The organism is Bradyrhizobium sp. BLXBL-03, from assembly GCF_051853015.1.
Lineage (GTDB): Bacteria > Pseudomonadota > Alphaproteobacteria > Rhizobiales > Xanthobacteraceae > Bradyrhizobium > Bradyrhizobium manausense.
The window spans coordinates 4562283-4619953 of sequence record NZ_CP182470.1 but is presented as its reverse complement, the minus strand read 5'-3'; the positions used below and the strand labels follow the sequence as shown (position 1 = coordinate 4619953).

The 57671-nt window shown below is 64.6% G+C and carries 44 protein-coding genes and 3 tRNA genes (2 of these 47 cut by a window edge); 33 read left to right on the top strand and 14 right to left on the bottom strand.

Going from position 1 to position 57671, the window contains the following annotated elements; translation table 11 throughout:
- The 3 genes from ACNJX9_RS22185 to ACNJX9_RS22175 form a co-directional block, all read right to left on the bottom strand.
- Positions 1–29 carry the 5' end (the start) of a hypothetical protein gene (locus tag ACNJX9_RS22185; protein ID WP_057754854.1) on the bottom strand. It extends 142 nt beyond the left edge of the window, so only the first 29 of its 171 coding nucleotides appear in the window; its start codon is at positions 27–29; its stop codon lies beyond the left edge, outside the window.
- 278 nt (positions 30–307) lie between these two features.
- Positions 308–604, bottom strand: a complete 297-nt coding sequence (locus tag ACNJX9_RS22180) for a hypothetical protein (protein WP_057754857.1) — start codon at positions 602–604, stop codon at positions 308–310.
- A 1122-nt stretch (positions 605–1726) separates the two neighbouring features.
- Positions 1727–1803, bottom strand: a tRNA-Arg gene (locus tag ACNJX9_RS22175).
- Positions 1804–2206: 403 nt separating this feature from the next.
- Between ACNJX9_RS22175 and ACNJX9_RS22170 the strand changes: the two genes are divergently transcribed.
- From ACNJX9_RS22170 to ACNJX9_RS22145, 6 genes are all read left to right on the top strand, one after another.
- Positions 2207–7411: an alpha-2-macroglobulin family protein gene (locus ACNJX9_RS22170; protein ID WP_439404173.1), complete on the top strand. Its 5205-nt coding sequence runs from the start codon at positions 2207–2209 to the stop codon at positions 7409–7411.
- Between the two features lie 8 nt (positions 7412–7419).
- Positions 7420–9630: a penicillin-binding protein 1C gene (pbpC, locus tag ACNJX9_RS22165; protein WP_439404171.1), complete on the top strand. Its 2211-nt coding sequence runs from the start codon at positions 7420–7422 to the stop codon at positions 9628–9630.
- A 50-nt stretch (positions 9631–9680) separates the two neighbouring features.
- Complete coding sequence (locus tag ACNJX9_RS22160) at positions 9681–11423, top strand: ArnT family glycosyltransferase (RefSeq protein WP_271598755.1); 1743 nt, start codon at positions 9681–9683, stop codon at positions 11421–11423.
- Position 11424: 1 nt separating this feature from the next.
- Positions 11425–12270, top strand: a complete 846-nt coding sequence (locus ACNJX9_RS22155) for a phosphatase PAP2 family protein (RefSeq protein ID WP_439404170.1) — start codon at positions 11425–11427, stop codon at positions 12268–12270.
- Positions 12271–12333: 63 nt separating this feature from the next.
- Entirely contained in the window at positions 12334–13068 is a 735-nt protein-coding gene (locus ACNJX9_RS22150; RefSeq protein ID WP_439404169.1) for a glycosyltransferase family 2 protein, read from the top strand.
- Positions 13065–13403, top strand: coding sequence for a lipid-A-disaccharide synthase N-terminal domain-containing protein (locus tag ACNJX9_RS22145; RefSeq protein ID WP_027557997.1), 339 nt, complete (start codon positions 13065–13067; stop codon positions 13401–13403). Before ACNJX9_RS22150 ends, ACNJX9_RS22145 begins: the two co-directional genes overlap by 4 nt.
- Positions 13404–13424: 21 nt before the next feature.
- On the opposite strand, the gene ACNJX9_RS22140 is transcribed toward ACNJX9_RS22145, so the two are convergent.
- Positions 13425–15113: a Na/Pi cotransporter family protein gene (locus tag ACNJX9_RS22140; protein WP_439404168.1), complete on the bottom strand. Its 1689-nt coding sequence runs from the start codon at positions 15111–15113 to the stop codon at positions 13425–13427.
- A gap of 156 nt (positions 15114–15269) precedes the next feature.
- Positions 15270–16454, bottom strand: a complete 1185-nt coding sequence (gene metC, locus ACNJX9_RS22135) for a cystathionine beta-lyase (protein WP_057754883.1) — start codon at positions 16452–16454, stop codon at positions 15270–15272.
- 371 nt (positions 16455–16825) lie between these two features.
- Between metC and ACNJX9_RS22130 the strand changes: the two genes are divergently transcribed.
- The 5 genes from ACNJX9_RS22130 (at position 16826) to ACNJX9_RS22110 (ending at position 22372) form a co-directional block, all read left to right on the top strand.
- Positions 16826–17842 carry an amino acid ABC transporter substrate-binding protein gene (locus ACNJX9_RS22130; RefSeq protein WP_057756632.1) on the top strand — a complete coding sequence of 339 codons (1017 nt, stop codon included), beginning with the start codon at positions 16826–16828 and terminating at the stop codon, positions 17840–17842.
- Positions 17843–17865: 23 nt separating this feature from the next.
- Positions 17866–19071 carry an amino acid ABC transporter permease gene (locus tag ACNJX9_RS22125; protein WP_439404166.1) on the top strand — a complete coding sequence of 402 codons (1206 nt, stop codon included), beginning with the start codon at positions 17866–17868 and terminating at the stop codon, positions 19069–19071.
- Entirely contained in the window at positions 19068–20588 is a 1521-nt protein-coding gene (locus tag ACNJX9_RS22120; RefSeq protein WP_439404164.1) for an amino acid ABC transporter permease, read from the top strand. The genes ACNJX9_RS22125 and ACNJX9_RS22120 overlap by 4 nt, the downstream gene beginning before the upstream one ends.
- Positions 20589–20599: 11 nt before the next feature.
- Positions 20600–21337: an amino acid ABC transporter ATP-binding protein gene (locus tag ACNJX9_RS22115; RefSeq protein WP_057756634.1), complete on the top strand. Its 738-nt coding sequence runs from the start codon at positions 20600–20602 to the stop codon at positions 21335–21337.
- Between the two features lie 92 nt (positions 21338–21429).
- Positions 21430–22372, top strand: a protein-coding gene (locus ACNJX9_RS22110) for an IS630 family transposase (protein ID WP_439404163.1) whose coding sequence is annotated in 2 segments (ribosomal slippage) — positions 21430–21765 and positions 21767–22372 — 942 coding nt in all. Because the reading frame shifts where the segments join, the coding sequence is not laid out codon by codon here.
- A 39-nt stretch (positions 22373–22411) separates the two neighbouring features.
- Here ACNJX9_RS22110 and ACNJX9_RS22105 read toward each other — a convergent pair.
- The 4 genes from ACNJX9_RS22105 to ACNJX9_RS22090 form a co-directional block, all read right to left on the bottom strand.
- Positions 22412–23446 carry a cysteine synthase A gene (locus ACNJX9_RS22105; protein WP_439404162.1) on the bottom strand — a complete coding sequence of 345 codons (1035 nt, stop codon included), beginning with the start codon at positions 23444–23446 and terminating at the stop codon, positions 22412–22414.
- A gap of 97 nt (positions 23447–23543) precedes the next feature.
- Positions 23544–24773 (bottom strand): class I SAM-dependent methyltransferase, encoded by a 1230-nt coding sequence (locus tag ACNJX9_RS22100; RefSeq protein WP_439404161.1) that lies wholly within the window; start codon positions 24771–24773, stop codon positions 23544–23546.
- Positions 24774–24872: 99 nt separating this feature from the next.
- Positions 24873–25703, bottom strand: a complete 831-nt coding sequence (locus tag ACNJX9_RS22095; protein ID WP_439404159.1) for a DUF1365 domain-containing protein — start codon at positions 25701–25703, stop codon at positions 24873–24875.
- Between the two features lie 4 nt (positions 25704–25707).
- Positions 25708–27021, bottom strand: a complete 1314-nt coding sequence (locus ACNJX9_RS22090; RefSeq protein ID WP_439404158.1) for an NAD(P)/FAD-dependent oxidoreductase — start codon at positions 27019–27021, stop codon at positions 25708–25710.
- Positions 27022–27515: 494 nt separating this feature from the next.
- On the opposite strand from ACNJX9_RS22090, the gene ACNJX9_RS22085 reads away from it, so the two are divergent.
- The 7 genes from ACNJX9_RS22085 (at position 27516) to ACNJX9_RS22055 (ending at position 37934) form a co-directional block, all read left to right on the top strand.
- Positions 27516–28928, top strand: a complete 1413-nt coding sequence (locus ACNJX9_RS22085; RefSeq protein ID WP_228749738.1) for an efflux transporter outer membrane subunit — start codon at positions 27516–27518, stop codon at positions 28926–28928.
- On the top strand, positions 28918–30345 hold the full coding sequence (locus tag ACNJX9_RS22080; protein WP_439404157.1) for an efflux RND transporter periplasmic adaptor subunit: 1428 nt from the start codon (positions 28918–28920) through the stop codon (positions 30343–30345). The genes ACNJX9_RS22085 and ACNJX9_RS22080 overlap by 11 nt, the downstream gene beginning before the upstream one ends.
- A 37-nt stretch (positions 30346–30382) precedes the next feature.
- Positions 30383–33529, top strand: coding sequence for an efflux RND transporter permease subunit (locus ACNJX9_RS22075; protein ID WP_439404156.1), 3147 nt, complete (start codon positions 30383–30385; stop codon positions 33527–33529).
- Positions 33529–36636, top strand: coding sequence for an efflux RND transporter permease subunit (locus ACNJX9_RS22070; RefSeq protein ID WP_439404154.1), 3108 nt, complete (start codon positions 33529–33531; stop codon positions 36634–36636). The genes ACNJX9_RS22075 and ACNJX9_RS22070 overlap by 1 nt, the downstream gene beginning before the upstream one ends.
- A gap of 37 nt (positions 36637–36673) precedes the next feature.
- A complete protein-coding gene (locus ACNJX9_RS22065) occupies positions 36674–37414 on the top strand; it encodes a tRNA-uridine aminocarboxypropyltransferase (protein WP_439404152.1) in 741 nt (246 codons plus the stop codon).
- Positions 37415–37522: 108 nt separating this feature from the next.
- Positions 37523–37596, top strand: a tRNA-Cys gene (locus ACNJX9_RS22060).
- Between the two features lie 191 nt (positions 37597–37787).
- Entirely contained in the window at positions 37788–37934 is a 147-nt protein-coding gene (locus tag ACNJX9_RS22055) for a hypothetical protein (protein ID WP_167354006.1), read from the top strand.
- Positions 37935–37986: 52 nt separating this feature from the next.
- Here ACNJX9_RS22055 and ACNJX9_RS22050 read toward each other — a convergent pair whose 3' ends face one another.
- Entirely contained in the window at positions 37987–38193 is a 207-nt protein-coding gene (locus ACNJX9_RS22050; protein WP_439404150.1) for a hypothetical protein, read from the bottom strand.
- A 274-nt stretch (positions 38194–38467) separates the two neighbouring features.
- Between ACNJX9_RS22050 and ACNJX9_RS22045 the strand changes: the two genes are divergently transcribed.
- Entirely contained in the window at positions 38468–38731 is a 264-nt protein-coding gene (locus ACNJX9_RS22045; protein ID WP_057756641.1) for a hypothetical protein, read from the top strand.
- 235 nt (positions 38732–38966) lie between these two features.
- Here ACNJX9_RS22045 and ACNJX9_RS22040 read toward each other — a convergent pair whose 3' ends face one another.
- Positions 38967–40109: a transporter substrate-binding domain-containing protein gene (locus ACNJX9_RS22040; RefSeq protein ID WP_439404148.1), complete on the bottom strand. Its 1143-nt coding sequence runs from the start codon at positions 40107–40109 to the stop codon at positions 38967–38969.
- A 642-nt stretch (positions 40110–40751) separates the two neighbouring features.
- On the opposite strand from ACNJX9_RS22040, the gene ACNJX9_RS22035 reads away from it, so the two are divergent.
- The 10 genes from ACNJX9_RS22035 to ACNJX9_RS21990 all read left to right on the top strand — a co-directional run bounded on the left by ACNJX9_RS22035 (position 40752) and on the right by ACNJX9_RS21990 (position 52032).
- Complete coding sequence (locus ACNJX9_RS22035; protein ID WP_439404146.1) at positions 40752–41915, top strand: PspA/IM30 family protein; 1164 nt, start codon at positions 40752–40754, stop codon at positions 41913–41915.
- A gap of 13 nt (positions 41916–41928) precedes the next feature.
- Positions 41929–42597 (top strand): OB-fold-containig protein, encoded by a 669-nt coding sequence (locus ACNJX9_RS22030; RefSeq protein WP_439404145.1) that lies wholly within the window; start codon positions 41929–41931, stop codon positions 42595–42597.
- 11 nt (positions 42598–42608) lie between these two features.
- Positions 42609–44315, top strand: coding sequence for a flotillin family protein (locus tag ACNJX9_RS22025; RefSeq protein WP_439404143.1), 1707 nt, complete (start codon positions 42609–42611; stop codon positions 44313–44315).
- 209 nt (positions 44316–44524) lie between these two features.
- A complete protein-coding gene (locus ACNJX9_RS22020; protein WP_439404141.1) occupies positions 44525–44899 on the top strand; it encodes a hypothetical protein in 375 nt (124 codons plus the stop codon).
- Between the two features lie 145 nt (positions 44900–45044).
- A tRNA-Asn gene (locus ACNJX9_RS22015) sits at positions 45045–45119 on the top strand.
- A 214-nt stretch (positions 45120–45333) separates the two neighbouring features.
- Positions 45334–45513, top strand: coding sequence for a hypothetical protein (locus ACNJX9_RS22010; RefSeq protein WP_057754932.1), 180 nt, complete (start codon positions 45334–45336; stop codon positions 45511–45513).
- 139 nt (positions 45514–45652) lie between these two features.
- On the top strand, positions 45653–46315 hold the full coding sequence (locus ACNJX9_RS22005) for a protein-L-isoaspartate O-methyltransferase family protein (RefSeq protein ID WP_439404139.1): 663 nt from the start codon (positions 45653–45655) through the stop codon (positions 46313–46315).
- 205 nt (positions 46316–46520) lie between these two features.
- Complete coding sequence (locus ACNJX9_RS22000; RefSeq protein WP_057754938.1) at positions 46521–47912, top strand: TolC family outer membrane protein; 1392 nt, start codon at positions 46521–46523, stop codon at positions 47910–47912.
- A gap of 303 nt (positions 47913–48215) precedes the next feature.
- Entirely contained in the window at positions 48216–48983 is a 768-nt protein-coding gene (locus ACNJX9_RS21995; RefSeq protein WP_439404137.1) for a PopZ family protein, read from the top strand.
- Positions 48984–49155: 172 nt separating this feature from the next.
- The gene (locus ACNJX9_RS21990; RefSeq protein WP_057754941.1) at positions 49156–52032 is read left to right on the top strand and encodes a valine--tRNA ligase; all 2877 of its coding nucleotides are present in this window, start codon (positions 49156–49158) and stop codon (positions 52030–52032) included.
- A 114-nt stretch (positions 52033–52146) separates the two neighbouring features.
- On the opposite strand, the gene ACNJX9_RS21985 is transcribed toward ACNJX9_RS21990, so the two are convergent.
- On the bottom strand, positions 52147–52749 hold the full coding sequence (locus ACNJX9_RS21985) for a DNA-3-methyladenine glycosylase (RefSeq protein ID WP_439404135.1): 603 nt from the start codon (positions 52747–52749) through the stop codon (positions 52147–52149).
- Between the two features lie 130 nt (positions 52750–52879).
- Here ACNJX9_RS21985 and lipA point away from each other — a divergent pair, with 130 nt between their 5' ends.
- Together lipA and ACNJX9_RS21975 are read left to right on the top strand one after the other, a co-directional pair.
- Positions 52880–53836, top strand: coding sequence for a lipoyl synthase (lipA, locus tag ACNJX9_RS21980; RefSeq protein WP_439404133.1), 957 nt, complete (start codon positions 52880–52882; stop codon positions 53834–53836).
- 6 nt (positions 53837–53842) lie between these two features.
- Positions 53843–54325 (top strand): type II toxin-antitoxin system RatA family toxin, encoded by a 483-nt coding sequence (locus ACNJX9_RS21975; protein ID WP_439404132.1) that lies wholly within the window; start codon positions 53843–53845, stop codon positions 54323–54325.
- A 100-nt stretch (positions 54326–54425) separates the two neighbouring features.
- On the opposite strand, the gene ACNJX9_RS21970 is transcribed toward ACNJX9_RS21975, so the two are convergent.
- Positions 54426–55034, bottom strand: a complete 609-nt coding sequence (locus tag ACNJX9_RS21970) for a CinA family protein (RefSeq protein ID WP_439404131.1) — start codon at positions 55032–55034, stop codon at positions 54426–54428.
- A gap of 4 nt (positions 55035–55038) precedes the next feature.
- On the bottom strand, positions 55039–56220 hold the full coding sequence (locus tag ACNJX9_RS21965; protein ID WP_439404129.1) for a bifunctional 2-C-methyl-D-erythritol 4-phosphate cytidylyltransferase/2-C-methyl-D-erythritol 2,4-cyclodiphosphate synthase: 1182 nt from the start codon (positions 56218–56220) through the stop codon (positions 55039–55041).
- A gap of 282 nt (positions 56221–56502) precedes the next feature.
- Between ACNJX9_RS21965 and dusB the strand changes: the two genes are divergently transcribed.
- Positions 56503–57504, top strand: coding sequence for a tRNA dihydrouridine synthase DusB (gene dusB / locus ACNJX9_RS21960; RefSeq protein ID WP_439410104.1), 1002 nt, complete (start codon positions 56503–56505; stop codon positions 57502–57504).
- Positions 57501–57671, top strand: partial view of a two-component system sensor histidine kinase NtrB gene (locus ACNJX9_RS21955; protein WP_057756646.1) — the 5' portion only. It continues 999 nt past the right edge of the window; the window shows 171 of its 1170 coding nt (coding positions 1–171); the start codon lies at positions 57501–57503; its stop codon lies off the right edge, out of view. The genes dusB and ACNJX9_RS21955 overlap by 4 nt, the downstream gene beginning before the upstream one ends.

Sequence of the window (57671 nt, the reverse complement as noted above, 5' to 3'; positions counted from 1 at the left end):
GCTTCTCGTCTCGTGAGGGGGATAGCCATCGATCCTCTGTCGCGTTCTGCGGAGTACCATGTTGCTCTTTAGCGGACGCGCCGAGCCTCGGCTGTGATGCAATTCACAGATCGGCGCATATGAACGGGCCTCACCGCTTTGTGTATGATCAGCACCATCGTGCGCGGCGGGCGCTTCCCGGCGGTTTGAAACCGCCAGTGCAATTCTATGGAGGTCACAATTAGAGCGTGCCGAAATCATCAGCAACACGCCCCGTTATCCGCAATCATACGGACGAAATTGCCACGCACTTGTCCGGATCGAGCGGTTAGAGTCGGCACTCATGTGTACCGAGTACGATCCACAGCATGAAGCCGAGGCAGCTATGAAGCGTGCCGCCGAGTCGGAAGGCCCCGACCGGCAACGCCTCATCGAACTGGCGCTGGCGTGGCATCAGCTTGCGCGCGATCGTCGCAACGACGAATCGAGCGCAGGGACTGATCGCATCGGGCCGTAGGGCCCGTTTGGTCGCGACCACCTGGTCGAACATCCGGACAAGTACGGCATTCATCGCGCGCGTTGCAGTGCTGACGATGGCAACGATGGCTCGGAAGACCGAGATCACTCGATCGCCGACGGTGGTTCAACAACCGCAACCCTGCATGGTCGCTGACGTAGAATATAGAGGGCGCCACCGGTTCGCGCTGGCGGGCCCATAGTTCTCCGGGCGAGAAAGGTTGTGCTGATCCTGCTTTGTCTTTGAACGTGTATTTATAAGCGGAACACCCAGGTAGGGAGGGCGTTTGAGAGGTAACATACGTTAATTTTTGAACTGACAGCGCGCGGAATCTGTGCCCAATTCTAAGGCATCAATACCTTGGCTAAAGCCAGATGGAACTGTTTAAGGCGGAAAAGATCGGCGAAACCGATAGCCGACCCGACAGGAAATGTAGATTTTGCGGAAGAACGCTTCGCTTGTTGAGGGTGGTGCATTTCCCAGACCGCGGTACGACCGTGCGCACGTTCGAATGCGAATGCGGCGACCGAACCTGGGATGATTGAGCCAGCCTCAAGCTATGCTGCTCGCGTTGGCCGCCCCTTGTCTCTTTGTTCTCCGGTCGAGAACGGACTTTGAATATAATAGGCCTGCTTTTGTTCTTCGGACGTGTACTTACAAGCGGAACACCCGGACGTTGGGCCGCCTCAGTTGGCGGCCTCTTTCCTCCAGTCCCAGCCTTCGATCAAGCCACGCATAATTCGTGCGAACATTCTCGCCCAATCGATCGCTTGCTCGCGCGGGACTTGTCCTGGACGGAGCCGTCGCGATGGTAGGTCGTCGAAATAAAAGTATCGACTTCGGCGACCATCCGCGAAGCGGACCTCGAAGCTTCCTGTGCCGGGCACGGCTTCGTGTTTGAGAAGGCGGACACTCATCCCGCGATCGAAACTCGGTACTGTCGAGAGTCAAATAGTCAATTCCTTGTGGCACTGAACGAGCGCGAGCTACTGCCAGTCGTTGGTCCTAAGGATCGCGACGGCGCCTGAGGCGATCATCGCTGGCAGTAGTGTCGCGGCGTTCGTGAACGGAAAGCGAATGAGCGTGTTGCTGCCGTGTTGCCTGGAGCGATTTGTAGTGCCGCGCAACGCGTTGAATTTGCTGTCGGCGCCAAGCGACTTGCGCAACACGGATGGGGCGCAAGAACGAAGCGGATACTTTGCCAAGGTTTTGATTTGGAAGTTGAAAGGGTGGCGATCCCGGCAGGAATCGAACCTGCAACCCTCAGAGTAGAAATCTGATGCTCTATCCAGTTGAGCTACGGGACCGTTCCGGCCAGCCCGGGTTGGGGCCCGGCTGTTCATATATCATGGCAATATGAAAAATCTGGTCTTTCGCCAAGCCTGAACCGAACCGTTTTCCTCAGTGCTGCGACAAACCGGAACGGTGAAGTGTCAGGGTGCCGGGTTGAGCGGCAGCGGACTGGACGACGGATCACGTCGCCGGCAACGCTGACCAGCTTCCGGGACACGGTCGCCGGTCGACGGGTCCGATATTGCCTGCGCCTCAGGACGGCGTGCGCGGCGGTAGCGTGATCGGTCTCCTCTGGGCGTGCCTTGCCATGGCGAATGCGACGTTTTGCACCTTTGGTTCCATCGCCATGAGTCCGTCACCTTTCCGCACACATTATCGCCGCCGCGGCGCTCGTCCGCGATTTCCGGGAGTCCATTCATGATCGGTCTGGTTCGCGCCGTCACCCTCTGCGCAACGCTGGCGTTTGGCCTGAGCGCGGCGCATGCCGCTGACAAGGCGTTCAAGCGCGACGATCTCGCTGATTCTGCGATCAAGCTGGAGGCGCAGATCAAGAGCGAGGCAGGGCCGGTCGCCAAGACCAATGCGACGCTGAAGACGGACGCCGACGCCGCCTTCAAGCGCAACGATTACCGCACCGGGCTCTCGGTCCTTGGCCAGATCGCCGCGACCACGCCCGATGACGCCGGTAACTGGCTGCGGCTCGCCAAGGTGATCTTCCAGATCACGCCACGGAGCTCGAGCGAGCAGACGTTCCTCTGGGAACGGGCCTCGACGGCCGCCTACATCGCTTACACGCGCGCCGGCAATCAGGGCGAGGAGGCCGATGCGCTCGCGGTGCTCGGCAAGTCGCTCGCCGAACGGCATCTGTTCCGCCCCTCGCTCGACGCATTGCGGTTGTCGCTGGACATGCGCGAGGTCGCCGATGTCCGCGGCCAATATGAGAAGCTGCGCGACGAGCACGGCTTCCGCCTGCTCGACTATACCGTGGACTCGGATTCGGCCAGCCCGCGCGCCTGCTTCCAGTTCTCGGAAGAGCTCGCCAAGCGCACCGATTTCGCGCCGTTCCTGGCGCTCGCAGGTCAGGACAAGCCGGCGCTGTCGGCGGAGGGCAAGCAGCTCTGCGTCGACGGGCTGAAGCATGGCGAGCGCTACAACATCAACTTACGTGCCGGCCTGCCGTCGACGGTGAAGGAAGGCCTGCCGAAATCGGCCGAGTTCAACATCTATGTGCGCGACCGCAAGCCGTTCGTGCGCTTCACCAGCCGCGCCTACGTGCTGCCGCGGACCGGGCAGCGCGGCATTCCCGTGGTCAGCGTCAACACGCCCGCGGTGAACATCGATGTTTTCCGGATCGGCGATCGCAACCTGATCAACACGGTGGTCGACAGCGACTTCCAGAAGACTTTGTCGAAGTACCAGCTCAGCGATCTCGGCAACGAGCGCGGCGTCAAGGTCTGGTCGGGCGAGCTCGCGACCGCGATGACGCTGAACCAGGACGTCACCACCGCATTCCCGGTCGACGAGGCGCTGGGCGAGCTGCAGCCCGGCGTCTATGTGATGACGGCGGCGGCCAAGGGGCCGGGCAGCGACGATGATTATCAGCTCGCAACCCAATGGTTCATCGTTTCCGACCTCGGCGTGTCAGCCTATTCCGGCAATGACGGCATCCATGTCTTCGTGAACTCACTGGCCTCGACCGATCCGGTCGGCAAAGCCGAGGTGCGGCTGGTCGCCCGCAACAATGAGATATTGGCGACGCGCAAGACCGACGATGCCGGCCATGTGCTGTTCGAGACGGGGCTGGCGCGCGGCGAGGGCGGCCTGTCGCCCGCGATGTTGACGGTGACCGGCGAGAAGGCCGACTACGCTTTCCTGAGCCTGAAGAGCTCGGCCTTTGACCTCAGTGACCGTGGTGTCGCGGGCCGCGTCGTGCCCGCGGGGGCCGATGCCTTCGTCTATGCCGAGCGCGGCGTCTATCGCTCCAGCGAGACCGTCTATCTCACCGCGCTGCTGCGCGACGGGCAGGGCAATGCCGTCAATGGTGGGCCGCTGACACTCGTGATCGAGCGTCCTGATGGCGTCGAATTCCGCCGCGCCGTGCTGGCTGACCAGGGCGCCGGCGGCCGCACGCTCGCCGTGCCGCTCAACTCGGCCGTTCCGACCGGGACCTGGCGGGTGCGCGCCTTCACCGATCCGAAGGGCTCGTCGGTCGGCGAGACCACCTTCATGGTCGAGGATTACGTCCCCGATCGGATCGAATTCGAATTGTCCGCCAAGGACAAGCTGATCAAAGCCAACGCTCCTGTGGAGCTCAAGGCGGACGGTCATTTCCTCTACGGCGCGCCGGCCTCCGGCCTCAGCCTCGAAGGCGACATGCTGATTGCGCCTGCCTCCGGGCGGCCCGGCTATGCCGGCTACCAGTTCGGCGTCGATGACGAGCAGACCACCTCGAACGAGCGCACGCCGCTGGAGAACCTGCCCGAGGCCGACGCCAATGGCGTTGCGACCTTCCCGGTGACGCTGGAGAAGCAGCCGGCCTCGACCCGTCCGCAGGAGGCGCAGATCTTCGTCCGCATGGTCGAGACCGGCGGCCGCGCCGTCGAGCGCAAGCTCGTTCTGCCGGTCGCGCCCGCGACCGCGCTGATCGGCATCAAGCCGCTGTTCGGCGACAAGAACGTCGCCGAAGGCGACAAGGCCGAGTTCGACGTCGTGTTCGTCTCGCCCGAGGGCAAGACGCTTCCCCGCGACGGCCTGCGCTACGAGCTCCTGAAGATGGAATCGCGCTATCAATGGTACCGCCAGAACAATTATTGGGAGTACGAGCCGGTCAAGTCGACCTCGCGCGTCGCCGACGGTGACGTCACGATCGCCGCCGACAAGCCGACGCGGATCTCGCTGGCGCCCCGGCCCGGCCGCTACCGGCTCGATGTGAAGTCGAATGACGCAGACGGTCCGGTGACCTCGGTGCAGTTTGACGTCGGCTGGTATTCCGACGGCAGCGCCGATACGCCTGATTTGCTGGAGACCTCGATCGACAAGCCGCAATACGCCTCCGGCGATACCATGACGGTATCGGTCAATGTCCGCTCCGCCGGCAAGCTCACCGTCAACGTCGTCGGCGACCGCCTGCTGACGACGCAGACCGTCGACGTCAAGGAAGGCACCGCGCAAGTAAAACTCCCGGTTGGCAAGGACTGGGGCACCGGGGCCTATGTGGTGGCGACGCTGCGCCGTCCGCTCGATGCGGCCGCCCAGCGCATGCCGGGCCGCGCGATCGGCCTGAAATGGTTCGGCATCGACAAGCAGGCGCGCACGCTTGCCGTGAAGCTGGCGCCGCCGGATCTGATCCGGCCGAATTCGACGCTCAAGATCCCGGTCAGGCTCGACGGGCTCAATCCCGGCGAAGACGCCAAGATCGTGATCGCCGCGGTCGATGTCGGCATTCTCAATCTCACCAATTACAAGCCGCCGGCACCCGACGATTATTATCTCGGCCAGCGTCAGCTCTCGGCGGAAATCCGCGATCTCTACGGGCAGCTGATCGACGGCATGTCCGGCACGCGCGGCCAGATCAAATCCGGCGGCGACGCAGGCGCTGCCGAGCTGCAGGGCTCGCCGCCCACGCAAAAGCCGCTCGCGCTCTATTCGGGCATCGTCACCGTCGGCGCCGACGGCACGGCGGAAGTCAGCTTCGACATTCCGGAGTTCGCCGGCACCGCGCGCGTGATGGCGGTGGCGTGGACCGCCACAAAACTCGGCCGCGCCAACACCGATGTCGTGATCCGCGACCCCGTGGTGCTGACCACGACCCTGCCGCGCTTCCTTCTCAATGGCGACCACGGCACGGTCAATCTCGAGATCGACAATGTCGAGGGCCAGGCCGGCGATTACGTCATCAACGTCAAGACGGGCGGTCCGGTGAAGATGACGGGCAATCCGGCCACCACTGTCAGACTCGCCGCCAAGCAGCGCAATTCGTTCGCGCTTGCTATCGATGCGACCGCGGCGGGACAGGCGACGCTCGATGTCGACATCAAGGGGCCGAACGGCCTGACGCTCGCGCGCCACTACGCGCTCGACGTCAAGGCGGCAACGCAGGTGCTGGCACGGCGCTCGATCCGCACCCTGGCGAAAGGCGAGAGCCTGACGCTGACCTCGGACATGTTCTCCGACCTCGTGCCGGGCACCGGCAGCGTCTCGGTCTCGGCGAGCCTGTCGACCGCGCTCGATGCGGCGACCATCCTCAAGGCGCTCGACCGCTATCCCTATGGCTGCTCGGAGCAGATCACGAGCCGCGCGATGCCGCTGCTCTATGTCAACGACCTGGCGGCCGGTGCGCATCTGGCCATGGATACCGAGGTCGACCAGCGCATCCGCGACGCCATCGAGCGGCTTTTGGCCCGTCAGGGCTCCAACGGCTCGTTTGGCCTGTGGTCGGCCGGCGGCGATGACGCCTGGCTCGATGCCTACGTCACGGACTTCCTGACTCGCGCCCGTGAAAAGGGCTTTGTGGTGCCTGACGTTCTGTTCAAGAACGCGCTCGACCGCATCAGAAACTCTGTCGTCAACGGCAACGAGCCGGAGAAAGATGGCGGCCGCGATCTCGCTTACGGCCTCTACGTGCTCGCCCGCAATGGCGCAGCTCCGATCGGCGATCTCCGCTATCTCGCCGACACCAAGCTGAACAATCTGGCGACGCCGATCGCCAAATCCCAGCTTGCGGCGGCGCTCGCTCTGGTCGGCGATCGCAACCGCGCGGAGCGGGTCTACAGCGCGGCGCTCGACAGTCTGGCGCCAAAGCCGGTGCTGGAGTTCGGCCGCACTGATTACGGCTCGCAGCTCCGCGATGCCGCAGCGCTGGTCTCGCTCGCCAGCGAAGGCAATGCGCCCAAGGCGACACTGACGCAAGCAGTCTCGCGGGTCGAAGTCGCGCGCGGGCTGACGCCCTACACCTCCACACAGGAGAATGCATGGCTGGTGCTGGCCGCGCGGGCGCTGGCCAAGGAAAACCTCTCGATCGAGGTCGACGGCCAGCCGATCAAGGCTGCGCTCTACCGCAGCTACAAGGCTGATACGCTGAGCGGCAAGCCGCTGAAGATCACCAACACCGGCGATGCGCCGGTGCAGGCGGTGATCTCGGTATCGGGTTCGCCGGTGACGCCGGAGCCGGCCGCGTCGAACGGCTTCAAGATCGAGCGCAACTACTTCACGCTCGACGGCAAGCCGGCCGACATCAGCAAGGTCAAGCAGAACGACCGCTTTGCCGTGGTGTTGAAGATTACGGAAGCCAAGCCTGAATACGGCCACATCATGGTGTCCGACTATCTGCCGGCCGGCCTCGAGATCGACAATCCGAAGCTGGTGTCGTCGGGCGACAGCGGCACGCTGGACTGGATCGAGGATGGCGCGGAGCCCGAGGATACCGAATTCCGCGACGACCGCTTCACCGCGGCCGTCGACCGGGCCTCGGATTCCAAGGCGGTCTTCACCGTCGCCTATGTCGTGCGCGTGGTCTCGCCGGGCAAATATGTGCTGCCGCAGGCCTATGTCGAGGACATGTACAACCCCTCGCGCTATGGCCGCACCGGCACGGGCACAGTCGAGGTGCGGGCGGCGAAGTGAGTGGTGGGATGCGCGACGGCGATCATATCTCTCGTCATTCCGGGGCGGCTCGAAGAGCCGAACGATGGCGCGCAATTGCGCGCCTGAGAATCTCGAGGTTCCGGGTCTGGTCCTTCGGACCATCCCGGAACGACGGCAGTGGAGTGCGGAGCAAGAGCCATCGCGCGCTCTCTGCCCTCGCGCTCGCTTTCATCCTCGCCCTTATCGGCTTCGTCGGCTGGGTCTATTCCCTCGGCCCGCTGCCGCTCGACGAGGCGCGCCGCGTCTCGACCACTATCGTCGATCGCAACGGCAAGCTGTTGCGTGCCTACGCGATGGCGGACGGGCGCTGGCGTCTGCCTGTTGATGCCAAGACGAATGTCGATCCGACTTACCTGAAGCTGCTGTTCGCCTATGAGGACCAGCGCTTCTATGCCCATGACGGCATTGATCCGCTGGCGCTCGGGCGCGCGGCGGTGCAACTCGGCACGCGCGGTCACATCGTGTCGGGCGGCTCGACCATCTCGATGCAGCTGGCCCGGCTGATGGAGCCGCGACGGCAGCGCTCGCTTTACGCAAAGCTGCATCAGATCGTCCGTGCGATCGAGCTGGAGCGAAGCTTGAGCAAGGACGAGATCCTTAACCTCTACCTCGCGCTCGCGCCCTATGGCGGCAATCTCGAAGGCATTCGTGCCGCATCGATCGCTTATCTCGGCAAGGAGCCGAAGCGGCTGTCGCTGGCGGAAGCCGCGCTCCTGGTCGCGTTGCCGCAATCGCCGGAAACCCGTCGGCTCGACCGTTATCCCGACGCCGCGCGCATCGCGCGGGATCGCGTGCTCGACCGCATGGTCGAGGAGCATGTGGTCAGCATCGAGGATGCCAAGCAGGCCAAGGCCGTGCCAGTGCCAACGCTGCGCAAGCCGATGCCGATCCTGGCGCCGCATGCCTCCGACAACGCGCTGGCAACGGTCAAGGATGCGCCTGTTATCAAGCTGACGCTGGACTCAAATCTGCAGAAGGTGCTGGAGCCGCTGGCGCGCGACCGCGCCATTGCGCTGGGGCCGAACATCTCGGTCGGCATCATCGTCGTCGACGTCGAGAGCGGTGACGTGCTCGCTCGTGTCGGCTCGGCCGATTATTTCGATGTGAGCCGGGCAGGGCAGGTCGACATGACCCGCGCCATCCGCTCGCCGGGCTCGACGCTGAAACCGTTCATCTATGGGCTGGCTTTCGAGGACGGCTTCGTTCACCCCGACAGCCTGATCGACGATCGTCCGGTGCGCTTCGGCTCCTACGCGCCCGAAAACTTCGACATGACGTTCCAGGGCACGGTGCCGGTGAAGAAGGCCCTGCAGATGTCATTGAACGTGCCGGCCATCGTGCTGCTCGACCGCGTCGGCTCGAGCCGGCTGGCCTCGCGGCTGCGGCAGGCCGGAGGCAATCTGGTTCTGCCCAAGGACGAGTCGCCAGGGCTCGCGATGGGCCTCGGCGGTGTCGGCATTACGCTCCAGGATCTGGCGCAGCTTTATGCAGGCTTCGCTCGGCTCGGCACCACCAAGCCACTCCGCGAGATCATGGCCACCAAGGATGATCGCGAGCCGCTGCGGCTCTTGGACCCCGTGGCGGCCTGGCAGGTCGGCAACGTGCTGCTGGGAACCCCGCCGCCGGAGAACGCAGCCCATAACCGCATCGCCTTCAAGACCGGCACCTCCTATGGCTATCGCGATGCCTGGTCGGTCGGGTTCGACGGCCGCATGACCATCGGCGTCTGGGTCGGCCGGCCCGATGGCGCGCCGGTGCCCGGCCTGATCGGTCGCCTCGCCGCCGCGCCCATTCTGTTCGATGCCTTCGCGCGGACCGGCAAGACGTTGACCCCACTGCCAAAGCCCCCCAAGGGAACCCTCCTTGCCAGCAACGCAAAGTTGCCGTTGCCGCTCAAACGGTTCCGGCCTGTCGGGGAACTGGTCCGCCCCGGCGGCGAGCAGGCGCTCCACATCCAGTTCCCGCTCAATGGCTCCCGGATCGATGTGGATCGGTCGGGCGGAGCGGAGGCGGCGGCCATGCCGGTCAAGGTCGCCGGCGGGGTGCTGCCGATGACTGTCATGGTCAACGGAACGGCGCTCGGCGAGATCGACGGACGGCGCCAGCGCCTGATCGATCCGCCCGGTCCGGGCTTTGCACGGCTGACGGTGATCGACGCCACGGGCGCCGCGGACACAGTCGTCATTCGAATTCAATGAGAGCGGCTTAAGCGGTTGTGGCGATGGCGGTTTCAGCGTAAGCGGAACCAATGGCCGAGACCTATCCGACTCCCCGATTTGGAGCGCCCCGACAGCCGAAAACGCCCGTGAATCCGGGCAGTCGGCTTGTGCTGATGCTCGACTTTGTCACTGCCAGCCACGCCCGCGCCGTGGGCTTCCTGGTGCTGTGCGCGCTGCTGCTGTTTCTGCCGGGATTTTTCACCATCCCGCCCGTCGACCGCGACGAGGCACGGTTCGCGCAGGCCACCAAGCAGATGGTCGAGAGCCGCGACTATGTCGACATTCGCTTCCAGGAGGACGTTCGCTACAAGAAGCCGGTCGGCATCTACTGGTTGCAATCCGCGGCCGTCGAAGTGGCCACAGTGCTGAAGCTGCCCAAGGCCGAATTGCGCATCTGGGTCTATCGGCTGCCCTCGTTGATCGGTGCGATCGGCGCAGTGCTGATGACCTATTGGACGGCGCTGGGCTTCGTCACGCGGCGCGGGGCAGTGCTCGCCGCGCTGCTGATGGCCGCCTCCGTGCTGCTTGGTGTCGAGGCGCGCCTCGCCAAGACCGACGCTGTGCTGCTGTTCGCGGTGGTCGCCGCAATGGGCGCGATGTCACGCGCCTATCTGTCCTGGCAGCGTGCCGAGGACGAGGCCCATCCGCCCTGGAGCTGGCCGGCGATCTTCTGGACCGCGCTCGCGGTCGGCATCCTGATCAAGGGCCCGCTGATCCTGATGTTCGCAGGGCTCACCATCATCGCGCTCGCGATCCAGGATCGCGATGCCTCCTGGCTGTGGCGCTTGCGCCCGGTCTGGGGTCTGATGTGGGTGCTGGTGCTGGTGCTGCCCTGGTTCGTCGCGATCTTCTGGCGCGCCGGCGATGCCTTCTTTGCGGATTCCGTCGGCGGCGACATGCTGAGCAAGATCGGCGCGCAGGAATCCCATGGCGCGCCGCCCGGTGTCTATCTGGCGCTGTTCTGGATCACCTTCTGGCCCGGCGCGCCGCTTGCGGCGATGGCGGCGCCGGCGGTGTGGCGGGCGCGGCGCGAGCCCGGCGCACAATTCCTGCTGGCCTGGCTGATCCCGTCCTGGATCGTGTTCGAGGCGGTGCTGACCAAGCTGCCGCATTACGTGTTGCCGCTCTATCCCGCGATTGCGATCCTTACCGCCGGCGCGGTGGAGCGAAACGTGCTGTCGCGCTCGTGGCTCGCGCGCGGCTCGGCCTGGTGGTTCGTGATCCCTGCGGGCGGTTCGATCATCGCAGTCGTCGGCGCGGTCATGCTGACGCGGCAGCCGGCCTTCGTGGCCTGGCCGTTCATCGCGGCCTCGCTGATCTTCGGCCTGTTCGCCTGGTGGCTGTTCGACACCAATCGCGCCGAGCGCTCGTTGCTCAACGCGCTGGTCGCAGCGCTCATGCTGGCCGTCGCGGTCTACGGCATCGTGCTGCCGTCGTTGACGCCGCTGTTTCCGAGCATCGAGGTCGCGCGCGCGCTGCGCAACGTGACTTGCGTCGGGCCCAAGGCGGCCTCGGCCGGCTATGCCGAGCCGAGCCTTGTGTTCCTGACCGGCACCCAGACGCTGCTCACCGACGGATCGGGGGCTGCCGATTTCCTCAGGCAGGGAAGCTGCCGGTTTGCCCTCGTGGAGCAGCGCTCGGAGCGCAGCTTCGTGCAGCGCGCCGAGGCGATCGGGCTGCGCTACAAGGTCGGCGCGCGTATCGACGGCTATAATTTCTCGCAAGGGCGTGCGATCTCGATCTCGATCTTCCGTTCCGAGGGCCCTGACTAGGATGCCTGATACGGCCACCATCGCGCCGCGTGCGAGTTACCCCACGCAATTGGTCTCTGTCGTGGGACGGGCGCTCGCGCAGCTCGTGCGTTCGCCGTCGCATTCGCGCCGTGCTGCGGCTGCGCGAAAACTGGCGCGGCATTCGCTGTGGCTCAGCGCGGCGGGTGCCGCTTTGGTGATCGTTCTGATCCTCGCGTTCGATGGGACCGAGATCCAGCTGATGCCGGCTCGCGGCACGGCCTGGCTGTGGCCGATCCGCATCCTCACCGATTTCGGCAAGGACGAGAACGTGCTCTGGGTGCTGGGCGCAGCCTTGGTGGTCGTGGCGCTCGTCGCGAGCGGAATGCATGGCAGCCGCCGGGCGCTGCTGCTCGGCTTCGGGACGCGGCTGCAATATCTGTTTCTGTCCGTTGCGCTGTCGGTGTTCGTCACCGAGATCCTGAAATATCTCATCGGTCGCGGACGTCCGTTCGTCGGCGGCAAAGCCGATCCGTTCAATTTCATCCCGCTCGAAGGCACGGGGGCTTATGCCAGCCTGCCGTCGGGGCATGCGGTGACGGCGTTCGCGCTCGCCTTTGCGGTTTCGGCGCTTTGGCCGCGTCTGCGCGTGGTCATGTTCACTTACGCCGTTGTCATCCTGCTGACGCGCCTGGTGCTGCTGGCGCATCACCCGAGTGACGTCACGGCCGGTGCGCTGGTGGGCATGGTCGGCGCCATGGCGGTCCGCTATTGGTTTGCGGCGCGCCGGCTCGCCTTTGCCATCCGCGCCGACGGCAGCATCGTGCCGCTTCCGGGGGTGCTTCCAGGGCGCCTCAAAAGGGTTGCCCGCGGCCCATCCGCCCCATAAAAGCGGCTGCTTCCCGGACCAAGGGTTCCCGGGAACGGGCCAATCCAACCACGAGCTTTCGATTTGTCGTCCTCCCAGCCTTCGGTTTCCATCGTCGTCCCCGTGCGCAACGAAGCCGATAACATTGGGCCCCTGATCGAGGAGATCACGGCCGCGCTCGATGGCCGCTGGGCCTATGAGATCATCTATGTCAACGACGGCTCGACCGATGCGACCGGCGAGCGGCTCGCGGCGATCATGAAGCAGCGCGGCAATCTGCGGCAGCTTCGTCACGCAAAATCCACCGGCCAGTCGGCCGCGGTTCGCAGCGGTGTCCGCGCGGCACGCGGCACGATCGTGGCGACGCTCGATGGCGACGGCCAGAACAATCCTGCTTTCCTGCCGGACCTGATCGCGGCGGTTGAGAAGGGCGTCAACGTCGGTCTTGCCGCCGGACAGCGCGTCGGGCGCAAGGACACGGGCTTCAAGAAGTTCCAGTCGCGGGTGGCCAACAAGGTTCGCAGCGCCATCCTGAAGGACGGCACGCGCGACACCGGCTGCGGACTGAAGGCTTTCCGCCGCGAGGTCTTCCTGATGATGCCCTATTTCGACGGGCTGCATCGCTTCCTGCCGGCGCTGATGCGCCGCGAAGGCTTCGATATCGCCTATGTCGACGTGATCGACCGGCCCCGCCATTCCGGCGTGTCCAATTACGGCTTCTTCGACCGGCTGTGGATCGGGATCATGGATCTCGCCGGCGTGTGGTGGTTGATCCGCCGCAAGAAGCCGACGCCGGAAGTAACTGAGGTGACCGCATGATCATCCAATACGGCCAGGCGTTGAGCAATTATCTCTACGACGTCTTCGTCGCCAAGTTCGATTTCTGGCTGGCGTTCGGCCTGGTTGCGCAGCTGTTCTTCACCGCGCGTTTCCTGGTGCAGTGGATCGCGAGCGAGCGCGCCGGCAACAGCGTGGTGCCGATGGCGTTCTGGTTCTGCTCGATGGGCGGCGGCCTGATGACGCTGGTCTACGGCGTCGTCAAACGTGAGCCCGTCATCATCCTCGGACAGGCGCTGGCGACGATCATCTACGTCCGCAACATCATGCTGATCATCAAGAACCGCGGCCGCGCGTCGAAGACGCTGGATCGCTGATTCAGGGCTCGCGTCGACGCCCTAGCGCGGCAGCGCCGTCGCGCCTGAGGCGGGCAGGGCCGATGTCTCCGCCTCGGAGCGGCGATAGGGCTCGCCCGCCGCATCCAGCACAGGATAGGCGACCGAGCAGATATGCGAGTGGATGCGCCGGAGATCGCGCAACACGTCCAGGTGCAGCGATGTGGTCTCGATCGTCTCGGGCCGGCCCTCGCGCAGGCGGTCGAGATGGCGCTCGACAGCGGCGAGCTCGGTGTTCTTCAGCGCGGTCTTTTCCACCAGCAGCTTGCGGGCCTCGTTGGCATCGCCCGACATGAACACGCCGAAGGCGATCCGCAGCGAATCCATCGTGCGCTTGTGGAAGGCGGCGAGCTCGTCCGCGCCCTCCGGCGAGAACTGGAAGCGCCGCTTGATCTTCTTGGTGGCGAGCTCGCTCAGGTTCTTGTCGATGATATCGCCGATATGTTCGAGGTTGATGGCGAAGGAGATGATCTCCATCGCACGCCGTCCTTCGCTCTCGTCGAGGCTGCCGCGGGTCAGCTTGGTGACGTAGAGCTTGACGGCCTCGTCGAGGCCGTCGACGATGTTGTCCATCTTGGAGACCTGGTCGACCAGCGAACGGTCGCCCGTCATCATCGCGGCCATCACCTTGCGCAACATGGTCTCGACCAGATCGCCCATGCGCAGGGTTTCGCGTGCGGCGTCTGCAAGCGCCAGTGACGGTGTCTCCAGCGCGGTCTCATCGAGATAGCGCGGTCGGGCGGGATCGGTTTCCTGCACGCGATCGGGCAGCAGCCGGGTGAGCAGACGCGACAGGGTATCGAGCAGGCCGACGAAGAGGATGGCCGTGCCGACATTGAACGCGACATGGAAGGCGGCCGTCATCCGGGCAAGGTCCGGCTGCCAGGCGTGGATGTGATCCGCGATCGTGCCCAGGAAGGGCAGGACCAGTGCGATACCGACCACGCGGTTGACGAGATTGCCGACCGGCAGGCGGTAGCTCGCGGGGGCGTCGCGCTTGGTGCCTTCGAACACGGGATTGATGGCGCTGCCAAGATTGGCGCCAAGCACCAAAGCGAGAGCCGCATACGGCGTGATGAACTGCGAATAGGCCAGCGACATGATCAGCAGCACGCTGGCGACGCTCGAATGCACCAGCCAGGTGAGGAGGGCGGCAATCACGATGCAAAGGACGGGATCACCCGTGATCGCCGTCATCACGACCCGCATGCCGGGCGCATTCTCCGCCGGCGCCAGCGTGTCGAGCAGGATGTGCAGCGACAGCAGCATCAAGCCGAGGCCGATGCAGACGCGGCCGATGTCCTTGATCCGCGAGCGCGGGCCCGCGCGGAAGGCGACGAGGCCGAGCACGAATAGCACGGGCGCAACGGCGGCGATGTTGAACGACAGCACCTGCACGATCAGGGTTGTGCCGACATTGGCCCCGAGCATGATGGCAAGCGCAGCGACGAGGCTCAGCAGACCCTCGGCGGCGAAAGAGCTGGTGAGCAGGGCCGTTGCCGTGCTGCTTTGGAGCAGCGCGGTGAGGCCAAGGCCGGCGGCGAAGGCGCTGAAGCGGTTGCCGAGGGCCTTGCCGAGCAGATGCCTTAGGTCAGGACCGAACGCACGCAAGATCCCGCTGTGGACCATATGCAGGCCCCACAGCAACAGCGCCACGCCACCCATCAGATCGAGCAGAACCAACGTACCCATTCTCCGTATCCGGACCTGGAGTCGAAGGGGTCAGGCTAACGGCAAACGTCGGCGGATCAACCCCTTGTTGGCTCGTCGGCGTCAACGTCCGGTGCTCCTGCACGTTCTCGCGGCGCGCATTGGCGCGTCCGCAGGCGGAATGGCGCGTGAGCAGGCTCACATCGCCGCTTTGAGGGCAGCGAAGCCGCGGTCGAGATCGGCCTTGAGGTCGTCGACGCTCTCGAGCCCGATGTGGAGTCGCAGCGTCGGGCCGCCCGGCGCCCATTTGGTCGCGGTGCGGTAGGCATCGCAATCGAAGGGAATCGCCAGGCTTTCGAAACCGCCCCAGGAAAAACCCATGCCGAACAGCTTGAGCGTGTTCAGCATGGTGTCGACGGCCTTTTGCGGCGCGGGCTTCAGCACGATGCTGAACAGGCCGGAGGCGCCGGTGAAGTCGCGCTTCCAGATCGCATGGCCCGGATCGGTCTCGAGCCCCGGATGCAGCACGCGCGCGACCTCGGGCCGGCCAGCGAGCCAGCGCGCCATCTCCAGCCCTGAACGGTGATGCTGCGCGAGCCGCACCGACAGCGTGCGCAGGCCGCGCAGTGCGAGGAAGACATCATCGGGGCCGGCGCAGACGCCGAGCAGGCGGATGCCTTCGGCTATCTGCGGCCAGGCCCTGGCATTGGCCGAGATCGTGCCGAACATGATGTCGGAATGGCCGCCGATATATTTGGTGGCCGCCTGCATGGAGATGTCGACGCCCTGTTCGAGGGAGCGGTGATAGAGCGGCGTCGCCCAAGTGTTGTCGTCGATGACGAGCGCGTCACGCCCATGCGCGACGTCGGCGATGGCGCGGATGTCAGGCATCTCGAAGGATTGCGAGCCTGGCGCCTCGACCAGCACGGCGCGGGTATTGGGCTTGAACAGCTTCTCGACGCCGGCGCCGATCAGCGGATCAAAATAGGTTGTCTGGACGCCGTAACGGGCGAGCATGCCGTTGCAGAAATTGCGTGAGGGCCGATAGATGTTGTCAACAACGAGGATGTGATCGCCGGTCTTCAGCACCGAGAGCAGGGTGGTGGAGATCGCCGACAGGCCCGACGGCACGATGCCGACGCCGGCGCATTGCGGTCCCTCCAGAGCCATCAGCGTGTCCTGGAACGCCCTGGTGGTCGGGGTGCCGTGGCGGCCATAGGTGAACTCGCCGCGATGGGCATGCAGGTCCTCGGCGGTCGGATAGAGCACGGTCGAGCCGTGGAATACGGGCGGATTGACGAACCCCTTCTGCGCCTTGGTGTCGCGGCCGGAGGTGACCAGGCGGGTTTCGGCGTGCTGCTCTGCGGGGTGCGAGGAATCCATGCGTCTGCTTTCAAAAAAGCGTTTCCGCCGGGCGCGGACCGCACGGCCGGGGCGGCCTCGGGGCCGCGATCGTTAATAACAGAACACAGAAGAGTCCCGTCAACCCCTTGACCCGGCTCGCCAGTCGTTCTGTGATGCGCAGGTGCTATTCAGTCGCCGCATGTTGAGGGGCCTGCCGCGACCTTCGATCCATCGTCTGACCGGACCTCGCGCCACAGCCACAGCGGCGGGCCGCCGGCGGCGAGGATTAAGGTATGGCTCCCTGGGATGGGCGGGTGTTCGGCAAGGTTTTCCAGCATGACTCTTGCAAGGCGCGTCCTTGCAGGGATTCCGTTCCCGACCTTGAGATGACTTTGAAAGGCTTTAAGCCCATGAAACGTGTAACCCTGGCTCTCTCTCTTGCTCTCGCCGCCGGCCTCTCAGCCCAAGCTGCCGACGCGCAAACGCTCAAGACCATCAAGGACCGGGGCACATTGTCCTGCGGCGTCAGCCAGGGCCTGCCCGGTTTCTCCTCGCCCGACGACAAGGGCAACTGGACCGGCATTGACGTCGACGTTTGCCGCGCGATCGCCGCCGCGGTCTTCAATGATCCGACCAAGGTCAAGTTCGTGTCGCTGTCTGCCAAGGACCGCTTCACGGCGCTCCAATCCGGCGAGATCGACGTGCTGTCGCGCAACACCACCTGGACGATATCGCGCGACACCTCGCTCGGCGCCAATTTCACCGGCGTGACTTATTATGACGGGCAGGGCTTCATGGTGAAGAAGTCGCTCAAGGTGAATTCAGCGCTGGAGCTCAACAGCGCCTCCGTCTGCGTCCAGACCGGCACCACCACCGAGCTGAACCTCGCCGATTACTTCAAAGCCAACAACATGAAGTACGAGGTGATCGCGTTCGGCACGATCGACGAAGCGGTCAAGGCCTACGAGTCGGGGCGCTGCGACGTCTTCACCGACGATTCATCCGGACTCTATGCCACCCGCCTGAAGCTGACGAGTCCTGCCGATCACGTTGTGCTGCCGGAGATCATTTCCAAGGAGCCGCTGGGTCCGATGGTGCGTCACGGTGATGATCAGTGGTTCGACATCGTGAAATGGACGCTGTTTGCGATGGTCACGGCCGAGGAGCTCGGCATCACCCAGAAGAACGTCGACGAGATGGTGAAATCCGACAAGCCTGAGCTGAAGCGGGTGCTCGGTACCGACGGCAATCTCGGCGAACAGCTTGGCCTTACCAAGGATTGGGTGATCCGGATCGTCAAGGCGGTCGGCAATTACGGCGAGTCGTTCGATCGCAATGTCGGCGCCGGCTCGCCGCTAAAGATCGCGCGCGGCGTCAACGCCCTCTGGACCAAGGGCGGCCTGCAATACGCGCCGCCGATCCGCTGATCGGCAAAGCGAAGGCTGCGCCGATGGGCGTCGAGGCCCGGAAACCGCCACCGCAGATCGCGCTGAAGCTCCGGCGCGCGCTTGGTGGCAAGGCAGGCTGGAACGGCGTCGCCGTCCAGCTTGTCTTTGGCGCGATCCTGGCATGGATGGCCTATGAGATCATATCCAATGCCCGCACCAACCTGGAAACCCAGCACATTGCCGCGGGCTTCGGGTTCCTGCAAAACAGCGCCAGCTTCGACGTCAATCAGACCCTGATTTCCTATTCGGCGTCAGATACCTATTTCCGCGTGTTCCTGGTCGGCGTGCTGAACACGCTGCTGGTCTCGGTGATCGGCATCTTCTTTGCCACCGTGATCGGTTTCGTCGTGGCGCTCTGCCGTCTGTCACCGAACTGGCTGCTGTCGCGCGTCGGCGGCCTCTATGTCGAGGCGATCCGAAACCTGCCGCTGCTGTTCCAGATCCTGTTCTGGTATCTCGCCGTGCTCGCGGCGCTGCCGTCGCCGCGGCAAAGCGTGTCGGTCCTCGGCGCCTTCTTTCTGAACAATCGTGGCGTGATCGTGCCTTCGGCGCTGGGGCAGCCTGGCCTCGTTCCGTTCCTTGCCGCGCTGGCGCTCGGCCTTGTCGCGTCGCTGGCGTTGCGCAGCTACGCGAAGAGGGCGCTGTTTGGTCAGGGCCGCGTGATCCGGATCTGGCCATACGTACTGATTTTGCTTGTTGGATTACCGCTCGCGACGATCCTTGCCTTCGGTCCGCCCGTCACGTTCGAACTGCCGCAACTCAGGGGATTCAATTTCGCCGGCGGCACGCGGATCATTCCGGAACTCGTGGCCCTGACGGTAGGACTGTCGACCTATACGGCCGCCTTCATCGCCGAGATCGTGCGCGCGGGCATCCTTTCGGTCCACAAGGGGCAGATGGAGGCGGGCTCCTCGCTGGGCCTTAGCCGAGGCGCGACCTTGCGGCTGATCGTGGTGCCGCAGGCCATGCGCGTGATCGTGCCGCCGCTCACCAACCAGTACCTCAACCTGACCAAGAACTCGTCACTTGCGGTCGCGATCGGTTATCCCGATCTCGTCTCGGTGTTCGCCGGCACGGCATTGAGCCAGACCGGACAGGCAATCGAGATCATCGCCATGACGATGGGCGTGTATCTGCTCACCTCGCTCGTCACCAGCGCCATCATGAGCGTCTATGGCTGGCGCATCAGCCGGAGCCTGGGTGCATGACCGATATCGTGGCGTCGTCCTATGTCCGACAGGACCTGGTTGCCGAGCGCCCGGCGCCGGTGAAGACCACCGGCTTTGTCGGCTTCGTCCGCACGCGCCTGTTGAACTCGCCGACCAATATCCTGCTGACGATCCTCGGCCTGTTGCTGATCTGGTACATCGTTGTTCCAAGCTTCAAGTTCCTGCTGGTCGATGCGGTCTGGAGCGGCAAGGACCGCACGGCCTGCCTTGCCGAGAATGTCGGTCATCCGGTCGGCGCCTGCTGGCCCTTTATCCAGGCCAAGTCCACGCAGCTTATCTACGGCTTCTATCCCGAGGCCGAACGCTGGCGGGTCACCCTGACCTTCGCGCTCGGCGCTGTGCTGCTTCTGCCGCTGCTGATTCCGCGGCTGCCGGCCAAGAGCGTGAATGCCGGACTGTTCTTCTTTGCCTTTCCCGCCGTTGCGTTCTTCCTGCTGCATGGCGGCGGCATCACCGGCTTCGGCGTGAGCTGGGTTGCAGGCCTGCTGCAATTGTTCGCCGACAGCATCAGCGGAGCCGGTGCGGTTGTGGTCGGCCTGAGCAAGACCTCGGCCGCCGGCCCGCTGCTCTGGGCGATCGGCAGCGTCATCGCGCTCATCGGCACGTTGCTGCATTGGGTGATCTTTCCACTGACCTGGCTACGCGACCAGATGCAGGCGGCAGGACAGGGGCCCTGGCTCGACTTCCTGATCACGGCCGTGGTCGTCTCGGTGATCCTGTTCGTGCTCGGTGGCGGCGCGCGGGCCGGATTGCGGCCGTTGATCACAAGCCTCGCCACCTTCGCCGGAATTGCCGCGGTGATCAAGCTGATGGGGCTCGATCACGGCGGCTTGCCGATCGTCGATACGCGGCTGTGGGGCGGGCTGCTGGTGACCCTGGTGATCGCCATTACCGGCATCGTGGCGTCCCTGCCGATCGGCGTCGCGCTCGCGCTCGGCCGGCGCTCGACCATTCCGCTGATCCGGATCTTCTCGATCACCTATATCGAGTTCTGGCGCGGGGTGCCGCTGATCACGGTGCTGTTCTTCGCGACCTACATGCTGCCCTTATTCCTGCCGGGCAACTTCACCGTCGACGGGCTGGTGCGCGCGCTGATCGGCGTTTCCCTGTTCACAGGCGCCTATCAGGCCGAGAACCTGCGCGGCGGTCTGGCAGCGGTGCCGCGCGGGCAGGGCGAGGCGGCCTCCGCGCTCGGCCTGTCCTGGTGGAAGACCACATCGCTGATCGTGCTGCCGCAGGCGCTGCGCCACGTCATTCCCGCCATCGTCAACAGCTTCATCTCGCTGTTCAAGGACACCTCGCTGGTGTCGATCGTCGCGCTGTTCGATCTGCTCGGCTCGCTGCGCGCCTCATTCGCCGATCCGGTCTGGACCACGCCATCGACCGCGTTCACCGGCTTTGCCTTCGTCGGCATCATCTACTTCATCTTCTGCTTTGGAATGTCGCGCTACTCGCTCTTCGTCGAGCACCGCCTCAACGCCCACCGCCGCAATTGATCGAGGCCACCATGTCCGACCCCATCGTCAAGATTTCCGGCCTGAACAAATGGTACGGCGAGTTTCACGTGCTCCGCGACATCGATCTCGACGTCACCAAGGGCGAGCGCATCGTCATCTGCGGCCCCTCGGGCTCGGGCAAGTCCACCTTGATCCGCTGCATCAACGCGCTCGAGGAGTTCCAGGAGGGCGAGATCGTCGTCGACGGCATCGAGCTCGGGCCGAACCTCAAGCATGTCGACGCGGTGCGCCGCGAGGTCGGCATGGTGTTCCAGAGCTTTAACCTGTTTCCGCATCTCACCGTGCTCGACAATTGCACGCTGGCGCCGATCTGGGTCCGCAACATTCCCAAGAAGGATGCCGAAGCCACCGCGATGAAGTTCCTGGAGCGGGTCAAGATCCCGCACCAGGCCAACAAGTTTCCCGGCCAGATGTCCGGCGGACAGCAGCAGCGCGTCGCCATCGCGCGCGCGCTGACCATGAACCCGAAGGTGATGCTGTTCGACGAGCCGACCTCGGCGCTCGATCCCGAAATGGTCAAGGAGGTGCTCGACACCATGGTCGACCTCGCCGAGGAAGGGATGACCATGCTGGTCGTCACCCACGAGATGGGCTTTGCCAAGGAAGTCGCCAACCGCGTGGTGTTCATGGACGCCGGCCAGATCATCGAGGCCAACACGCCGAACGAATTCTTCGCCGCGCCCCAACACGCCCGCACCAAGCTGTTCCTGAGCCAGATCCTGCGCTGAGCTAGAGCATGATGTTTTTGACTGGAATCGGGGTTCCCAGAGCGGGCGATTTCTGATTCAAGCTCCATGCTGGAGTGCGGAGGCCAGCATGGATGACGCGCCCCTATTCGGAAGACATCCGTGAACGTGCCTTGGCTCGCGCTGACGCGGGCGAGACGGTTCGTTCGATCGCGAAGGCGCTACAGATCAGCCCCTCGTGCGTGACGAAGTGGAAGAACCTAAGGCGTGATACCGGAGGCCTGGCGCCCGGCCAGATCGGCGGCCACAAGAAGCGGGTTCTGTCGGATGCCAACGCCGACTGGCTGCGCAAACGCATTCGCTCGGGGCCATTCACCTTGCGCAAGCTGACGCAGGAGCTGGCCGCACGGGGGATCAAGACAGACGTGCGGGCGGTGTGGACTTTTGTTCACGCCGAGGGGCTCAGCTTCAAAAAAAACGCTTCTACCAGCCGAGCAGGATCGCCCAGACGTCGCCCGTAAGCGGACCCGATGGAAAGCGCATCAAGGCAGGATTGACGTCACGCGGCTGGTTTTTATCGACGAGACGTGGATCAAGACCAATATGGCGCCGCTACGCGGCTGGGGGCCTTGTGGGCAGCGCCTCCAAGCCTCTGCACCTTTCGGCCATTGGAAGACCATGACCTTCATCGCGGCGCTGCGTCATGATCGGATCAGTGCGCCTTGGGTGATTGATGGTCCCATCAATGGTGAACTCTTCACGCTGTACGTCGAGAAGGTGTTGGCACCCACCCTCGCACCGGGCGAGATCGTCGTTCTCGACAATCTTGGCAGCCACAAGGGCAAAGCGGCTCGCCAAGCTATCCGCGCCAGAGGAGCCCACCTTATCTTCTTGCCGCCCTACAGCCCTGACCTCAACCCGATCGAGCAGGTCTTCGCCAAACTCAAACACCTCATGCGATCCGCAGAACCCCGTGACGTCGAGGCAACCTGGCGGAAGGTTGGTGAACTCCTCGATCTCTTCTCCGAGGCGGAGTGCACCAACTACTTCAAAAACTCAGGCTATGTTTCCGTGTAAATACATCATGCTCTAGGCAGCTGGAGCCGACCGCTCGAGCTAGACGAACGGCAGCTTGATGTTGCTGCGCTTCTCCAGCCATTCCGGCACGGGCAGGTTCTTGGCCCGCATGAAGTCGGCATTGAACAGCTTCGACTGATAGCGGCTGCCGGAATCGCAGAGAATGGTGACGATGGTCTTGCCTGTTCCGAGCTGCTTGGCGAGCCGCATCGCGCCGACAATGTTGATGCCGGTTGAGCCGCCGAGACACAAGCCTTCGTGCTGCAGCAGCTCGTAGATCACACTCACAGCTTCCGCATCCGGAATGAGAAAGGCGTCATCGACCCTGGCGCTCTCGACGATCGCGGTTTTGCGGCCGAGCCCGATGCCTTCCGTGATGGAGTCGCCGGGCGTCGCCTTGGCTTCGCCGGTCCTGAAATATTCGAACATGCCGGCGCCGTGCGGATCGGCGCAGGCAATCCGGATGTCCTTGTTCTTTTCTTTCAGAAAACGGCTGACGCCGGCGAGGGTGCCGCCGCTGCCGACCGAACAGACGAAGCCGTCGATCTTGCCGCCGGTCTGCGCCCAGATCTCGGGACCGGTCGAGTCGTAATGCGCCTTGGCATTGTCGAGGTTGTTCCACTGGTCGGCGAACAGCACGCCGTTCGGCTCGGTCTTGCGCAGCTCGTCGGCAAGACGGCGGCCGACATGCTGGTAATTGTTCGGATTGGAGTAGGGCAGCGCCGGCGATTCCAGCAGCTCGGCACCGCACAGCTTCAGAAAATCCTTCTTCTCCTGGCTCTGCGTCTCCGGGATCACGATCAGCGTACGATAGCCCCGCGCGCTCGCGACCACCGCGAGCCCAATGCCGGTGTTGCCGGCGGTTGCTTCCACCACGAGGCCGCCCGGCTTCAGCTCGCCGCGCTTCTCAGCCTCCAGGATCATCCATTTGCCGGCGCGGTCCTTGACCGACTGGCCGGGATTCATGAACTCGGCCTTACCGAGAATGGTGCAGCCGGTCAGTTCGGATGCGCGCTTGAGCTTGATCAGCGGGGTGTTGCCGATGGCTTCGACAACGTCGTTTTTGATGGTCATGTCAGGCAATTACCGGCTGGGGGCGAGAAAGTCGTCAGAGCCTAAAGTAGGGTCGCCAGCCATACAAGGACCCCTTGCAAGGCAAGGGCCTTAACTCTTATTGCTGCTTTGCGAAGATGACCTGCCGGACGTCGATATTGCCGGACAGGAATCCGGCCTCGCAATAGGCGAGATAATACTCCCACAGCCGCCGGAACCGGTCGTCGAAGCCGAGGGGAGCGAGAGCCGGCCATGCCGCACGGAAATTATTCCGCCAGGTGGCGAGCGTCTTGGCATAATCTTGTCCGAAGATGCGCTCACGGATGACGGGTATGCTGAACCTGTCCCCGAGCGATTTCAGCACGGCAGGCGAGGGCAGCATGCCGCCTGGAAAAACATAGTGCTGGATGAAATCGACCTCGCGTCGGTAGCCCTGGAAGAGCCGGTCCTGGATCGTGATGGCCTGGATGCCTGCCAATCCACCCGGCAGCAGGCGGTCGCGCAGCTGGGCGAAATAGCGCGGCCAGAATTGCTCGCCGACCGCCTCGATCATCTCGATGGAGGCAATCCGGTCGTAGCGATCGCGCTCGTCGCGATAATCCTGCAACCGGATCTCGACTTGTTCGGCAAGCCCTGCTTCGTGGATGCGCTTCTGCGCAAAATCGCGCTGCTCGGTCGAGATGGTCAGGCCGACGACGCGCGCGCCAAAGGTCTTGGCGGCGAATTCGGCAAAGCCACCCCAGCCGCAGCCGATCTCGAGCAGCTTCTGGCCGGGCTTCAGGTCGAGTGCCTCGGCGAGGCGGCGGTATTTGTTGGTTTGGGCTGCCGTGAGATCGGTGGTCGAGCCTTCGAACAGCGCCGACGAATAGGTCATGCTCGGATCGAGCCAGGCCGAGTAGAACGCATTGCCGATGTCGTAATGGGCGTGGATGTTGCGCCTCGCCTGGCGGCGCGTGTTGCGGTTGAACCAGTGCTGCACCATCTGCACGAACCGCATCAGCGGTTTGTCGCGCAGCATGGCCTGGATCAGGTCATGGTTGACGCAGAACAGGTAGAGAAACTGCGTGAGATCAGGCGTGTCCCAATCGCCGGCGAGATAGGCTTCGGCAATGCCGATGTCGCCGCCGTTGATCAGGCGCGATGCGAAGCCGTAATTGTGCAGCCGCATCGCGGCATTCGGACCCGGCTCGTGTCCGCCGAGCCGGATCACGCGGCCGTCGGGCAGAGTGACGTCGAGCGTGCCGCGTCGCAGCCGCGACCCGAAGGCCAGCGCAAGGCGAACGATGCGCGGCAGGTCGGCGAACACTGTCTCGACGTCATCAGGTGTTACCGAAATGGCATTCGACATCGGCAGATCCATGGTCCCGACGGATACTGTCCGACCGCGAGCCGAGCGCGCCCATCCCGCTCTGTTGCTTGACCCGAGCGCCCCACAAACGGTCAGCGATCAAATAATATAGGGGCGTGATTTGCCCCGCGCCAAGATGGTTTCGTCGCTGCGCTGCCCTGCGGCATCGGGGTGTGGCACCAGCCGCGCTCCTTTCAGCCAGAGCCGCAGCGCCTCCCAGTGGATCGCCGCCATCACCTTGAGGCTGACGAGCGGCAGGCCGAAGAACGATCGCAGCAGGGCAGGCGTGGTCAGAGCCCGGCGGCGACCGCTGAAGGTCGCCGCGAGCAGCGGGCCGTCTTGGTCGGTCTCCAGGATGCGCAGCTTGACCGTGTCGGACGGCGGCAGCACCCGGAAATGGTAGCGCATCGCCATCGGCACGAAGGGCGAGACGTAGAACAGCTTGTCCTGTTGCTGCCGCAGACCCGCGGCATTCAGCTCGCCGGCCCTGATGGGCAGGACGTAGGGATGAATCTGGCCAAAGGTGTTGCGCACCTCGTAGATCATCAGCACCAGCTCGCCGGCGGTGTTACGGCAAAAATAGACCGAGAGTGGATTGAAGCCGTAGCCGAGCAGGCGGGGATAGCACAACAACTCGACCCGGCCGCCCTCGAGGTCGATGCCTTCAGCGGCAGCGCAGCGCTCCGCATAGGCGCGCAGCGAGGAGCCGTCGCGCGGGCCGTGATCCTTCTCGTGGAAACTGTAGAGCGCGGCGCGATTGACGCCGAACAGCGCCGACTGCCTGTTAGCCTCATCCAGCCGGTCGAGATCGATCAGGAGGCTCATGACGCGGTAGCTGAAGCGATGGCCCGTCGGCTTCAGCCGCGCGTGCATGACGTCGCCGAAATAGAGCGCGGCGGCATCCGATGCCGGAAGGGCTGTCCTCGCCATCGCGCTACTCCGCCGCCTCCGCCAGCTCGACGGGGCCCGTGCGCCAGGGCGCAGTCACCCCCAGCGCTTCGGCGACCGAAAGGCCCGAGCGCAAGCCGTCCTCGTGAAAGCCGTAGCCGGTCCAGGCGCCGCAAAACCAGGTGTGCCGCGGGCCCTGGATCTCAGCCAAGCGCTTCTGGGCTGCAAAGGCCGCCGCATTGTACTGCGGATGCTCGCACAGATATTGACCGAAGGTGAGCTCGGGCGCGGGTTCGAAGGGCGGGTTGAGGCTGACGAACAACGGCTTGTCGGCGTCGATCCCTTGAAGCCGGTTCATCCAGTAGGTCACCGCGACGTCGTTCATCGCCGCTCCCTCGCGCCGCCAGCGCAGGAAATTCCAAGACGCCCAGGCGCGGCGCCGCTTCGGCATCAGCCTGACGTCGCGATGCAGATAGACCTTGTTCGGAGAATAGTTGATGGCGCCGAGGATGTCGCGCTCGCGCTTGTCTGCATCAGACAGCATCGCGAGCGCCTGGTCACTATGCGCTGCGATCACCACATGGTCGAAACTCTCGTGCCGGCCGTGGCTGTCACCGACCACGACGCCGTGCGACGTGCGCGCGATCGAGGTCACGGCGCAGCCGAACCGGATCCGGTCCCTGAACGCGGCCTGGAGCCGCCCGACATAGGTCTGGCTGCCGCCCCTCACCGTGCGCCAGACCGGCCGGTCGTAGTGCAGCAGGCGATGATTGTCGAAGAAAGCGACGAAGTTCTCGGCCGGAAAGTCTAGTATGTCGTGCGCAGGAGCCGACCAGATCGCAGCGCCCATGGGGGCGAGATAGTCGGTCAGAAGTCGCTTGGAGAACCGCCGCCGGCGGAAATAGGCGCCGAGCGTCAGTCCGCTGAGGCGGCCGCTCCGAAGGTCGTCGATACTTTGGCGGCCGAACGCCGGGATCTCCGTCAGCATCCGCAGGTAGGACGGGGAGAGCAGATTGCCCGGTTGGGCAAACAGGCCGGCGCCGGTCGCCCACCAATCATTGCCACCGCCGCGCCATTCGAAACGGCCACCATCGGCGGACACCGCAAAGCTCATGCAGCTTGCGACCGTCGCAACGCCGAGATGGGCGAACATTGCGGTCAGATCGGGATAGTTGAGCTCATTGTAGACGATGAAGCCGATATCGACGGTTACAGGCGCGCCCTGATAGTCGATGGTGACGGTGTGGCTGTGGCCGCCTGGACGCAGCTCGCGCTCATAGACCGTCACCGGGTAGCGCTGGGAAAGCGTCCAGGCCGCCGTGTTGCCGGCGATGCCCGTTCCGATGACCGCGATGCGCATGCGTCAATGTCCCTGCCTCGTGCTGGACAAGCTACGATGCGTTGCGGCGCGGGTTTCAATGGAGAGCAGGCCCTGGCTTTGGGTCTTCGGGGCCACTGTGGCTGCAATATCACATGAAATCTTTGTAAGCTTGATGTGTTTCCGGACCTTTCTGGAATCGAAAAAGCCGCTGCGAGACAGGCATATTTTTCATTCCGATGATCGGATCGCCGGCATGATCGGCTGTGCGTTTCGCGGGTGCGGGACTGTCCCGCAGTTCCGCGCCCGGCTAGTATGAATCTCCGGTTCCGCAGAAAGCATCACGCTGTGAACGAGTTACAGAATGGCCTCCGGCCGCCCGCCCGCCTGTCGGCTCGTCCGGCCGCGCGCGAGCGGCATGACCTGCCCGTCGGGGGGTGGATGTGACACAGCGGGTTCCGGCCCTCGTCAGGCGGCAAGTTCTTGGGCAAGTTCTTGGGCAAGTCCTCGGGCAAGTCCTCGGGGCTGCCCCCCGAATCCTGCGTGCGGTCGCCGTGCTATTCCTGGCCTCGAGCTCGGGCGCCTGCGTTTTGACCCAGGACCTTCCCGATCCCGCGCTCGATGTCCCCACGCAGTACAAATATGCCGGGAAGGCGGACGCACCGCCCTCGCTGGATTGGTGGCGCGGCTTCCGCTCGGCCGAGCTGACGCAGCTGATGGAAGAGGCGCAGACCGTCAACCTCGATATCGCTGCCGCGGTCGCGCGCATCGTCGAGGCCGATGCGCAGGCGCGCCAGGCGGGCGCGGCGCTGTTGCCGAGCCTGTCGGGAACGGGACAGGAGACTTATTCGCGCACCTCGGGCTCCTCGGCTTCGGGGCTCACCAATGGTGGCCGTGAGGTCGTCAACTACCAGGCGTCGCTGAGCGCGAGCTATCAGCTCGATTTCTGGGGCCAGAATCGCGATGCGCTGCAAACGGCGGAGGAGACCGCCAAGGCCAACCGCTTCGATCGCGACACCGTCGCGCTGACGACGCTCGCCGCCGTTGCCAATGCTTATTTCCAGGTGCTGGCCTCGCAGGACCGCCTGCGCACCGCCCAGCGCAACATCGCCAGTGCCCAGCGCATCCTCGATGCCATCCGCGAGCGCCGCAAGGCCGGGACGGGGACCGACCTCGACGTCGCCCAGCAGGAGAGCGTGCTCGCCAACCAGAAGGCGTTGGTGCCGCCCTTGCGCCAGACCCTCGACCAGAACAGCAACGCGCTGGCCGTGCTGGTGTCGCGCCCGCCGGAGAGCGTGCGCCTTGCCGGCGGTTCGCTGGACCGGATCGCCATTCCGCGTGTCACGCCCGGGCTGCCGTCCGAGCTGCTGACGCAACGGCCTGATATCCGCCGGCAGGAGGCGCAGCTCGCCTCCGCCACCGCGAATATCGGCAACGCCCGCGCGCAGTTCTTCCCGAGCATCCAGCTCACCGGCAATGGCGGCTATCAGAGCTCGGCGCTGTTTTCGCTGTTCCAGCCGCACGCGGCGTTCTTCCAGCTGGTCGGCAGCGCGACCCAGCCTATCTTCGACGGCGGCAAGATCCTCGGCAATTTCGAATATGCCAAGGCGCGGCAGGACGAACTGCTGCAGACCTACCGCAAAACCATCGTCCAGGCCTTCACCGACGTCGACAACGCACTATTTTCAATCAAGCAGACCACGATCAAGCTGCAATTGCAGCGCGACGTGGTCAACGCCTCGCGGCGCGCCTTCGATCTCGCCGAGCAGCAGCTGCGCGCCGGCACGGCCGATATCGTGACCGTGCTCAACACCCAGCTGACGCTGTTCCAGGCCGAAGACACCCTGTCACAGGCGCAGCTCGCACGGCTTCTTGCCATCGTCAGCCTGTATCAGGCGCTCGGCGGCGGCTGGGAGCCGCGAATGGAGAAACCGGTCAATGCTCTTTAAGCCGGATACAAAGGACGGCGCGAAAGCGGGGATGGCGAAGAAGTCGCGCGGCCGCGGCTTTGTCATGACCCTGATCACGCTCGCGATCCTCGGCGGTCTCGGCTATCTCGGCTGGATCGCGTGGCATCAGAAGCCGGCAAATGACCGCAGCGCTCGGCCCGATCTGCCGGTGCCTGTGCTGGCGGCGACGCCGCGCGTGCAGGACGTGCCGGTCTATCTCGACGGCGTCGGCGCCATCCGCGCGCTCAACACGGTCACCGTGCGCTCCCAGGTCGACGGCAAGCTGATCGCGGTGAAGTTCACCGAAGGCCAGGACGTCAAAAAGGGCGACGTGCTCGGCGAGATCGACCCCGCGCTCTACCAGGCGACCTATGACCAGGCCGTAGCCAAGAAGGCACAGGACGAGGCCCAGCTCGCCAACCAGCGCATCGACCTTGCGCGCTACGAGCAGTTAGCTGCCTCCAATGCCGGCTCCAAGCAGCAGGCCGACACCCAGCGCGCTGCGGTGGCGCAGACCGAGGCGTTGGTCAAGGCCGACCAGGCCGCAATCGACAATGCGGCGGCGACGCTGAGCTACACCAAGATCGTGGCGCCGCTGTCGGGCCGCGCCGGCCTGCGCCAGGTCGACCAGGGCAACATCATCCACGCCTCCGACGCCACCGGCCTCGTCGTCATCACCCAATTGCAGCCGATCGCGGTGTGGTTCAGCCTGCCGCAGCAGCAGATCATGCGCGTCAATGCCGCTGCCGCGAAGGGCGCGCTGTCGGTCGACGTGTTCGGCAATGACGGCGTCACCGTGATCGACACCGGCAAGCTCACCGGCATCGACAATCAGGTCGACCAGACCACCGGCACGCTGAGGCTCAAGGCGGAATTCCCCAACGCCAATTACCAGCTCTGGCCCGGGCAGTTCGTCAATGTCCGCCTCAAGGTCGAAACGCTGAACCAGGCGCTGGTGGTGCCGACCTCGGCGGTGCAGCGCGGGCCGATCGGCACGTTCAGCTACGTCATCGGCGAGGACAACGTTGTGACGGCCAAGCCCGTCACGGTGACGCAGCAGAACGAGCGTGATGCGGTGATTGCGAGCGGCCTGACGCCGAACGATCGGGTCGTAACCACCGGTTTTGCCAATCTGTCCGACGGCTCCAAGGTCAGCGTCGGCCGCGACGAGCAGACGCCGTCGGCTGACCTCGCTCCGCGCAAGCGCACGCGCGCGCCGCAAGCCGACGGCAAGGGCGGTCAGGCCAAGGAGGGCCAGAAGGACGGCCAGAAGGACGGTCAAGGCAAAGACGGCGAATTCCGCGCCAAGCGGAAGAGCAGCGAAGGCGACCAGAAGGGCCAGACGGGCCCAGCGCCGGGGCCGGGGGCTCAACCATCGGGGGCTCAATCATCCGGATCTGGAGCCAAGCAGCCATGATCCCGGCAACAGCCGCCTGACGCGGCAGGCGTATCCCATGGGTGTCTCCGAACCCTTCATCCGCCGGCCGATCGCAACTTCGCTGCTTGGCATTGCGCTGCTGATCGGCGGGCTGCTCGGCTATTTCGCGCTGCCTGTCTCGGCGCTGCCGCAGGTCGACTTCCCGACCGTGCAGGTGACGACGCAGCTGCCGGGCGCGAGCCCCGACGTGATCGCCTCGCTGATCACCGCGCCGCTGGAGCGGCAGCTCGGCCAGATCCCGTCGCTGACGGCGATGAACTCGACGAGCTCGTTCGGCGTCAGCCAGATCTCGCTGCAGTTCGACCTCAACCGCGACATCGACGGTGCGACCCAGGACGTGCAGGCTGCGATCAATGCCGCCGCCGGCGTCTTGCCCAAGACACTGCCTTATCCGCCGACCTACGCCAAGGTGAACCCGGCCGATGCGCCGGTCATGACGCTGGCGCTGCGCTCGGACACGATCTCGCTGCGGGCGATGAGCGACATCGCCGACACGCTGCTGGCCCAACGCCTCAGCCAGATCTCCGGCGTCGGCCGCGTCTCCGTGCTCGGCGGGCTGAAGCCGGCCGTGCGCATCCAGGCCGATCTGGCGCGGCTTGCCGCCTACGGCATTGCCATGGAGGATCTGCGCGCGGCCATCGCAAACGCCAATGTCTCCGGGCCAAAGGGCTCGCTCGACGGCGCCCAGCAGTCCTACATCATCGCGGCCAACGACCAGATCGCCGCCGCCGAGGCCTACCGTCCGATCATCATCGCCTATCGCAACGGCTCGCCGGTGACGATCGGCGACGTCGCACAGATCGTCGACGGCCTCGAGAACGACCGCACCGGCGGCTGGTACCAGGGCACGCCGGCCGTCATCATCGACATCCAGCGCCAGCCCGGCGCCAATGTCATTGACGTCGTCAGCCAGATCCGCGCCGAGATTCCGAAGGTGCAGCGTGCGATTCCGGCCGGCGTCAAACTGACCATCGTCTCAGACCGCACCGTCACCATTCGCGCCTCGGTCCACGACGTGCAGTTCACGCTCGTGCTCGCCGTCGTGCTGGTGACGCTGGTGGTGCTGCTGTTCCTGCGCTCGCTGCGCGCAACGCTGATCGCGGGCGTGGCGCTGCCGCTGTCGCTGATCACGAGCTTCGGCATCATGTATTTTGCCGGGTTCAGCCTCGACAATCTGTCGCTGATGGCGCTGACGATCGGCACCGGCTTCGTGGTCGACGACGCCATCGTGATGATCGAGAACATCGTCCGCCACATGGAGAATGGCGACAACGCGATGCAAGCCTCGCTGAGGGGCGCCAGCGAGATCGGCTTCACGGTGATTTCGCTGACGGTGTCGCTGATCGCGGTGTTCATCCCGCTTTTGTTCATGTCCGGTCTTGTGGGACGCATGTTCCGCGAATTCGCGCTGACGCTGACGATTGCGGTCGTGACCTCGGCGGTGGTCTCGCTGACTCTGACGCCGATGATGTGCTCGCGCCTGCTCAAGCACACCCATGAGGAGCTGGCGGTGCCGGGCCTCGCCGCCATCAGCCGCTTCATCGATCGCACCGTCGAATTCTATCACCGCACGCTGCTCGTGGTGTTGCGGCATCAGCGCACCACGCTGGTGGTGACCTTCGTGACGCTGGCCGCAACACTCGTCCTGTATGTCGTCGCGCCAAAGGGGTTCTTGCCGCTGCAGGACACCGCCTCGATCACCGCGGTGACAGAGGCCGGCCCGGATGTCTCCTTCGCCGAGATGCAGAAGCGGCAGGCCGATGCCGCCGACGCCATCAAGGCCGATCCCGACGTCACAGGCGTCGTCTCGGTGATTGGCGCGGGTTCGGTCAATCCGACCACCAATGTCGGGCGCCTCGTCATGACGCTGAAGCCGCGTGGCGAGCGACGCGACGATATCGGAGCGGTCATTGCCCGGTTGAAGGACAAGGTCTCCGGCATTCCCGGCATGACCGTCTATTTCCAGCCGGTGCAGGACGTGCAGATCTCGACCCAGTCGAGCCGCTCGCAATACCAGTACACGCTGACCGGCACCGACGCGGCGCTGGTATCGGAATGGGCGCGCAAGCTCGTCGACGAGATGCGGCGCGATCCCTTGTTCCGCGACGTCTCCTCGGAAGCCCAGGAGGGCGGCCTGCGCGCGCAGCTCGAGGTCGACCGCACCCGCGCCGGCCAGCTCGGCGTCAGCCTGCAGGCCATCACCGACACGCTCAACGATGCTTTTGCCCAAAGGCAGATCTCGACCATCTATGGTCAGGCCAACCAGTACCGCGTGGTGCTGGAGGCGCTGCCGATGTACCAGCGCGATCCCTCGATCCTGTCAAAGCTGTATCTGCCGGGCGGCGCCAGCGCGACCGCCGGCGCGCCCAACGCGCAAGTGCCGCTCGATGCGGTGGCGACGCTGAAGCGCACCACGGCGCCGCTGGCGATCTCGCACCAGGCGCAATTCCCGGCGATCTCGCTCAGTTTCAACCTCGCGCCGGGCGCCGCGCTCGGCGACGCCGTCGAGGCGGTGAAAGCGATCGAGACCCGGATCGAGATGCCCAGCAGCATCGTCGGCGTCTATGCCGGCGACGCGGCCGAATTCGCCAAGGCGCTGGCAGGCCAGCCCTGGCTGCTGCTCGCCGCCGTGATCACGATCTACATCGTGCTGGGCGTGCTCTACGAGAGCTACATTCACCCGATCACGATCCTCTCGACGCTGCCATCCGCCGGCGTCGGCGCCATCCTGGCGCTGATGCTGTTTGGGCAGGATCTCTCGGTGATCGGCCTGATCGGCATCATCCTCCTGATGGGCATCGTCAAGAAGAACGCGATCATGATGATCGACTTCGCGCTGGAGGCCGAGCGCGGGCAGGGCATGCCGGCCCATGAAGCCATCGTGCAGGCCTGCCTGTTGCGCTTCCGGCCGATCATGATGACGACGCTCGCGGCGCTGTTCGGCGCACTGCCGCTGGCGATCGAGAGCGGCACCGGTGCGGAGCTGCGCTTTCCGCTCGGCATCTCCATCATCGGCGGCCTGCTCTTGAGCCAGCTGCTGACGCTCTACACCACGCCCGTGATCTACCTCGCGCTCGACCGCATCAATCGCCGCCTCGAGCAGGCGCTGCCGCCGCCGGAGCCCGAGGCGCCCACGGCTGGTGCGACCGAGGGGATGCAGTGATGGCATCGATCTCGGAACCGTTCATCCGCCGTCCGGTCGCGACCACGTTGTTGTCGATCGGGCTGTTCCTGCTGGGAGCGGTGGCCTACGAGTTCCTTCCCGTCGCCTCCGTCCCCAACGTCGACTTCCCCGCCATCTTCGTCTCGGCGAGCCGTCCCGGCGCCGACCCGTCGGTGATGGCGGCCACCGTCGCCGCGCCGCTCGAACGGCGGCTCGGTGAAATCGCCGGCATCAACCAGATCACCTCGACGTCGTCGCTCGGCGTCGCGAACATTCAGCTCCAGTTCGACATCGGCCGCAACATCGACAAGGCGGCGCGCGATGTGCAGGCCGCGATCAACGCGGCCCTCGTCGACCTGCCCAGCGACCTGCCGGCGCTGCCGCGCTTCCGGAAAGCGAACACGGCCGGCGCGCCGGTCTTCGTGCTGGCGCTGACCTCCAAGACGCTATCGGCGAGCGCGATCTACGACGTCGCCGATACCGTGCTGGCGCAGCGCATCTCGCAGGTGCCTGGCGTCGGCGACGTGACCGTGTCAGGCGCCGACCAGCCGGCGGTGCGGATCCAGCTCAACCCGGTGGCGCTGTCGAATGCGGGGATCGCCACCGACGACGTGCGTACCGCTATCATCAACGCCAACCCGCTTGGCCCCGTCGGCATCTTCAACGGCGAGCGCCAGAGCGAGACGCTGTCGCTGAACCGGCAGATGCGCACGGCGCAGGAATTCCGCGACATCGTGGTCAAGAGCTCGAACGGCAATTTCGTCCGGCTCTCCGACGTGGCCGATATCGAGGACAGCGTCCGCAACGCGCGCTCGATCGCCTGGTTCAACAAGCAGCCGGCGGTGCTGATCCAGATTACCAAGCAGGGTGACGCCAACGTCATCGACACCGTCGACCGGGTCAAGGCGCTGATCCCCGAGCTGAGGCAATGGATTCCGGCCGGCGTTGACGTGTCTACGCTGGTGGATCGGACCACCACGATCCGCGCCAGCGTGATGGATATGCAGTGGACGCTGCTTGCGACCGCCGGCCTGGTGATGGTCGTGGTGTTCGTGTTCCTGCGTCGGATCACGCCGACGATCGCCGCCGGCATCTCGGTGCCGCTGGCGCTGGCCGGCACCTGTGCCGGCATGTGGGTCGCCGGCTTCTCGATCGACAATCTGTCGCTGATGGCGCTGGCGATCTCGGTCGGCTTCGTCGTCGACGACGCCATCGTCATGATCGAGAACATGTTCCGCAACCTCGAACATGGCATGCGGCCGATGCGGGCGGCGCTCGAGGGAGCCAAACAGATCGGCTTCACCGTGGTTTCGATCAGCCTGTCGCTGATCGCGGCGTTCACGCCGCTGCTTTTCATGAACGGGATTCAGGGACGCCTGCTGCGTGAATTCTCTTTGACGCTGACCTTCGCGATCGTGGTCTCGACCCTGGTGTCGCTGACGGTGACCCCGATGATCTGCGCCCATTACATCCGGCAGACGACGTCGGAGACCGCGACGCTGTTCGATCGTGTCATCGAAGGTTTGCTATCGCGTATCGTCGCCTTTTATGCCCGCAGCTTGCGCGCCGTGCTCGAATTCCCGCTGCTGACGCTGCTGGTCTTCTTTGCCACCATCGCTCTGACCGCAACGCTCTACATCAAGGTTCCAAAATCCGATTTCCCGGTCGACGATTCCGGCTTCGTGATCGGCGCGACGCGCGCCTCGGCCGACATCTCGTTCCAGTCGATGCTGAGCCTGCAGCAGAGGCTGGCCGACATCGTGATGCAGGATCCGGCCGTCGCCGGCATCGGCTCGACCGTCGGCAGTGGCGTCGGGGGTCCCGGTTCGGCGACCTCGAATCGTGGCACCATGTTCATCAGCCTGAAGCCGCCGGAAGAGCGCGACCACGTCTCGACCCAGATCGTGATCGACCGTCTCAGGAAGGCACTATATCCCGTGCCCGGCATTCGTCTGTTCATGTTCGCCGCCCAGGACGTGCGCGCCGGCGGGCGGCAGAGCGATTCCAACTTCCAATATACGCTCTCCAGCACCGACCTCGATCTGCTGCAGAAATGGGCGCCGATCGTGGCCAAGCGGATGGAGACGGTGGAGGGCATCACCGACATCTCCAGCGACCGCGATCCCGGCGGACTCCAGCTGACATTGAACATCGACCGCCAGAAGGCCGCAGCGCTGGGCGTCAGGGTGCAGGACATCGACAACGCCCTGAACAACGCCTTCTCGCAGCGCCAGATCTCGATCATCTACACCCAGCGCAACCAGTACATGACGGTGCTGGAGATCGATCCGAAATTCCAGGTCGACCCGTCCAATCTCGATCGCATCTATGTTGCCGGCGCGGGCGACAAGCAGGTGCCGTTGTCTGCCGTGGTCCGCGCGACGCGCGGGCTTGCCGCGCTCGCGGTCTATCATTCGCAATCGGTGCCATCGACCACGGTATCGTTCAACACCTTGCCTGGCGTCGTGCTCGAGGCCGCTACGCGGAACATCCAGCGTGCGGTCGATGAACTGCACATGCCCGAGGGCATCCGCGGCAGCTTCGACGGCAATGCCGGCGAATTCGCCAGGACCAGCAGTCGGCAGCCGCTCTTGATCCTCGGCGCGCTGGTGGCGATGTATATCGTGCTCGGGGTGCTCTATGAGAGCCTCGCCCATCCGCTCACGATCATCTCGACACTGCCCTCGGCCGGCCTCGGGGCGCTGCTGGCGCTGCAGATCACCAACACGCCGCTGACGGTGATCGCCTTCGTCGGCATCATCCTGTTGATCGGCATCGTCAAGAAGAACGGCATCATGATGGTCGACTTCGCGCTCGATGCCGAGCGCCAGCGCGGCCTGTCCTCGGCGGAGGCGATCTTCGAGGCCTGCCAGGCGCGTTTCCGTCCGATCCTGATGACGACCATGGCCGCGCTGTTTGCCGGCATTCCGCTGGTGGTCGCGACCGGGCCGGGCACGGAGCTGCGCCGTCCGCTCGGCATCACCATCATCGGCGGCCTGTTCGTCTCGCAGGTCCTGACCCTCTACACCACGCCGGTGATTTACCTGCTGATTGACCGCCTGCGTCGGCGGTCCGAGCCGCGCGCGCTGCCGGCGCCGGCGGAATAGGTTGTTGAACGGCTGTACCGAGCGTATAGCGGCGGTCATGTCGAACCCAGCCGAGACCACGACCGCAGCGCCCGAGCCTGTCCCCGAATGCCCGCACTGCCAGAAGCCGATGCCGCTCTGCATCTGCGACACTGTCACGCCGATCGAGAACAAGCTCTCGCTCCTGATCCTGCAGCATCCGCAGGAGCAGGACAGGGCGCTCGGCACGGCGCGGCTGCTTGCCAGGCACTTTGAAGACGCGACCGTGAAGGTCGGCCTGTCCTGGCCGAGCCTGTCCAAGGCGCTTGGCCGGCCGGTCGAGAACGCCTCGCGCTGGGCTGTGCTCTATCTCGGTTCGGCGCGCGCCGCCGACCTCGACGTCGAGGGCGAGATCGTCGCGCTCAACCGCAAGGGCGAGGTCGCGGAGAACCAGCGCGCCATTTTTGGCAAGCTCGAAGGCGTGGTGCTGCTCGACGGCACCTGGAGCCAGGCCAAGGCGCTGTGGTGGCGCAATCCCTGGATGCTGAAATGCCAGCGCGTAATCCTCAACCCGAAGCACCCATCGCGCTATGGCCGCCTGCGTCGCGAGCCGCGCAAGGACGGGCTGTCGACCATCGAGGCAGCGGCGACGCTGCTCGCGGGGCTCGAGCGGCGCCCCGACATCGCCGCGACGTTGAACGCCAGTTTTGAACGGCTGTTGACGCGTTATCGCGAAGTCCAGGCCGAGATGCCTGAACTGGCGCCAAAGCCGGAACCCAAAGGCCGCCGGCGCGACTTCCGCCGCGGCAAACGGTCCTGACCTGGGCTGATCCCAATTCTGCGGTTGATTGCCTCGCGGTGCGAAGGCGTAAGCGCCCGGCCGGGGTTGCTTAACCCCCTGATCCCCTATATTGGTCCGCCCTTACGGGGCCACGTGGCGGAGTGGTTACGCAACGGTCTGCAAAACCGTGTACACCAGTTCAATTCTGGTCGTGGCCTCCATCACCAAGCTTCTGATATTTCAGCCTAAATCGTGATTCCGTTCGGTCCGCCAAGGGCGCGGACAGCAACTGCACGAGCCGCGCCCACCGGAATTGCCCGGGGCTTGCTGGAAACCCTCGATTCAGGCCCGATGGCATAAACTTCGCATCTGCGAAGGCATGCAGTCGTATCAATCGAGCGCTGGAGCACACGTGGGCGAGATCGTCCGGTTTATCCCGAAATCCGAGCTTGAGCGGGCTCGCCTTATTGCCGAGGCGCGCGCGATCTATGACAGCATCTTCCCGCCTGATGTGCCCGACAGGGCGCCGCAGGATGACAAGGACAGCGTCAAGAATTGATCGCAGACCCGTGGCCTGCCGTCAGGTTTGGCCAGGAGGTTTCAGCAGGTTTTCAGGAGGCGGCGTACCAGCCATCCGGAAAGGGCAGCAGGGGCCATGCGCCCTCATTGTCATTCGCGGCCTCGAGCGGCTTCTTGAGCACTGCGTCGAAGCTCCACGGGCGGGGCACGATGTCCTCCAGCGGCGCAGGCGCGAAAGTGTCGTGAATCATGGCGTCCCGGACGGCATCCAGCATCAAATTGAATTCGGCTTCGCTCATCACACCCTCCGGAACGCGGATGGCGCACTGTCGCAAAGCCGGTTTGTTGGCCGATTGACCCGATCGTTCGGATTTTAACGATCGGGCGATCGAGGTCCGTTTGGTTACCGATTTCTGAAGATCCCCGAACCCCCAGGTAAATCCGGCGACCTCTAGGAAGTTCCAGGCGGCCGCCAGTGTGCAAGAGATCACATCCCCCTCGATTTATTCCTCCTACCTCTTTGCCCACACCGGCCAACAGGGCCGGTCCGGCAGGGCAGACAGGAGACTGGTCATGAAGGCGAGGTTCTTGCGGTTTGCGGGTGTGAGAAGCCGGGCGCGTCGGGCCTCCACAGTCGGCCTGTTCCTGACGTTGTTTGCATCAGCTGCGAATGCGCAGCAGGGCACACCGGAGCAGCGCCGGGCCTGCACGCCCGACGTCTACCGGCTCTGTGCCGGCGAAATCCCCAACGTCCGGGCCATCACGGCCTGTCTGCGTCGTAACCGCTCCAGCCTGAGCGAGGCTTGCCGCAGCGTGTTCGACCAGGCCGGCGGCTGACATCGCTGGCCTGTGGGTTTGTGCGCAGCAAGTGCCTTGCGACTCCAGCACAAATGCTTCAGGCGCTACCTGTGGATATGCTGCGGACAAGCTGTTGAATGGCTGTTATCGGATCCAGGTCCGGAACGGCTCCCAATCATATCCGAGAGCTTCATGACGTAGTTGCGTCCGGCGCCACAATCATCTGATTTGGCGGGTGCGCAGTCCGAACGAAGAGCCTGCTTCGGCGCATGATCTAGTGCTTGCCGAACCATTCCTCGTAGATCCGCTGATACGTGTCGTTCTCGCGCAGCCCCAGAAGGGCTTCGTTGACCTGCTTGCGCAATGGACTGCCGGTCGGAAAGACGATGCCGTAGTCTTCCCTGTGAAAGACGTCACCGACGGTCCGCGCCAGTCTGCTGCCGTCGTGGGTCGTGTAGTAGAGCAGGGCGGGTGCATCGAACACGACGGCGTCGACCTGCTGGTCCAGCAGCGCCCGGTAGAGGTCATCGACCTTTTCGAACTCGCGAACCTCTGCCTTGAGCTCGCTCAGATAGGCCTTTGCCGTGCTGCCGCGCGTGGTGCCGACGGTTTTGCCGACAAGATCCTGCTGGCCGTTGATCGGTCCCTTGATCTGCTGCACCGTCAGCGACGCCGTCAGCTGCGCCGTATAGAACGCGACGAACACCACCCCCGTGAACATCCACAGCACGGCCACGATCCGGGCGATCCAGTGCCGCGGCATCTGATCGGCCTGGGTGGCCAGCGTGCCCGCCGCCCAGAACATCGCGTGAAAAATCCCCGGAAAATATTTCTTGGTTGGAATGATGCCGCTGTGATGCGTGCGCTCGACCAGGAACATCAGATGCGCCGGCACGAGGATCAGGAGCAGCGCAATGCCGAGCCAGACCAGCAGGGTGCGCGAGAAGAACAATTGCATCAGCTCGCGCAGCGGATTGGCTTCGACATTGACGGCCGTGCCGCGCACCAGGATTTGCAGGCCCGAGTTCATGATCGGCTGCGAGAAGTCGAACCTGTCCTCGCGCTCCGACGTGATCGAGATCGCCGCGATGGCGAGATCGGCTCGTCCACTTGCCACAGCGTCAAGCAATTCGCTCACATCGGGCAACATCACATATTCGATCTCGCGATTGAGCCGCTTGCCGATGCTGTTCCAGAGCTCGATGCTGAAGCCGCCCAGCACGCCATTCTTCTCGACGACCATGGGCGGGACGATGCGGGTCGCGACCCTTAGCCGGGCAGTCTCGGCCTGGGCCGTAGACCACGCCGCGCAGACGAGCAATGCCAACACCAGCCCGCGGAGGACCCTGACTGCGCGCGCCCGGAGCAGCCGGGCGCTTCGAGCACGAGAGCCGGTTGCCTGATGCGGAGCAGCCATCGATGGTTTCCCGGTCTCGAACCGCGCCCGGCGGACGCTTGAGGGGCTAGTCCCGTGACGGATTGATGGCCCAAGTCCGGCATAAAACACCATCCCTTGCGTTGCCCGTCGGGTAAAACAACCAAGCAGCGGGTCAATCGCCGACGAAAATATTCCGCTTTACCGAATTCGGCTTTGGCGTATTCATGCATCGCCTCATCCCGGTGAGAGGGACGTATCGCGCGATGAAGCGAAGCTCGGGCGAAACAAGCCGCGAGGACGCGGAGCCATATCTGCGAGTAAGATGCGAGTTATCGGAGCACCGTGCAGGCCCGTTGCTCCGTCATTGCGAGCGTAGCGAAGCAATCCAGAATCCCTCCGCGAAAAGATTCTGGATTGCTTCGTCGCAAGAGCTCCTCGCAATGACGTGGAGAGAGTGGAGCGTCCACCTCGGTATCGCGCTGCTAACGTTGCCAATCACTCCCTCGCATTTCGTCTTAAATTGCAACCCGCGCGTGCAAGAAGTCTTGATCGGCGGTGATTTAGGAGTGATGGCCCGCCTTGAACGCGGCCGCAGGCGACAGCGACTAACCCAAGGAGTGCATCACGATCAGCGGAAATTGATTGAGCTTCCCCCTTGTAAAGCACCAAAATGGTGCTTTAGTGCTTTCGATGAGCCCGTCGCCCCGAAATGCGCCATCGGCGCTTCGCTACCGGCTTGCCCCTGACCCGGCCGCCAAGGCCGCGATGGAGGCGACGTTCCAGGCCTATGACCGCATGATGGAGATCCTGGATGAGGTCGCGCGGACCCACAATGTGGGCTCCAACGTGGTCCTGCTGCACGCCCATGCCTATGAGCCGATCCGCAAAGAGACCGCGCTGCCATCGCGGCTGGTGACGCTGGGCCTGCGCGACCGCGCCGAGTACCGCGCGTCGCAAGGCCGCCGCCTGCCGCTCGACGACAAGCTCGCCAAGATCAAGGGTCCGGCCACCATTTCGATTTCGACCGTGCAGGGGCGCTTCAGCGTGCCCTTCGACTATGCCGGCTACGCGGAGGGCTGGGGGCAGAGCGTGCCCGCGCACCTGATCCGCACCGACGACGGTTTCGAGGTTCACTACGGCGTCACGCCGAACAGTCTGCCAGAGGAGGAGAACGCTATGGATACCATCGCAGCCGCTCCCGAGAATTTCCTGTCACGGGTCGGGCGTCTGATCGCCGGCATCGCCTATGACGCGATCGAGCAGGCGGAAGGCAACAACAAGCTGAAAGTCGTGGGCCAGGCCATCCGCGAGATCGAGCGCGCCGAGAGCGAGGCGCGCGATGCACTGGCCGCTGCCCGCGCCGAGGAATACCGCCTCAACGCCCGCCGCACCGAGATCGAGCGCGAGATGACCGATCTTGCCGCCAAGATCGAGGGCGCGATCACGGACGGCCGCGACGATCTCGCCCGCGCCGGCATCGCCCGGCAGATGGATCTGGAGGCGCAGTTCGAGGTGCTCTCCCGCGCCATCGACGAGAACAACGAGAAGATCGAGAGTAGCGTGACCTCGTTGCGTGCCGTGCTCTCGGCGCTGCAGGATGCCGAGCAGCGCCGCGTCGATCTCGCAAAGAGCGAGGCGGAAGCAAGCCACGACGCTTCGCATTCGCCGCGTAAGCGCGGCGGCAGCTCCGCGGCGGCGAAGGCGCTGCGTGCGGGCAGGGCGGTGGCACGCGTCACCGGCGTGCCGGCGGGCATTCCGTATTCCAGCGACATCGACGAACTCAGCGCGCTGCATCGCGACAAGGAGATTGCGGCAAGGCTCGCGCGGTTGAAGTCGCGCTCCTGAAGAGTATCGTGTCATGAGCGCATTGCTCGAACACGTCATGGCGCCGGAGGTCCGGCCGTTCGCGATCGCGGCGGCCATGATCCTCATCGTCGGCACGCTCGAAGTGGTCACGATGCTGGTCGGGGCCTCCTTGAGCGAGATGCTCGGCACCAGCATCGATTTCAGCCATCCCAGCGACAATGGCGTGATCAACGCCATCTCCTGGATCAATGTCGGCGGCGTACCGCTCTTGATCTTCCTGCTGCTGGCGCTCGGCGCCTTCTCGATCACCGGCTTCCTGATCCAGGACGTCGCCCGGATGGTGGCCGGGCCCTTGCCGGCTTCAATCGCCTCGCTGGCGGCGGTCGCCGTCTCGGTGCCGCTGGTCCGCGGCGCGAGCCGGGGCATCGCCCGGATCATTCCGAAGGACGAAAGCTACGTTATCGGCCTCGGCGATCTCGTCGGCCGCGTCGGCGAGGTCGTCGTCGGCCCGCTCGACCAGGGCCCGCCCGGTCGCGTCAGCGTCGCCGATATCCACGGCAACCGCCACTTCGTGCTTGCGGTTGCAGCGCCGGACTCGGCGCCGCTGCCGCAGGGAACCCTCGTCCTCCTGGTCGATCGTGTCGACACCCGCTTCGTCGCGGTGAAGGCCGACGATGAACTCAAACCGACCAAAGCAACTCTAAGCCAGCAAGTCCATTAGCGGAGAAAGTTATGTTCGACTTCGCAGTCCCGGCCATGATCGGCGTCGCGCTGATCATCGTTTTGGGCATCATCTTCACCATTCTCTACAAGCGCGCTACGCGCGACGAGGCCTTCGTGCGCACCGGCCTCGGCGGCAAGAAGGTCGTGCTCGACGGCGGCGCCATGATCCTGCCGATCTTCCATTCCTATGCCAGCGTCAACCTGAAGACGCTGAGGCTCACGGTCGAGCGCAAGGAGCGGGAGTCCCTGATCACCAAGGACCGGTTGCGCGTCGACATCGTCGCCGAATTCTACGTCCGCGTTCGCCCCGACGACGAGAGCATTGCGCTCGCGAGCCAGACCTTGGGCGCGCTGACCAATGACGCCGAAGCCCTGCGCAACCAGGTCGAGGCGAAATTCGTCGACGGCCTGCGCTCGGTGGCGGCGACCATGACCATCCTGGAATTGCAGGAAAAGCGCAGCGACTTCGTCAAGCACGTGCAGGCAACGGTCGAGTCCGACGTGAAATCCAACGGCCTCGAATTGGAGTCGGTGTCATTGACAAAACTCGACCAGACCGACGTCAAGTTCTTCAACCCCGAGAACTTCTTCGACGCCGAAGGCCTGACCCAGCTCAAGACCATCACCGAGACCCGCCGCCGTGACCGCAACGCCATCGTGCGCGACAACGAAGTCGCGATCGCCCAGAAGGATCTTGAAGCGCGCCAGCAGACGCTGGGGATCGAGCGGACCAAGAAGGAGGCCGAGCTGTCGCAGGAGCGCGACATCGCCAACAAGACTGCGAGCACGCGCGCCGAGGTCGCAACCGCAACCCAGACCGCGCGCCTGACGGAGGAGAACGCCCGCATCGACACCGATCGGGCGGTCGCCGAGAAGGAAGCGGGCGCGAAACAAATCAAGGAGACCGCAGTCATCGAGTCGGATCTTGCGATCAACAAGCGCAAGACCGACGCGCAGCGCGAGATCCAGATCGCCACCCAGGAGAACGAGATCCAGATCGCGGCCAAGAGCAAGCAGACCTCGGAAGCCGTGGCCGAGGCCAAGACGGCCGAAGCGCTTGCCGTTTCCGCCGAGGAAAAGGTGGTCACCGCGCGCGCCGTCGAGGTCGCAGACCGTGCCCGTTTGACCCAGGTGCTTGCCGCACGCACCGAGGCCGAGCGCAAATCGACCGAGCTGATCGTCGCGGCTGAAGCCGAGAAGAGGGCCTCGCTCGACCGCGCCGAGGCCGTCAAGACGCTGGCGACCGCCGAAGCTGAATCCAACAAGATCAAGGCGGTTGGCGTGCGCAACATCGGCGAGGCCGAGGCTGCCGTCATCACCATGAAGAACGAGGCGCAGAACAAGCTCGGCAGCAACGTCATCGATTTCGAGATCGCCAAGAAGCGGATCGAGACGATGCCCTCGGCGTTGGCGGAGATGGTCAGGCCGATCGCCAACCTCAAGGACGTCCGCATCCTGCACACCGGCGGCGCGTTCGGTGGCAATGGCAGCGGGGCTGTGGGCGGCGGCGTCGGCTTCGGCGAGGGGCTCGCCGGCGAGCTGCTCAAGGTGCATGCGCTGCGACCGATGATCGACGAGATCCTGCGCCAGAGCGGCTTTGCGCCCGGCGATGATCCCGTGAAGGCGCTGGTCGGCGCCGTGACCGGCAAGGCCAATGGTGCGGCGGGTACGCCGGCGGTGCCTGCGCCGGAGAAAACAAACTCGGCCGATCTATGAATGCCGGTTCATTGCTGCTGAGAAGTCGGAACGATAAGAACGTCCCGTGCGCGTCTCGCGTCGTGCACGGCTCCGGAGCGCGGTTCGATTGCGTGTTGAGCCTTTCGACTGCGCTCCGGACGAATGTCTCGAGGCAACGCCATTTGTTGCCGCGGCGCCTGCGCCGATCGACGTCAGGCGCTGAGGCCTGTTTCGATCGGGGATTTCAAATGAAGTATTTTCTCTCCGGGCTGATCGCCGTCGGCCTGTCTGTCGCTGCCACGGCAGCCTTCGCCGCCGATGCCCGCAACGTCACCGTCGTCAACGAGACCGGCTACGCCATCAAATTCCTCGGCATCAATGCCCCTGACGATGGCCTGGACGAGTGGGACAACGAACTTGACAAGGTTTTGCGGAACCAGGCGAGCACGAGCACCTATGTCGAGTTCGACGATGACGATGAGGGGTGCGTCTGGAACATCCGCGTCGACTGGCAGAACTATGACGAGTCTGTGCTGTGGAAGAACGTCAACCTCTGCAAGTTTACGGCTCTGCGGTTGCGCTACGACCCCGGCACCAAGACCACCTCGTTCGTCGCCGAGTAACTCGGCCTGACCGAGGCCTAACAAGCCCGCGGGGAGGGCTCGATCAGCCCTACCTCGATGCTTTGCGGATGATGACGAATTCGTCCTTTGCAAGCGCAATCGGCTTTGTTATACGCAGCGCGCGCGAACGTACGGTTCGCCCTTTTCCTCGGTAGCTCAGCGGTAGAGCATCCGACTGTTAATCGGATGGTCGCTGGTTCGAATCCAGCCCGGGGAGCCAAATTCCGCCTTACTTTCAATAATTTGCAAGCGCATATTGATGTGGTGCGCGATCATGCTCGATTGGTCTATCAACCCCGTCGCACGGCCAGGCCCCGCAGAATCGTGTTCAAGCGGATGTGTACGTCGAGACGCACACCGTAACGCTGACGGCACCAAATCGACTTAATTCACATCGAGCTTCGTTGGGCCGGACTCTTACGGAGCTGATTCCCATGCCCGACATCCAGATCGACCGTGCCGACCAGGCCCCCTCGATTCTGCCGGCTGATATCCCTGAATTGAGCGACGATCAGTGCCTTGCCTGTCTCGCTCGCGCGGTCGAGACCCCCGATTCGGCGCGGCTGGACGAAGTGGCGGCCCTGATTGGCCGTCTGGCGGTCGCGATCGAATAAGCTTTCGCACCTCTATGCGCTGACGTTGCGCAGCCGCTGGCTGACCGGCCAACGGACGTGTTGCGTTTTCGCGGAGCCTGTTCCAAAGATGCCGCCAAATTCATCTTTCGCGGCATCGTCCGCCTTGCAGGGTCCGCAAATGTCCGGTTTCTCGACCGCGCGCCAAAAAATGGTCGATGGCCAGGTGCGCACCAATGACGTCACCGATCGCCGCATTCTCGATGCCATGCTCACGGTTCCCCGCGAGGCCTTCGTGCCGGCGGGCCGGCAGGCTCTGGCCTATCTCGACCTCGATCTCGATGTCAGCGAGAGCGGCGCCAAGCGTTTCCTGATCAAGCCGCAGCTCACCGGCAAGCTGCTCCAGGCCGCCGAGATCGGCGAGGGCGACAGCGTACTGGTGGTCGGCTGCGCGACCGGCTATCTCGCGGCGCTGACCGCGAAGCTCGCGCGCCAGGTTACGGCCACGGAAGGCGATTCGGCTCTTGTGGCCAAAGCCAAGGACGCCTTCGCCGCGCTCGGGCTCACCAATGTGACCTGCAAGGCTGCCGCCTGCACCGAGGGCGACCCGGCCGGCGCGCCCTATGACGTGATCGTCCTCAACGGCGCCACCGAGGTGACGCCGGACGGCCTGTTTGGCCAGCTCAAAGAAGGCGGACGCCTGGTGGGGGTCTCGGCCGAATCCAGGCCCTCTCGGGCCATGATCGTGACCCGCTCGCACGGCGAGTTCGGCTACCGGCCGCTGTTCGACGCGGCTGCCCCGGTGCTGCCCGGCCTGGAACGGGCCCCCGCCTTCGTCTTCTGACGACTGAAACCCCGTTAAAATCCCGTTCTGAATCAGAAGTGTGGCCGGGATGCTGCACGTGAAGAGTTTCCACTGAGAACCACCGGGAGGTGGTTCCGTCGCGCTTGACCGCGTCTTATGTTGCGGCGGGGCAACGACTCCACTTGGATACGGTAACCAGGCTCGCGGGCACGAGCCTGGCGTGAGAATGAACGGAATTTCAGGGATGCATGGGGTGAAGCTTTTCACCGGAGCAGCGGTTTCGGTCCTGCTGATGGCGCTTGCCGGGCCGGTGCCTGCATTGGCGGATACGATCGAGGCTGCGCTCGTGCGCGCCTATCAGAACAATCCGCAGCTCAACGCACAGCGTGCGCAGGTGCGCTCGACCGACGAAGGCGTGCCTCAGGCCCTGTCGGGCTATCGCCCCAAAGTCAATCTGAGCCTCAGCAGCGGTTATCAATACCAGGACGTCCAGCCGACCCAGAAAGGCCTCGCGATCCATAGCGACCCGCCGCTTCAGCCCAACGCCGCCAGCGTGAGCGTCAGCCAGACGCTCTACAATGGCAACCAGACCGCCAACAAGACGCGCGCGGCGGAGAGCCAGGTCTCCGGTACGCGCGAAGCACTGCGCAGCATGGACCAATCCGTGCTTCTGAGTGCAGCTACGATCTATATGGACTATCTGCGCGACTCCGCGACATTGGAAGTCCAGCGCAGCAACGTGCGCGTGCTCGAACAGACGCTGAAGCAGACGCGTGATCGCTTCAACGTGGGCGAAGTGACACGCACCGACGTCGCGCAGTCCGAAGCGCAGCTGGCTGCCGGCAGGACTCAAGCGCTGACCGCGGAATCAACGCTCACGACGACGCGCGCGAATTTCCGCCGGATCATCGGCAACGAGCCGACGAATCTGGCGCCGGGCTCCCCGGTCGACCGGTTCCTGCCGCCAACGCTCGCCTCGGCCGTCGAACTCAGCCTGATCCAACATCCCGACGTCACGGCTGCGATGTACGGCATCGACGTCAACTATCTCCAGGTCAAGATCAACGAAGGCGCGTTGCTGCCGACTGTTACGGTCGCGGCGACTGCCAGCACGGCCTACCAGCAGCAGCTGACGGTCTTCCGAACGAGTACCGCGTCAGCCATCGCGACGGCCTCCGTGCCGATCTTTCAGGGCGGCGCAGAATATTCGCTGATCCGCCAATCGAAGGAAAACCTGGCGCAGCAACGTCTGAACCTCGAGAAGACTCGCGACACTGTTCGCGCCAACGTGGTGCAGTTCTGGGGGACTTTGCAGGCCGGCAAGGCGCAGGTGCAGTCCGCGCAGGCGCAGGTCACCGCGTCCGAGATCGCGCTGAACGGTGTGCGCGAGGAAGCCAAGGCCGGTCAGCGCACCACCCTCGACGTCCTCAACGCCCAGCAGGCGCTGGTCAATGCGCGCGTCGCGCTGGTCACCGCACAGCACGATCGGGTCGTCGCATCCTACAACGTGCTCGCCGCCGTTGGCCGCCTTGCACCGCAGGTGCTCGGCCTCAACACCACCGTCTACGATCCGAGCGTGCACTACCAGCAGGTCCGCGACAGCTGGGTGGGCGTGCGCACGCCTGACGGACGCTGATTGCCGTAGTTCTCCGGTCGGCCTCGCAAACTGCCGGGACCGACCGGTGCCTTGCTTGCAATCGTCAAAATCCCTGACATAGCCTTGCCAAGATGCTGCCGATCGATTCGGCCCGCATCCGATGTTGCGTGCGTGGCGCTTGAGTGACGGGGCAGGGGCGCGCCGCCTCATGTTGAGTCGTGATCTGGGGACAAGTCTGGCTGTCGCGACGAAAATGTCGGACGACGCATCCGGAACCGGCCAATGCCGTCGTGCTTGGTGTAAAACAACGCATGCGAGGGCGTTGATGATGTGGAGTCGGAGATGACGCAGCCTGCAAAGGTCACAGAACCCTCCATGGAGGAGATTCTGGCCTCGATCCGGCGCATCATTGCCGATGACGAGGCGAAGCCGCCGCCCGCAGAGGCTGCAAAGCCTGCACCTGCGCCTGCAGCAAAGCCGATGGCTGACATTCCTCCATCCAAGATCGCTCCTGCAAAGCCTGCTGCCGAAAAGCCCGCGCCGCCGCCGGCTGCCAAGCCCGCGCCACCTCCGCCGCCTGCGCCCGCCGCCGATGCCGGGCCCAACAGCCAGGACGATATCGACGCACTGCTGGCAGGGCTCGACGAGGCCACGGCTGCGCCCGAAGTGCGGGCTCCTGAACCCGAGCCCGAACCGGAGCCCGAGCCCGACGTGCTCGAGCTGACCGACGACATGGCGATGGATCCCGCGCCGATACCGGCGCCGCCGCCGCCAAGCTTCCGCAAGGTCGAGCCGCGCGACGATCTCGAATTCGCCGAGGCGCCGCCGTCGCGTCCGACGCCTCCGCCGTCCTACGCGCCGGTCGATTATGACGCGCCGCCGCTGCCGCCGCAGCAGCCGATCCTGGCCCAGTCGACCGTCTCGGCGGTCGAATCCGCCTTCAACTCGCTGGCCCACACGGTGCTCAGCAGCAATGCGCGGACGCTGGAGGATCTGGTCAAGGAGATGCTGCGTCCGATGCTGAAGTCCTGGCTCGACGACAATCTGCCGGGCCTGGTCGAGCGCATCGTCAAGGCTGAAATCGAGCGGGTCTCGCGCGGCGGCCGCTGAGGGCCAAGCCAGGCTCATCAAGCCAGGCTCATCCAGGCCAAGCTCTTCCAAGCCAAGCCCTGATTAAGCCCCGCTTGAGCGCTATATCAGGGCTTCCGAACGGGCCGGAAAGCCCTTTTGCCGCTGAGCTTTCCGTTGACTTGAGCCCCGCGCGCGGCTTTCTAGCAGCCCCATGATCGAGAAAAATTACCAGCCCGCCGATATCGAAGCCCGCATGTCCGTGGTGTGGGAGGATAGCCTTGCCTTCAAGGCCGGCCGTCCCGACCGCCGCGACGCAGTGCCCTTTACCATCGTGATCCCGCCACCGAACGTGACGGGCTCGCTGCACATGGGCCACGCCCTCAACAACACGCTCCAGGACATTCTGTGCCGGTTCGAGCGCATGCGCGGTCGCGACGTGCTGTGGCAGCCCGGCACCGACCATGCCGGCATCGCCACCCAGATGGTGGTCGAGCGCCAGCTGATGGAGCGCCAGCAGCCCGGTCGCCGCGAGATGGGTCGCGAGAAGTTTCTGGAGCGGGTCTGGCAGTGGAAGGCCGAGAGCGGCGACACCATCATCAACCAGCTCAAGCGCCTCGGCGCCTCCTGCGACTGGTCGCGTGAGCGCTTCACCATGGACGAGGGCCTGTCCAAGGCCGTCATCAAGGTGTTCGTGGAGCTGCACCGCGAAGGACTGATCTACAAGGACAAGCGGCTGGTGAACTGGGACACCAAACTGCTCACGGCGATCTCCGATCTCGAAGTGCAGCAGACCGAGGTGAAGGGTCACCTCTGGTATCTGCGCTATCCGATCGAGGGCAAGACCTTCGACCCGGAGGATCGCTCGACCTTCATCGTGGTTGCCACGACGCGGCCCGAGACCATGCTCGGCGACACCGGCGTGGCCGTGCATCCCGAGGACGAGCGCTATCAGAAGCTGATCGGCAGGAACGTGGTCCTGCCGCTGGTCGGTCGCAAGATCAAGATCGTCGCCGACGAATATTCCGATCCGGAAAAGGGCTCGGGCGCCGTGAAGGTGACGCCGGCGCACGACTTCAACGATTTCGAGGTCGGCAATCGCCACGGCCTGCGCCGCATCAGCGTGCTGGACAAGGAAGGCTGTCTCGACCTCGTCGACAACGAGGATTATCTGAAGGGCCTGCCGGAAGGCGCCACGCAATTCGCCGAGGAGTTCAACAAGGTCGACCGCTTCGTGGCGCGCAAGCGCATCGTCGAGCGGCTGGAATCGTTCGGCTTTGTCGAACGCATCGAGCCTCACACCCACATGGTCCCGCACGGCGATCGGTCGGGCAGCGTGATCGAGCCTTATCTCACCGACCAATGGTATGTCGACGCCAAGACGCTGGCAAAACCCGCAATCGCGGCGGTGCGGTCGGGCGAGACGACCTTCGTGCCGAAGAATTGGGAAAAGACCTATTACGAGTGGATGGAGAACATCCAGCCCTGGTGCATCTCGCGCCAGCTCTGGTGGGGCCATCAGATCCCGGCCTGGTACGGCCCCGACGGCAAGGTGTTCGTCGCGGAGACCGAGGAGGAGGCGGTCAGCCACGCGCTCGGCTATTACGTCGAGCAGGAGGTGATCACGGCCGAGCAGGGCCGCGAGATGGCGCTCGACCGCAACAAGCGCGAGGGCTTCATCACGCGCGATGAGGACGTGCTCGATACCTGGTTCTCCTCGGCGCTGTGGCCGTTCTCGACGCTCGGCTGGCCCGAGGACGCGCCCGAAGTTCAGCGCTACTACCCGACCAACGCGCTGGTGACCGGCTTCGACATCATCTTCTTCTGGGTCGCCCGGATGATGATGATGGGCCTTCACTTCATGAAGGAGATCCCGTTCTCGACGATCTACATCCACGCGCTCGTCCGCGACGAGAAGGGCGCCAAGATGTCGAAGTCGAAGGGCAATGTCATCGATCCGCTCAACCTGATCGACGAATATGGCGCCGATGCGCTGCGCTTCACGCTGGCTGCGATGGCCGCGCAAGGGCGCGACATCAAGCTCGCCACCAGCCGCGTGGAGGGCTATCGCAATTTCGCGACCAAGCTCTGGAACGCCTCGCGCTTCGCCGAGATGAACCATTGCGCCGTGCCCGAAGGGTTCGAGCCGGCCAAGGCCAAGGAAACGCTGAATCGCTGGATCGCGCATGAAACCGCGCACACCACACGCGAGGTGACCGAGGCCATTGAAGCCTATCGCTTCAACGACGCCGCAGGCAGCATCTACCGCTTCGTCTGGAACGTCTATTGCGACTGGTATGTCGAGCTCGCAAAACCCGTGCTGCTCGGTCCCGATAGCCCGGCCAAGAATGAGACCCGCGCCATGGTCGCCTGGGCGCGCGACGAGATTCTGAAGCTGCTGCACCCCTTCATGCCCTTCATCACCGAAGAACTGTGGGAGGTGACGGCCAAGCGCGACGGCCTGCTGGCGCTGGCGGAGTGGCCGCTGAAGCCAGCCGCTCCCTCGCCGGAGCAATTGGCGATTCTGGCGGCGGCGGCAGGTCCCACCGATCCACTGGTCTCGCCGGCATTCGTGATGCCGATCTTCGACCATGCCGACTTCACCGATCCCAAGGCGGAAGCGGAGATCGGCTGGGTCATCGACCTGATCACGCAGATCCGCTCGGTCCGCGCCGAGATGAACATCGCACCGGCGACGCTCACTGCCCTGGTGCTCGCGGGCGCCTCGGCCGAGACCAGGGAACGCGCGCCGCGCTGGACCGACGTCATCAAGCGTATGGCGCGGCTGTCTGACATCTCCTTCGCCGATCGCGCGCCTGACGGCGCGGTTCAGTTGCTGGTGCGCGGCGAAGTGGCGGCGCTGCCGCTGAAGGGCGTGGTCGATTTCGCCGCCGAACGGACCCGTCTCGACAAGGAAATCGGCAAGGCCGACGCCGACATCAAGCGTGCCGAGTCCAAGCTCGCCAACGAAAAATTCGTTGCCAACGCGGCCGAGGAGGTCGTCGAGGAAGAGCGCGAAAAGCGCGAGGCGGCGCTGGCCCGCAAGGCCAAGCTGCTCGAGGCGCTGGAGCGGCTGAAGCAGGCGTCTTAAGACGCCCGTCATTCCGGGATGGTCCGAAGGACCAGACCTCAGGTGCGCAATTGCGCACCGGGGAATCTGGAGATTCCGGGTTCGGCTCTTCGAGCCGCCCCGGAATGACGACGATCACTTCGGGAACGGCTTGCTGAGGAATTTCGAGCCCCTGACACCATAGCGCCAGGGCAGATCGACAGCTTTGGTGATGCCGATCCGGATGCCGGTTGCGACCTGGACATCCTCCGTCCGTGCATGCAGCGCGATCGGCGGCCGGTCCAGGGGCAGGGCGTTGTGCGCGATGGTGATGCCGAGGGCCTCGGTCAGTTTGCCTGGGCCCGAGCACAGCGCGTGCACCTCCTGGAGATGGCGGCGGCGACGCATCGCAGCCAAACCATGCGTCGGCTCCAGCGCGCGGATCAGCACGGCGGAAGCCGAGCCTTCCGCCTCGCAGACGAAGTTGACGCACCAGTGGATGCCGTAGGAGCGGTAGACATAGGCAAAGCCTGGCGGACCGAACATGATCTGGTTCCGCGGGGTCGGGCCATTGTAGGAATGTGCCGCCGGCTCGGTATGATGATAGGCCTCGACCTCGACGATGATCCCGCCGACGCCGTCGACCAGCATGGTCGCCCCGATCAGGTCGGACGCGACCTCGCGGACGTCGCGGTCGAAAAAGCTGCGCTTCAGGGCCTTGCCGAGCCGGGGTGTGGAAGACTTCGAGACTGGAGCCATTCGAGGTGAGAATCGCCTGAGAACTGAGCAGGATATTGCCCATATCTGCCATGTTCCCTGAAGCGGCGCGAGCCGGGTTGCGGCAAGCAGCCAGACCGACTAGGTAGGACCTGAACAGACCGGACAGATCATGGTCGTTATTGTCGATACCATCACGAACCCGCTGCGCCCGCGCCACCCCGAGAAGGTGAATCGTCCCGATTCCGCTTCGCCGCCGAAGCCGGACTGGATCCGCGTGCGCGCGCCCAACACCCGCGGCTATGCCGACACCCGCAATATCGTGCGCGCCAACGGCCTGCACACGGTGTGCGAGGAGGCGGGCTGCCCGAACATCGGCGAGTGCTGGGACAAGAAGCACGCGACCTTCATGATCATGGGTGACACCTGCACCCGAGCCTGCGCCTTCTGCAACGTCAAGACCGGCCTGCCCAACGCGCTGGATGCGGCCGAGCCGCAGAACGTCGCCGAGGCTGTCGCCAAGCTGGGTCTCGCCCACGTGGTCATCACCTCCGTCGACCGCGACGATATCGCCGACGGCGGCGCCGAGCACTTTGCCCAGACCATCCGCGCAATCCGCGCTGCCTGTCCCTCGACGACGATCGAGATCCTGACGCCGGACTTCCTGCGCAAGGAGGGGGCGCTAGAAGTCGTCGTGGCCGCGCGGCCCGACGTCTTCAACCACAATCTCGAGACCGTGCCGTCGCGCTATCTCACGGTGCGACCGGGTGCGCGCTATTTCCACTCGATCCGGCTGCTGCAGCGGGTCAAGGAGCTCGATCCCGCCATCTTCACCAAGTCCGGCATCATGGTCGGCCTCGGCGAGGAGCGCCACGAGGTGCAGCAGGTGATGGACGATCTGCGCTCGGCCGACGTCGATTTCCTGACCATCGGGCAATATCTCCAGCCGACCCGCAAGCATCACGCCGTGATGCGCTACGTGCCGCCCGACGAGTTCAGCTCTTACGAAAAGGTTGCCTATACCAAGGGCTTCCTGATGGTGTCGGCGAGCCCGCTGACCCGCTCGTCGCATCACGCCGGCGAGGACTTTGCGAGACTGAAGGCCGCGCGGGCTGCGGCCGCGCGCTGAACCGATATGCCCCGATTTTCGAGCAAGCGCCGTGTCAGTCACAGCGCATCCGAGATGTTTGATCTGGTCGCCGACGTCGAGCGTTACCCGGAATTCGTGCCCCTGTGCAGCGCACTGAAGATCCGCCAGCGCATGGCCAAGCCTGACGGCACCGAGGTGCTGGTCGCCGACATGACGGTGTCGTTCAAGCTGGTCAGGGAATCCTTCACCAGCCGCGTGACGCTCGACCGCGCCAATCTGAAAATCCTGGTCGAATATCTGCAAGGCCCGTTCAGTAATCTCGAAAACCGCTGGACCTTCGAGCCGAAGGGCCAGCAGGACGGCAATGAATTCTGCGACGTCGGCTTCTTCCTCGCCTATGAATTCAAGAGTCGCATGCTGGCAATGCTGATGGGCTCGATGTTTGACGCCGCGTTTGCGCGGTTTTCAACCGCATTCGAAAAAAGGGCGGATGCGATCTATGGCCGGCCGAAGCTGGCGTCGTCGTAGTTTGCTTGTAGCCCGGATGGAGCGCAGCGCAATCCGGGATTCCCTCCGCGAACATAGAAGTCCCGGATTGCGCTGCGCTTCATCCGGTCTGCGGGACTTGCTATCCCCTCGGTGATCGTGGAGGCCTGCGCTTTGCCGCATGCCGGCGCGGCGTGCGCGTCACGCGGGGACGCAGGCGGCTCGCGGCGGCGCGTTGCGGCTTGGCCGCGACTTGCGGGCCACGGGCGAGTTCCATCAGCATGCGGAGCGCTTCGACCACCGAACGCTGGCGCACCGCGGTGCGGCCGATCGCGCCGAAGCGCTGCTCGCGATGGATGATGCGGCCGTCGCGCGCGGCAGCGGCGAAATGCACGAGGCCGACCGGCTTGCCCGGCGTGGCGCCGCCGGGGCCCGCGATGCCGGTGATGGCAACGGCAAGATCGACGCCCGCGCGTTCAAGCGCACCGACTGCCATTGCGGTCGCGGTCTCCCTGCTGACCGCGCCGAAATTGGCAAGCGTGCTGGCCTCGACGCCCAGCATCGCGCGCTTGGCGTCGTTGGAATAGGTGACGAAGCCGCGGTCAATGACGTCGGACGAGCCGGGGATGTCGGTGAGTGCGCCGGCGACGAGGCCGCCGGTGCAGGACTCGGCGGTCGCGATCGTCAGCTTGCGCATCCGGCACAAATCGAGCAGCGAGCGGGAGAGGGCGCGTGCGTCGCTGCCTCCCATGATCCTACGCGCTCCAGGGCAGGCGGACGGTGGCGCTGGCGGTGGCCGCGATGCCTTCCTCGCGGCCGGTGAAGCCGAGCCGCTCGCTGGTGGTTGCCTTCACCGCGACGCGGGAGATGTCGACGCCTGAGATCTCGGCGATGCGCGCGCGCATGACGTCACGCAGCGGGCCGATCTTCGGTCGCTCGCAGATCATGGTGACCTCGAGATTGGCGATACGGCCGCCGCGCGCGGTGACGCGCTCGACGGCGTATTTCAGGAACTGGTCGGAGGAGGCGCCCTTCCACTTCGCATCGCTCGGCGGGAAGTGCGAACCAATGTCGCCGTCGGCGAGCGCGCCGAGAATCGCATCGACCAGGGCATGCAGGCCGACGTCACCGTCGGAATGAGCCAGAAAGCCTTTCGTGTGCGGCACGCGCACGCCGCAGAGCATGACATGGTCGCCTTCGCCGAAGGCGTGCACGTCGTAGCCGGTGCCGGTCCTGATATCACCGAGGAGGCTGGTCAGGCGCGCTTCCTCGCGCACGAAATCCTCAGGAGTGGTGAGCTTCATATTGGCAACATCGCCTTCAAAGGTCGCCACCGTCAATCCCGCCCATTCGGCGATCGCGGCATCATCGGTGAAATCAGATCGTCCGTCCTTGGCAGCGCGACGATGCGCCTCGAGGATGACATCGAAACGAAAGGATTGCGGCGTCTGCGCTACTCGCAAACGCGCGCGGTCCGGCGTGTCCTCGACATCGCCGTCAGCGCTCGTGACCTTGATGGTATCGGTGACGGGGACGACGGGGATGGCCGCGCCGGTGCGGCTGGCCGCCTCGATCGCGCGCGAGATCACGCCAGCCGAGACGAACGGGCGGGCGGCGTCATGAATCAGGACGATGTCGGGCTTGTGCTGCGCCAGCGCTTCGAGACCCGCCAGCACCGAAGCCTGGCGCGTCGCGCCGCCATTGGCCGGTGCCTCGTGCTTGAGGCCTGCGACCGCCGCCGTGAACATGGCGCTGTCATCAGGGTTCACCACCGGCTGCACGGCTGATACTTCGGGATGGGTGCTGAACGCTTCCATGGCGCGGTAGATCACGGGCACGCCGCCGATCTCTCGATATTGCTTGGGGCCACCGGCGCCTGCGCGCAGGCCACGTCCGGCCGCGACGAGAACGACTGCGGTGCGCTGTGATTTCGCCATAGGACTCAAATATTCAACTGCTAAAGGGAAGAGTCGGGAGTGAGGTGATTGCCGGCATGCCTCTAGCACGGCAGGCCCGCAAAAAAAGGGGGATTCCCGGGATTGTGGGATTCAGCATTTTGCTGCACTGCACTTGAAAGATCTGCAGAACTGTCTAAACTGTAGGCATGACGCTTGACTGCACAAGAATTGTGCGCAAGATAGATCATGGCAGGCGCGATGAGGCGCTGCCCAGGCAACGAGACCCCCGTGACCGGCTCGGCAGTATCAGGCTCTAAGCCGTTGAAAATAGGCGATATTGAAATCGCCAATCCGGTCTTCCTGGCACCGATGTCGGGAGTGACGGATTCACCCGTCCGCCGTCTGGCCGCCGAGCTGGGGGCCGGCCTGGTCGTCTCCGAAATGACGGCCAGTGACGAACTCGCCAATGGTCACCGGATGTCGCGGTTGCGCTGCGAAGCGACCGGGGTTGGGCCCCATGTGGTCCAGCTCGCCGGCTGCGAGGCGCATTGGATGGCGGAAGGCGCCCGGATTGCCGAGGCCGAGGGCGCCGACATCATCGATATCAACATGGGCTGTCCGGCCCGTCACGTCACCGGCGGCCAATCAGGCTCGGCCCTGATGCGCGATCTCGATCACGCCGTCGGCCTGATCGAGGCGACGATATCAGCGGTGAAAGTGCCGGTGACGCTGAAGATGCGGCTCGGCTGGGACGATCACACCCGCAACGCGCCGGAGCTGGCGCGGCGCGCGGAGGCCGTCGGCGTCAGGCTCGTCACCGTTCACGGCCGCACCCGTTGCCAGTTCTACAAGGGCGAGGCCGATTGGGATGCGATCCGCGCCGTGCGCGAGGCCATCTCGATTCCGCTCGTCGTCAATGGCGACATCACCTCTTACGACAAGGCGCTCGCGGCGCTCGAGGCCTCCGGCGCCGATGCCGTGATGATCGGTCGCGGCGCCAACGGCCAGCCCTGGCTGCCCGGCGAAATCGGGCGACGGCTGAAGGGTGGGGCGGCTGAAGCCATGCCCTCGCTCGCGACGCAACTTCATTATGTCCGCACGCTTTATGAGGGCATCTGCACTCTCTATGGCCTGCGGGTCGGGCTCAAGCATGCGCGCAAACATCTCGGCTGGGCGCTCGATGTCGCGGCCGAAGCCAGCGGTGCGCCGGCCCCGACGCTGAAGGCCTGGCGCCAGAAGATTTTGACGTCCGAGGATCCGGGCCTGGTCCACCGATCGCTACAGGATGCCTTCGACGATTTTGCATGGAGCGCTGCTGCATGAGCTCAGCCGCGGACCATCGCAAACCTGGCGACAGCGAGGCGATCCTCGATGCGTTGCCCAATCCCGTGCTGTTGATCGGGCCGGACGGCAAGATCGTCGCCGCCAATATTGCGACCGAAGCCTTCTTCGATATCTCGACGCAGTTCCTGAAGCGGCAGTCGCTGAAA

What these genes read in the sequence shown, in the direction of transcription:
- ACNJX9_RS22025 (WP_439404143.1), top strand. Translation starts at nt 42,609, where the DNA reads ATGTTCGACTTCGCAGTCCCGGCCATGATCGGCGTCGCGCTGATCATC.
- ACNJX9_RS22075 (WP_439404156.1), top strand. Translation starts at nt 30,383, where the DNA reads ATGGGTGTCTCCGAACCCTTCATCCGCCGGCCGATCGCAACTTCGCTG.
- lipA (WP_439404133.1), top strand. Translation starts at nt 52,880, where the DNA reads ATGGTCGTTATTGTCGATACCATCACGAACCCGCTGCGCCCGCGCCAC.
- ACNJX9_RS22130 (WP_057756632.1), top strand. Translation starts at nt 16,826, where the DNA reads ATGAAACGTGTAACCCTGGCTCTCTCTCTTGCTCTCGCCGCCGGCCTC.
- ACNJX9_RS22090 (WP_439404158.1), bottom strand. Translation starts at nt 27,021, where the DNA reads ATGCGCATCGCGGTCATCGGAACGGGCATCGCCGGCAACACGGCGGCC.
- ACNJX9_RS22070 (WP_439404154.1), top strand. Translation starts at nt 33,529, where the DNA reads ATGGCATCGATCTCGGAACCGTTCATCCGCCGTCCGGTCGCGACCACG.
- ACNJX9_RS22020 (WP_439404141.1), top strand. Translation starts at nt 44,525, where the DNA reads ATGAAGTATTTTCTCTCCGGGCTGATCGCCGTCGGCCTGTCTGTCGCT.
- pbpC (WP_439404171.1), top strand. Translation starts at nt 7,420, where the DNA reads ATGCGCGACGGCGATCATATCTCTCGTCATTCCGGGGCGGCTCGAAGA.
- ACNJX9_RS22030 (WP_439404145.1), top strand. Translation starts at nt 41,929, where the DNA reads ATGAGCGCATTGCTCGAACACGTCATGGCGCCGGAGGTCCGGCCGTTC.
- ACNJX9_RS21970 (WP_439404131.1), bottom strand. Translation starts at nt 55,034, where the DNA reads ATGGGAGGCAGCGACGCACGCGCCCTCTCCCGCTCGCTGCTCGATTTG.
- ACNJX9_RS22095 (WP_439404159.1), bottom strand. Translation starts at nt 25,703, where the DNA reads ATGGCGAGGACAGCCCTTCCGGCATCGGATGCCGCCGCGCTCTATTTC.
- ACNJX9_RS22065 (WP_439404152.1), top strand. Translation starts at nt 36,674, where the DNA reads ATGTCGAACCCAGCCGAGACCACGACCGCAGCGCCCGAGCCTGTCCCC.
- ACNJX9_RS22040 (WP_439404148.1), bottom strand. Translation starts at nt 40,109, where the DNA reads ATGGCTGCTCCGCATCAGGCAACCGGCTCTCGTGCTCGAAGCGCCCGG.
- ACNJX9_RS21975 (WP_439404132.1), top strand. Translation starts at nt 53,843, where the DNA reads ATGCCCCGATTTTCGAGCAAGCGCCGTGTCAGTCACAGCGCATCCGAG.
- ACNJX9_RS22045 (WP_057756641.1), top strand. Translation starts at nt 38,468, where the DNA reads ATGAAGGCGAGGTTCTTGCGGTTTGCGGGTGTGAGAAGCCGGGCGCGT.
- ACNJX9_RS22080 (WP_439404157.1), top strand. Translation starts at nt 28,918, where the DNA reads ATGCTCTTTAAGCCGGATACAAAGGACGGCGCGAAAGCGGGGATGGCG.
- ACNJX9_RS22115 (WP_057756634.1), top strand. Translation starts at nt 20,600, where the DNA reads ATGTCCGACCCCATCGTCAAGATTTCCGGCCTGAACAAATGGTACGGC.
- metC (WP_057754883.1), bottom strand. Translation starts at nt 16,454, where the DNA reads ATGGATTCCTCGCACCCCGCAGAGCAGCACGCCGAAACCCGCCTGGTC.
- ACNJX9_RS22140 (WP_439404168.1), bottom strand. Translation starts at nt 15,113, where the DNA reads ATGGGTACGTTGGTTCTGCTCGATCTGATGGGTGGCGTGGCGCTGTTG.
- ACNJX9_RS21990 (WP_057754941.1), top strand. Translation starts at nt 49,156, where the DNA reads ATGATCGAGAAAAATTACCAGCCCGCCGATATCGAAGCCCGCATGTCC.
- ACNJX9_RS22100 (WP_439404161.1), bottom strand. Translation starts at nt 24,773, where the DNA reads ATGTCGAATGCCATTTCGGTAACACCTGATGACGTCGAGACAGTGTTC.
- ACNJX9_RS21995 (WP_439404137.1), top strand. Translation starts at nt 48,216, where the DNA reads ATGACGCAGCCTGCAAAGGTCACAGAACCCTCCATGGAGGAGATTCTG.
- ACNJX9_RS21985 (WP_439404135.1), bottom strand. Translation starts at nt 52,749, where the DNA reads ATGGCTCCAGTCTCGAAGTCTTCCACACCCCGGCTCGGCAAGGCCCTG.
- ACNJX9_RS22010 (WP_057754932.1), top strand. Translation starts at nt 45,334, where the DNA reads ATGCCCGACATCCAGATCGACCGTGCCGACCAGGCCCCCTCGATTCTG.
- ACNJX9_RS22145 (WP_027557997.1), top strand. Translation starts at nt 13,065, where the DNA reads ATGATCATCCAATACGGCCAGGCGTTGAGCAATTATCTCTACGACGTC.
- ACNJX9_RS22050 (WP_439404150.1), bottom strand. Translation starts at nt 38,193, where the DNA reads ATGAGCGAAGCCGAATTCAATTTGATGCTGGATGCCGTCCGGGACGCC.
- ACNJX9_RS22125 (WP_439404166.1), top strand. Translation starts at nt 17,866, where the DNA reads ATGGGCGTCGAGGCCCGGAAACCGCCACCGCAGATCGCGCTGAAGCTC.
- ACNJX9_RS22170 (WP_439404173.1), top strand. Translation starts at nt 2,207, where the DNA reads ATGATCGGTCTGGTTCGCGCCGTCACCCTCTGCGCAACGCTGGCGTTT.
- ACNJX9_RS22105 (WP_439404162.1), bottom strand. Translation starts at nt 23,446, where the DNA reads ATGACCATCAAAAACGACGTTGTCGAAGCCATCGGCAACACCCCGCTG.
- ACNJX9_RS21965 (WP_439404129.1), bottom strand. Translation starts at nt 56,220, where the DNA reads ATGGCGAAATCACAGCGCACCGCAGTCGTTCTCGTCGCGGCCGGACGT.
- ACNJX9_RS22120 (WP_439404164.1), top strand. Translation starts at nt 19,068, where the DNA reads ATGACCGATATCGTGGCGTCGTCCTATGTCCGACAGGACCTGGTTGCC.
- ACNJX9_RS22160 (WP_271598755.1), top strand. Translation starts at nt 9,681, where the DNA reads ATGGCCGAGACCTATCCGACTCCCCGATTTGGAGCGCCCCGACAGCCG.
- ACNJX9_RS22155 (WP_439404170.1), top strand. Translation starts at nt 11,425, where the DNA reads ATGCCTGATACGGCCACCATCGCGCCGCGTGCGAGTTACCCCACGCAA.
- ACNJX9_RS22005 (WP_439404139.1), top strand. Translation starts at nt 45,653, where the DNA reads ATGTCCGGTTTCTCGACCGCGCGCCAAAAAATGGTCGATGGCCAGGTG.
- ACNJX9_RS22000 (WP_057754938.1), top strand. Translation starts at nt 46,521, where the DNA reads ATGCATGGGGTGAAGCTTTTCACCGGAGCAGCGGTTTCGGTCCTGCTG.